Source organism: Mammaliicoccus sp. C-M13 (genome assembly GCF_022386845.1).
GTDB lineage: Bacteria > Bacillota > Bacilli > Staphylococcales > Staphylococcaceae > Mammaliicoccus > Mammaliicoccus lentus.
The window spans coordinates 1-57,671 of the sequence record NZ_JAJNHQ010000008.1; the positions used below are offsets into that span (position 1 = coordinate 1).

At 31.4% G+C, this 57,671-nt stretch carries 63 protein-coding genes, 1 tRNA gene and 1 pseudogene (1 of these 65 running past the window's edge); 46 read left to right on the forward strand and 19 right to left on the reverse strand.

Going from position 1 to position 57,671, the window contains the following annotated elements; translation table 11 throughout:
- Window positions 1–145 precede the first annotated feature (145 nt).
- Window positions 146–1,060: a COX15/CtaA family protein gene (locus LQ615_RS07400; protein ID WP_017001122.1), complete on the reverse strand. Its 915-nt coding sequence runs from the start codon at window positions 1,058–1,060 to the stop codon at window positions 146–148.
- A gap of 363 nt (window positions 1,061–1,423) precedes the next feature.
- On the opposite strand from LQ615_RS07400, the gene cyoE reads away from it, so the two are divergent.
- From cyoE to LQ615_RS07435, 7 genes are all read left to right on the forward strand, one after another.
- Window positions 1,424–2,329 (forward strand): heme o synthase, encoded by a 906-nt coding sequence (cyoE, locus tag LQ615_RS07405; RefSeq protein WP_026023743.1) that lies wholly within the window; start codon window positions 1,424–1,426, stop codon window positions 2,327–2,329.
- A 38-nt stretch (window positions 2,330–2,367) separates the two neighbouring features.
- Window positions 2,368–3,435 (forward strand): cytochrome c oxidase subunit II, encoded by a 1,068-nt coding sequence (gene coxB, locus LQ615_RS07410; RefSeq protein ID WP_017001120.1) that lies wholly within the window; start codon window positions 2,368–2,370, stop codon window positions 3,433–3,435.
- Window positions 3,436–3,458: 23 nt separating this feature from the next.
- Window positions 3,459–5,360: a cytochrome c oxidase subunit I gene (ctaD, locus tag LQ615_RS07415; protein WP_017001119.1), complete on the forward strand. Its 1,902-nt coding sequence runs from the start codon at window positions 3,459–3,461 to the stop codon at window positions 5,358–5,360.
- Window positions 5,360–5,989: a cytochrome c oxidase subunit 3 gene (locus LQ615_RS07420; protein ID WP_017001118.1), complete on the forward strand. Its 630-nt coding sequence runs from the start codon at window positions 5,360–5,362 to the stop codon at window positions 5,987–5,989. Before ctaD ends, LQ615_RS07420 begins: the two co-directional genes overlap by 1 nt.
- Window position 5,990: 1 nt before the next feature.
- Window positions 5,991–6,344 carry a cytochrome C oxidase subunit IV family protein gene (locus LQ615_RS07425; protein WP_017001117.1) on the forward strand — a complete coding sequence of 118 codons (354 nt, stop codon included), beginning with the start codon at window positions 5,991–5,993 and terminating at the stop codon, window positions 6,342–6,344.
- 167 nt (window positions 6,345–6,511) lie between these two features.
- Window positions 6,512–7,465 carry a cytochrome c oxidase assembly factor CtaG gene (gene ctaG, locus LQ615_RS07430; RefSeq protein WP_017001116.1) on the forward strand — a complete coding sequence of 318 codons (954 nt, stop codon included), beginning with the start codon at window positions 6,512–6,514 and terminating at the stop codon, window positions 7,463–7,465.
- An 11-nt stretch (window positions 7,466–7,476) separates the two neighbouring features.
- A complete protein-coding gene (locus LQ615_RS07435; RefSeq protein WP_017001115.1) occupies window positions 7,477–7,938 on the forward strand; it encodes a DUF420 domain-containing protein in 462 nt (153 codons plus the stop codon).
- 241 nt (window positions 7,939–8,179) lie between these two features.
- Here the strand turns inward: LQ615_RS07435 and ytvI are convergent, their stop codons facing one another.
- The gene (gene ytvI / locus LQ615_RS07440; RefSeq protein WP_103268821.1) at window positions 8,180–9,226 is read right to left on the reverse strand and encodes a sporulation integral membrane protein YtvI; all 1,047 of its coding nucleotides are present in this window, start codon (window positions 9,224–9,226) and stop codon (window positions 8,180–8,182) included.
- An 86-nt stretch (window positions 9,227–9,312) separates the two neighbouring features.
- Window positions 9,313–9,684 (reverse strand): YugN family protein, encoded by a 372-nt coding sequence (locus LQ615_RS07445; RefSeq protein WP_103268820.1) that lies wholly within the window; start codon window positions 9,682–9,684, stop codon window positions 9,313–9,315.
- A 169-nt stretch (window positions 9,685–9,853) separates the two neighbouring features.
- Between LQ615_RS07445 and LQ615_RS07450 the strand changes: the two genes are divergently transcribed.
- Window positions 9,854–10,915: a CAP-associated domain-containing protein gene (locus LQ615_RS07450; protein WP_017000502.1), complete on the forward strand. Its 1,062-nt coding sequence runs from the start codon at window positions 9,854–9,856 to the stop codon at window positions 10,913–10,915.
- Between the two features lie 16 nt (window positions 10,916–10,931).
- Window positions 10,932–11,369: a YlbF/YmcA family competence regulator gene (locus tag LQ615_RS07455; RefSeq protein ID WP_017000503.1), complete on the forward strand. Its 438-nt coding sequence runs from the start codon at window positions 10,932–10,934 to the stop codon at window positions 11,367–11,369.
- Window positions 11,370–11,414: 45 nt separating this feature from the next.
- On the opposite strand, the gene LQ615_RS07460 is transcribed toward LQ615_RS07455, so the two are convergent.
- Entirely contained in the window at window positions 11,415–12,329 is a 915-nt protein-coding gene (locus tag LQ615_RS07460; protein ID WP_103268819.1) for a glycerophosphodiester phosphodiesterase family protein, read from the reverse strand.
- Between the two features lie 159 nt (window positions 12,330–12,488).
- Between LQ615_RS07460 and LQ615_RS07465 the strand changes: the two genes are divergently transcribed.
- Window positions 12,489–12,755 carry a DUF2129 domain-containing protein gene (locus LQ615_RS07465; RefSeq protein WP_017000505.1) on the forward strand — a complete coding sequence of 89 codons (267 nt, stop codon included), beginning with the start codon at window positions 12,489–12,491 and terminating at the stop codon, window positions 12,753–12,755.
- Window position 12,756: 1 nt separating this feature from the next.
- On the opposite strand, the gene LQ615_RS07470 is transcribed toward LQ615_RS07465, so the two are convergent.
- Window positions 12,757–13,146, reverse strand: coding sequence for a DUF7147 family protein (locus LQ615_RS07470; protein WP_017000506.1), 390 nt, complete (start codon window positions 13,144–13,146; stop codon window positions 12,757–12,759).
- Between the two features lie 65 nt (window positions 13,147–13,211).
- Between LQ615_RS07470 and rsmD the strand changes: the two genes are divergently transcribed.
- Both rsmD and coaD read left to right on the forward strand, forming a co-directional pair.
- Window positions 13,212–13,775 (forward strand): 16S rRNA (guanine(966)-N(2))-methyltransferase RsmD, encoded by a 564-nt coding sequence (gene rsmD, locus LQ615_RS07475; protein WP_228064634.1) that lies wholly within the window; start codon window positions 13,212–13,214, stop codon window positions 13,773–13,775.
- Window positions 13,768–14,259, forward strand: coding sequence for a pantetheine-phosphate adenylyltransferase (gene coaD, locus LQ615_RS07480; protein WP_064204094.1), 492 nt, complete (start codon window positions 13,768–13,770; stop codon window positions 14,257–14,259). The genes rsmD and coaD overlap by 8 nt, the downstream gene beginning before the upstream one ends.
- Window positions 14,260–14,313: 54 nt before the next feature.
- Here coaD and LQ615_RS07485 read toward each other — a convergent pair whose 3' ends face one another.
- Window positions 14,314–15,456, reverse strand: coding sequence for a nucleotidyltransferase (locus LQ615_RS07485; RefSeq protein ID WP_017000509.1), 1,143 nt, complete (start codon window positions 15,454–15,456; stop codon window positions 14,314–14,316).
- Window positions 15,457–15,581: 125 nt separating this feature from the next.
- On the opposite strand from LQ615_RS07485, the gene LQ615_RS07490 reads away from it, so the two are divergent.
- From LQ615_RS07490 to pheT, 5 genes are all read left to right on the forward strand, one after another.
- Window positions 15,582–16,127, forward strand: a complete 546-nt coding sequence (locus LQ615_RS07490) for a YceD family protein (RefSeq protein ID WP_103268818.1) — start codon at window positions 15,582–15,584, stop codon at window positions 16,125–16,127.
- 38 nt (window positions 16,128–16,165) lie between these two features.
- A complete protein-coding gene (gene rpmF, locus LQ615_RS07495; RefSeq protein ID WP_017000511.1) occupies window positions 16,166–16,339 on the forward strand; it encodes a 50S ribosomal protein L32 in 174 nt (57 codons plus the stop codon).
- 108 nt (window positions 16,340–16,447) lie between these two features.
- Entirely contained in the window at window positions 16,448–17,188 is a 741-nt protein-coding gene (locus LQ615_RS07500) for a TrmH family RNA methyltransferase (RefSeq protein WP_064211129.1), read from the forward strand.
- A 296-nt stretch (window positions 17,189–17,484) separates the two neighbouring features.
- The gene (gene pheS / locus LQ615_RS07505; protein WP_064204092.1) at window positions 17,485–18,543 is read left to right on the forward strand and encodes a phenylalanine--tRNA ligase subunit alpha; all 1,059 of its coding nucleotides are present in this window, start codon (window positions 17,485–17,487) and stop codon (window positions 18,541–18,543) included.
- Window positions 18,543–20,948 carry a phenylalanine--tRNA ligase subunit beta gene (pheT, locus tag LQ615_RS07510; RefSeq protein WP_103268817.1) on the forward strand — a complete coding sequence of 802 codons (2,406 nt, stop codon included), beginning with the start codon at window positions 18,543–18,545 and terminating at the stop codon, window positions 20,946–20,948. Before pheS ends, pheT begins: the two co-directional genes overlap by 1 nt.
- Window positions 20,949–21,159: 211 nt before the next feature.
- On the opposite strand, the gene rnhC is transcribed toward pheT, so the two are convergent.
- Window positions 21,160–22,089, reverse strand: a complete 930-nt coding sequence (gene rnhC, locus LQ615_RS07515) for a ribonuclease HIII (RefSeq protein ID WP_239703880.1) — start codon at window positions 22,087–22,089, stop codon at window positions 21,160–21,162.
- Between the two features lie 178 nt (window positions 22,090–22,267).
- Between rnhC and zapA the strand changes: the two genes are divergently transcribed.
- From zapA to LQ615_RS07595, 16 genes are all read left to right on the forward strand, one after another.
- A complete protein-coding gene (gene zapA / locus LQ615_RS07520; protein WP_017000517.1) occupies window positions 22,268–22,540 on the forward strand; it encodes a cell division protein ZapA in 273 nt (90 codons plus the stop codon).
- Window positions 22,537–23,064 (forward strand): CvpA family protein, encoded by a 528-nt coding sequence (locus LQ615_RS07525; protein WP_064211130.1) that lies wholly within the window; start codon window positions 22,537–22,539, stop codon window positions 23,062–23,064. The genes zapA and LQ615_RS07525 overlap by 4 nt, the downstream gene beginning before the upstream one ends.
- Window positions 23,065–23,124: 60 nt before the next feature.
- Window positions 23,125–24,828, forward strand: coding sequence for a DNA polymerase/3'-5' exonuclease PolX (polX, locus tag LQ615_RS07530; protein WP_239703879.1), 1,704 nt, complete (start codon window positions 23,125–23,127; stop codon window positions 24,826–24,828).
- A gap of 26 nt (window positions 24,829–24,854) precedes the next feature.
- Window positions 24,855–27,203 (forward strand): endonuclease MutS2, encoded by a 2,349-nt coding sequence (locus tag LQ615_RS07535; protein ID WP_239703878.1) that lies wholly within the window; start codon window positions 24,855–24,857, stop codon window positions 27,201–27,203.
- Between the two features lie 119 nt (window positions 27,204–27,322).
- On the forward strand, window positions 27,323–28,066 hold the full coding sequence (locus tag LQ615_RS07540) for an enoyl-CoA hydratase/isomerase family protein (RefSeq protein ID WP_064204086.1): 744 nt from the start codon (window positions 27,323–27,325) through the stop codon (window positions 28,064–28,066).
- Between the two features lie 111 nt (window positions 28,067–28,177).
- Window positions 28,178–28,492, forward strand: a complete 315-nt coding sequence (trxA, locus tag LQ615_RS07545; protein WP_017000523.1) for a thioredoxin — start codon at window positions 28,178–28,180, stop codon at window positions 28,490–28,492.
- Between the two features lie 268 nt (window positions 28,493–28,760).
- The gene (gene uvrC, locus LQ615_RS07550; protein WP_064204085.1) at window positions 28,761–30,548 is read left to right on the forward strand and encodes an excinuclease ABC subunit UvrC; all 1,788 of its coding nucleotides are present in this window, start codon (window positions 28,761–28,763) and stop codon (window positions 30,546–30,548) included.
- A gap of 187 nt (window positions 30,549–30,735) precedes the next feature.
- Entirely contained in the window at window positions 30,736–31,347 is a 612-nt protein-coding gene (locus LQ615_RS07555) for a succinate dehydrogenase cytochrome b558 subunit (RefSeq protein ID WP_017000525.1), read from the forward strand.
- Between the two features lie 32 nt (window positions 31,348–31,379).
- Window positions 31,380–33,143 carry a succinate dehydrogenase flavoprotein subunit gene (gene sdhA / locus LQ615_RS07560; protein WP_017000526.1) on the forward strand — a complete coding sequence of 588 codons (1,764 nt, stop codon included), beginning with the start codon at window positions 31,380–31,382 and terminating at the stop codon, window positions 33,141–33,143.
- A 2-nt stretch (window positions 33,144–33,145) separates the two neighbouring features.
- On the forward strand, window positions 33,146–33,955 hold the full coding sequence (gene sdhB / locus LQ615_RS07565; RefSeq protein WP_017000527.1) for a succinate dehydrogenase iron-sulfur subunit: 810 nt from the start codon (window positions 33,146–33,148) through the stop codon (window positions 33,953–33,955).
- A 215-nt stretch (window positions 33,956–34,170) separates the two neighbouring features.
- Window positions 34,171–34,605 carry a MarR family winged helix-turn-helix transcriptional regulator gene (locus tag LQ615_RS07570; RefSeq protein WP_064204083.1) on the forward strand — a complete coding sequence of 145 codons (435 nt, stop codon included), beginning with the start codon at window positions 34,171–34,173 and terminating at the stop codon, window positions 34,603–34,605.
- On the forward strand, window positions 34,602–35,399 hold the full coding sequence (racE, locus tag LQ615_RS07575) for a glutamate racemase (RefSeq protein ID WP_017000529.1): 798 nt from the start codon (window positions 34,602–34,604) through the stop codon (window positions 35,397–35,399). Before LQ615_RS07570 ends, racE begins: the two co-directional genes overlap by 4 nt.
- Before the next feature lie 12 nt (window positions 35,400–35,411).
- Window positions 35,412–35,996, forward strand: a complete 585-nt coding sequence (locus LQ615_RS07580) for an XTP/dITP diphosphatase (RefSeq protein ID WP_064204082.1) — start codon at window positions 35,412–35,414, stop codon at window positions 35,994–35,996.
- The gene (locus tag LQ615_RS07585; protein ID WP_103268814.1) at window positions 35,993–36,499 is read left to right on the forward strand and encodes a metallophosphoesterase family protein; all 507 of its coding nucleotides are present in this window, start codon (window positions 35,993–35,995) and stop codon (window positions 36,497–36,499) included. The genes LQ615_RS07580 and LQ615_RS07585 overlap by 4 nt, the downstream gene beginning before the upstream one ends.
- A 209-nt stretch (window positions 36,500–36,708) precedes the next feature.
- Window positions 36,709–36,924, forward strand: a complete 216-nt coding sequence (locus tag LQ615_RS07590; RefSeq protein ID WP_017000532.1) for a hypothetical protein — start codon at window positions 36,709–36,711, stop codon at window positions 36,922–36,924.
- 140 nt (window positions 36,925–37,064) lie between these two features.
- Window positions 37,065–37,138, forward strand: a tRNA-Arg gene (locus LQ615_RS07595).
- Window positions 37,139–37,262: 124 nt separating this feature from the next.
- Here LQ615_RS07595 and LQ615_RS07600 read toward each other — a convergent pair.
- The 6 genes from LQ615_RS07600 to LQ615_RS07625 form a co-directional block, all read right to left on the reverse strand.
- Window positions 37,263–38,294, reverse strand: a complete 1,032-nt coding sequence (locus tag LQ615_RS07600) for a tyrosine-type recombinase/integrase (protein ID WP_239703877.1) — start codon at window positions 38,292–38,294, stop codon at window positions 37,263–37,265.
- Complete coding sequence (locus LQ615_RS07605) at window positions 38,291–38,431, reverse strand: hypothetical protein (RefSeq protein WP_239703876.1); 141 nt, start codon at window positions 38,429–38,431, stop codon at window positions 38,291–38,293. The genes LQ615_RS07600 and LQ615_RS07605 overlap by 4 nt, the downstream gene beginning before the upstream one ends.
- Before the next feature lie 49 nt (window positions 38,432–38,480).
- Window positions 38,481–39,065, reverse strand: coding sequence for a DUF4352 domain-containing protein (locus LQ615_RS07610; RefSeq protein WP_239703875.1), 585 nt, complete (start codon window positions 39,063–39,065; stop codon window positions 38,481–38,483).
- Window positions 39,066–39,262: 197 nt separating this feature from the next.
- Window positions 39,263–39,943, reverse strand: a complete 681-nt coding sequence (locus tag LQ615_RS07615) for a DUF4352 domain-containing protein (protein WP_239703874.1) — start codon at window positions 39,941–39,943, stop codon at window positions 39,263–39,265.
- A 16-nt stretch (window positions 39,944–39,959) separates the two neighbouring features.
- Window positions 39,960–40,424, reverse strand: a complete 465-nt coding sequence (locus LQ615_RS07620) for an ImmA/IrrE family metallo-endopeptidase (protein ID WP_239703873.1) — start codon at window positions 40,422–40,424, stop codon at window positions 39,960–39,962.
- A gap of 5 nt (window positions 40,425–40,429) precedes the next feature.
- Window positions 40,430–40,768, reverse strand: a complete 339-nt coding sequence (locus tag LQ615_RS07625; protein WP_239703872.1) for a helix-turn-helix domain-containing protein — start codon at window positions 40,766–40,768, stop codon at window positions 40,430–40,432.
- A gap of 185 nt (window positions 40,769–40,953) precedes the next feature.
- On the opposite strand from LQ615_RS07625, the gene LQ615_RS07630 reads away from it, so the two are divergent.
- Genes LQ615_RS07630 through LQ615_RS07640 form a run of 3 tightly spaced genes read left to right on the forward strand, consistent with a single transcriptional unit; the run spans window position 40,954 to window position 41,606 of the window.
- The gene (locus LQ615_RS07630; RefSeq protein ID WP_239703871.1) at window positions 40,954–41,193 is read left to right on the forward strand and encodes a helix-turn-helix domain-containing protein; all 240 of its coding nucleotides are present in this window, start codon (window positions 40,954–40,956) and stop codon (window positions 41,191–41,193) included.
- Window positions 41,194–41,196: 3 nt separating this feature from the next.
- Entirely contained in the window at window positions 41,197–41,427 is a 231-nt protein-coding gene (locus tag LQ615_RS07635; protein ID WP_135020785.1) for a DUF771 domain-containing protein, read from the forward strand.
- Entirely contained in the window at window positions 41,424–41,606 is a 183-nt protein-coding gene (locus LQ615_RS07640; RefSeq protein ID WP_135020787.1) for a hypothetical protein, read from the forward strand. Before LQ615_RS07635 ends, LQ615_RS07640 begins: the two co-directional genes overlap by 4 nt.
- A 170-nt stretch (window positions 41,607–41,776) precedes the next feature.
- On the opposite strand, the gene LQ615_RS07645 is transcribed toward LQ615_RS07640, so the two are convergent.
- The 4 genes from LQ615_RS07645 to LQ615_RS07660 all read right to left on the reverse strand — a co-directional run bounded on the left by LQ615_RS07645 (window position 41,777) and on the right by LQ615_RS07660 (window position 45,280).
- A complete protein-coding gene (locus tag LQ615_RS07645) occupies window positions 41,777–42,247 on the reverse strand; it encodes a DUF2321 domain-containing protein (RefSeq protein WP_239703870.1) in 471 nt (156 codons plus the stop codon).
- Between the two features lie 565 nt (window positions 42,248–42,812).
- Window positions 42,813–43,229, reverse strand: coding sequence for a YolD-like family protein (locus LQ615_RS07650; RefSeq protein ID WP_239703869.1), 417 nt, complete (start codon window positions 43,227–43,229; stop codon window positions 42,813–42,815).
- A gap of 302 nt (window positions 43,230–43,531) precedes the next feature.
- Window positions 43,532–43,948, reverse strand: coding sequence for a cytidine deaminase (locus LQ615_RS07655; RefSeq protein WP_103268813.1), 417 nt, complete (start codon window positions 43,946–43,948; stop codon window positions 43,532–43,534).
- 627 nt (window positions 43,949–44,575) lie between these two features.
- Window positions 44,576–45,280, reverse strand: coding sequence for an Ltp family lipoprotein (locus LQ615_RS07660; RefSeq protein WP_239703868.1), 705 nt, complete (start codon window positions 45,278–45,280; stop codon window positions 44,576–44,578).
- A gap of 615 nt (window positions 45,281–45,895) precedes the next feature.
- Between LQ615_RS07660 and LQ615_RS13530 the strand changes: the two are divergent.
- Window positions 45,896–45,979, forward strand: a pseudogene (locus LQ615_RS13530) (hypothetical protein); the annotation flags it as partial.
- Window positions 45,980–46,079: 100 nt separating this feature from the next.
- On the opposite strand, the gene ilvE reads toward LQ615_RS13530, so the two are convergent.
- On the reverse strand, window positions 46,080–47,111 hold the full coding sequence (ilvE, locus tag LQ615_RS07665) for a branched-chain-amino-acid transaminase (protein WP_239703867.1): 1,032 nt from the start codon (window positions 47,109–47,111) through the stop codon (window positions 46,080–46,082).
- Between the two features lie 182 nt (window positions 47,112–47,293).
- On the opposite strand from ilvE, the gene LQ615_RS07670 reads away from it, so the two are divergent.
- On the forward strand, window positions 47,294–48,283 hold the full coding sequence (locus tag LQ615_RS07670; RefSeq protein ID WP_103268810.1) for a YdcF family protein: 990 nt from the start codon (window positions 47,294–47,296) through the stop codon (window positions 48,281–48,283).
- A gap of 164 nt (window positions 48,284–48,447) precedes the next feature.
- Here LQ615_RS07670 and LQ615_RS07675 read toward each other — a convergent pair whose 3' ends face one another.
- Entirely contained in the window at window positions 48,448–48,888 is a 441-nt protein-coding gene (locus LQ615_RS07675; protein ID WP_017000538.1) for an N-acetyltransferase, read from the reverse strand.
- Window positions 48,889–49,022: 134 nt separating this feature from the next.
- On the opposite strand from LQ615_RS07675, the gene bshC reads away from it, so the two are divergent.
- From bshC to LQ615_RS07715, 8 genes are all read left to right on the forward strand, one after another.
- Window positions 49,023–50,639: a bacillithiol biosynthesis cysteine-adding enzyme BshC gene (gene bshC / locus LQ615_RS07680; RefSeq protein WP_103268809.1), complete on the forward strand. Its 1,617-nt coding sequence runs from the start codon at window positions 49,023–49,025 to the stop codon at window positions 50,637–50,639.
- Between the two features lie 144 nt (window positions 50,640–50,783).
- Window positions 50,784–51,215, forward strand: a complete 432-nt coding sequence (gene mraZ / locus LQ615_RS07685; RefSeq protein WP_017000540.1) for a division/cell wall cluster transcriptional repressor MraZ — start codon at window positions 50,784–50,786, stop codon at window positions 51,213–51,215.
- A gap of 11 nt (window positions 51,216–51,226) precedes the next feature.
- Entirely contained in the window at window positions 51,227–52,162 is a 936-nt protein-coding gene (gene rsmH, locus LQ615_RS07690; protein WP_017000541.1) for a 16S rRNA (cytosine(1402)-N(4))-methyltransferase RsmH, read from the forward strand.
- 19 nt (window positions 52,163–52,181) lie between these two features.
- Window positions 52,182–52,562: a cell division protein FtsL gene (gene ftsL, locus LQ615_RS07695; RefSeq protein ID WP_064204076.1), complete on the forward strand. Its 381-nt coding sequence runs from the start codon at window positions 52,182–52,184 to the stop codon at window positions 52,560–52,562.
- Window positions 52,549–54,828, forward strand: a complete 2,280-nt coding sequence (locus tag LQ615_RS07700) for a penicillin-binding protein (RefSeq protein WP_017000544.1) — start codon at window positions 52,549–52,551, stop codon at window positions 54,826–54,828. Before ftsL ends, LQ615_RS07700 begins: the two co-directional genes overlap by 14 nt.
- Before the next feature lie 29 nt (window positions 54,829–54,857).
- Window positions 54,858–55,823: a phospho-N-acetylmuramoyl-pentapeptide-transferase gene (gene mraY / locus LQ615_RS07705; RefSeq protein WP_017000545.1), complete on the forward strand. Its 966-nt coding sequence runs from the start codon at window positions 54,858–54,860 to the stop codon at window positions 55,821–55,823.
- Window position 55,824: 1 nt separating this feature from the next.
- Window positions 55,825–57,174 (forward strand): UDP-N-acetylmuramoyl-L-alanine--D-glutamate ligase, encoded by a 1,350-nt coding sequence (gene murD / locus LQ615_RS07710; protein ID WP_064204074.1) that lies wholly within the window; start codon window positions 55,825–55,827, stop codon window positions 57,172–57,174.
- A 26-nt stretch (window positions 57,175–57,200) separates the two neighbouring features.
- A protein-coding gene (locus LQ615_RS07715; protein ID WP_239703866.1) for a cell division protein FtsQ/DivIB crosses the window boundary here: on the forward strand, window positions 57,201–57,671 show its beginning. The gene runs 474 nt beyond the window's last position; 471 of the gene's 945 nt are visible here — the first part of the coding sequence; the start codon lies at window positions 57,201–57,203; its stop codon lies beyond the right edge, outside the window.

Below are 57,671 nucleotides of genomic sequence, written 5' to 3' on the forward strand. Positions count from 1 at the left end.
ATTAAAAATGGCCAAATCCATAGCTTAGCTATGAATTTGACCAAAAAGACATTTTTATTATTTAGTTGTCTACTTGACAGGGTTCACTTCATTTCATAGGTACGTGCTTTTTTGTTTGCTTAAAATATAAAGCAAATTCTATTATTTATTGATTTCGTCGTTTAGAACGAAGTATCAACATTATGAAGTAACATAGTAATCCAAACAACATTGTGATGAACAATGCATGGAACAATGCTATAAATATATTAACTCTTGTAAATATAGACAACGCTCCTGTTGTAACCTGTAAGCAAATTAGTATAAATGCTAAAGTCCAACCGTACTTAATTACACGATATTTAGCATAATTTCTGAAAGCGTAAATGAATATATACAGTATCCATATAAATATGAAAAATGCTAGGGCTCGGTGAGACATTTGAACCCACTCATAAAATGTTTGTGGTAATCCAGTGCTACCGCTATGACACAGTGGCCAACTTAAGCATGAAAGACTAGCATTAGCATGTCTAACAAGCGCACCTGAATAAATAACAAAGTATATAAAGAAAGTTACGGCATACGTGTGTATTTTTAAGTGTTTATCTATCACTAAACTAGTTGCTTCGAATTTTTTATCTACTTCATAAATAATTAGTGTTAGTAATAGGACGGATGCGAAACTGATTAAAGATATTCCGAAATGTAATGAAAGTATAAAATCATTTTGTTGCCATATTACAGCGGCAGCTCCAATAAGTGCTTGTAATAATATAAAAGCTATACTTGTGATACATAAAGGTCTTACTTCTTTAATATGTCCTAATTTTATCCAACTAATAATAGCTAATAAAGCGACAAGAATAAGTGCTAAACCTGATACACCTCTATGGGCTAATTCAATTATCGTTTCAATTGGCCAGTCCGATGGTATAACAGATCCATGACATAATGGCCAAGAACTTCCACAACCATCTTCAGAACCAGTCTTGGTTACTAAAGCGCCACCTAACTGCACAAACAGCATAACAATTGTTGCTAATGTAGCTAGCCATTTTAAAAATTTGTCATTAAACAATAAGAACACCTCTAATAAAATTATAATCCATATTTAAACTAATATAAAATGGGCTTTATTCTAAAATAAACCTTATTTATATTAAAAAATATGATAGAATTTAAGAGAAAGACGTATTAACAATAATTATTATATTAATACGATTCTAATTTAAACACTAATATCTATAGTATAACAATGAATACCCATTGTAAATGTTACACAATAATGACTTTTTAATGAACTCAAATTTTAGGGAAGTATAAAAATGTCAAAATTTTGTTTCAAAAATGTATAGATTATGTGACAATTTTCATATATCATTGAATATATATGTGAGAGATAACGGAAGGAGGGTCAAAATTGCAACAAAATCAATATAGTGTGACGTCCGAAAAAGATATAGATAAAAGTCGTCTAACGTTATATGAAATTAAAGCCATCATTAAAATGGGACTTGTTCAAGGGAATTTAATACCTGCGTTTGCGGGTGCTTGGCTTGCGATTGTATTTGGTGGTTTCAACTTCTTCCACAGCTTGCCAGTTGTGTTATTAATGATTGTAGGTTCTACACTCATTATGGGTGGCGCTTGTGCGATCAATAATTACTACGACCAAGATATCGACTCCATCATGCCATCTAAACAAAAAAGACCAACTGTTAATGGACGAATTAGTAACAATAATTTACTTAAATTAAGCTTTGGCTTAATGATAGTAGGTGAGATCTTATTATTTATGATTAACATTCCTACAGGTATTATTGGATTACTGGGGATTTTCGGATACGTTGTCTTATACTCAATTTGGTCTAAAAGACACACAGTTTGGAATACTGTAATAGGTAGTTTTCCTGGCGCGATACCACCATTGATTGGTTGGGCAAGCATTGATCAAACATTAAGTCCACTTGCTTGGACGCTATTTTTAGTATTATTTGCTTGGCAACCAGCGCACTTCTATGCATTAGCTTATCGTCGAAAAGACGAATATGCTTTAGCGAAAATACCAATGCTACCAGCAGTCAAAAGCTTTACTAGAACACGCTTAAGTATGTTGTTATGGGTAGTGCTATTATTACCTTTACCATTCTTAATGGCGCAATTAGGTACTGTTTTTGTAGTTATTGCTTCATTACTTAATATAGCTTGGTTACTATTAGCTTTATCTGGATTTAAAAAAGAAATTAACAAATCAAAATGGGCTACGAGTATGTTTGTTTTTTCTTTAAATTACCTTGTTATTTTCTTTGTTATGACAGTCATTGTTACTGTCGTACAATTAATATAATTAAATATGAATGAATGCATGAAAGAGGGGTTAAACGAATGAAGACACGTTTAAAAAACACGAAAATGTTCGGTTTACTTATCGCCCTGCTGTTTGTTCTAGCAGGTTGTGGTCAACCACATTTATCAGTTCTTCGCCCGGCAGGGGAAGTCGCTGATAAACAATTCTTTTTATTAATGCTTTCAATAGGCATTATGTTACTTGTTATTATTGTAGTCGTTATTATTTTCTTACTTGCGATGATTAAATTCCGTCGTAAAAAATTAGGTGAAGATTTTGTTCCTAAAGACGTAGAAGGTAATCACAAATTAGAATTAGTATGGACAATCATTCCTGTTATTTTACTTATTATCTTAGCTATACCTACAGTGATGCTTACATTCTCACTAGGTGATACTAAAGCGATTGATAAAGTCGACGAAAAAGGTAAGAGTAAAGAGCTTGTTATTGATGTAACTGCTAATCTTTATTGGTGGGAATTTAGTTATCCAAATGAAAAAATTGTTACCAGTCAAGAGCTTGTTGTTCCAACTGATCAAAAAGTTTACTTCAGATTACATTCAGCTGACGTAAAACACTCATTCTGGGTGCCAGCAGTTGGTGGTAAATTAGATACTAACGTAGAAGGCGTTAATAAATTCTACTTAGAATTTAATAATGATAAAGCAAAAGAAGTTAAAAATCTATTCTACGGTAAATGTGCTGAGTTATGTGGACCTTCACATGCTTTAATGGACTTTAAAGTTAAAGCTCTACCTAAAGATGATTTTGATAAATGGGTTAAAGATATGAAATCTGTTGAGAAACCTGTAGCTGCGACATCTAGTCAAGCTAAAGAAGGTGAAAAGGTATTTAATAAATCATGTGCTGGATGTCATGCTGTTACGCCAACAGGTGAGAAAGCTAAAGGTCCTAACCTTACAAACTTTGGTGACCGTGATCTAATTGCTGGATATTTAGACCATGATGAAAAGAACCTTAAAAAATGGATTAAAGACCCTGAAAGCATTAAGCCTGGTAATAAAATGACTGATCAATATAAAGTTTCTGATGAAGATATCGATGCTTTATCTGCCTACTTAATGGAACGAAAAGTTGATAAGTAAGAATTGAAAGGGAGGTTACTCTAGTGTCTACTCAAAGTAAAAAGGGGTTTGGATCGACTATTTGGGACTATTTAACAACAGTCGACCACAAAAAAATTGCTATTTTATATTTATTAGCTGGAGGATTATTCTTTGCTATCGGTGGTATAGAAGCAATGTTGATTCGTATCCAGTTAGCAGTGCCAGAGAACGACTTTGTTTCAGCTGGACTGTTTAATGAAATCATTACGATGCACGGTACAACTATGATATTCTTGGCCGCAATGCCATTACTATTCGGTTATATGAACGCAGTTGTTCCATTACAAATTGGTGCTCGAGATGTTGCGTTTCCATTCTTAAATGCATTAGGTTTCTGGCTATTCTTATTTGGAGGAATATTCTTAAACTTATCATGGATTTTAGGTGGAGCTCCAGATGCAGGTTGGACATCTTATGCAAGTTTGTCACTTGAATCTGCAGGACATGGTATTAACTTCTATGCACTAGGACTTCAAATTTCTGGTGCAGGTACTTTAATCGCTGGTATTAACTTTGTTGCTACAATTGTTAATATGAGAGCGCCTGGCATGACATATATGCGTATGCCACTAATGACATGGACAACATTTGTTGCTTCAACATTAATCGTATTCGCATTCCCACCGTTAACTATCGGTATATTCTTATTAATATTCGATAGAATGTTTGGAACGTCATTCTTTATTGCTTCACAAGGTGGTAACACAATAATTTGGGAACATTTATTCTGGATATTTGGACACCCAGAAGTATATATTTTAGTATTACCAGCTTTCGGTATATTCTCAGAGATTATACCTGTATTTGCTAGGAAACGTTTATTCGGTTATTCTGCAATGGTATTTGCTACTGTTTTAATCGGTTTCTTAGGATTCATGGTTTGGGCTCACCATATGTTTACAGTAGGCCTAGGACCAGTAGCTAACGCTATATTCGCAGTTGCAACAATGGCAATTGCCGTACCAACCGGTGTTAAAATATTCAACTGGCTATTAACTGTTTGGGGTGGTAGTGTTGAATTTACAACGCCAATGCTATATGCATTATTCTTTATTCCATCATTCGTTATGGGTGGGGTAACAGGTGTCATGCAAGCATCAGCTCCTGCTGACTATCAATTACATGACTCATACTTTATTGTTGCTCACTTCCACTACGTAATTGTTGGTGGTGTCGTGTTTGCCATATTAGCAGCTTTACACTATTGGTTCCCATTAATAGCTGGAAAGATGTTAAATGAAACATTAGGTAAAATTGGATTCTGGTTCTTCTTCACTGGGTTCCACTTAACATTCTTAATTCAGCACTTCTTAGGACTATGGGGAATGCCTCGTCGAGTATTTACATACTTACCAGGACAAGGATATGATATTCCTAACTTAGTTTCTTCAATAGGTGCTTTGCTAATGGCAATCGCTGTAATTGTTGAAACAATAAACGTTATTACGACATTAGCTAAAGGTGAAAAAGTTGGAAGAGATCCTTGGGGCGACGGACGTACACTAGAATGGGCTTTACCACTTCCGACACCACATTATAATTTTGCGCAAGTACCTTTAGTTCGTGGTTTAGATGCTCTTTGGATTGAGAAAAAACAAGGCGATGGAAAAATATTACCTGCTGAATCATTGGATGATATTCACATGCCTAACAACTCATTCATACCATTTTTACAAGCTTTCGGTTTATTCGTAGCTGCATTTGGTGCAATGTACTTTGCTGATGGTAAAGAATGGGCATTAGAAGCAGTAAAAGGATTAAACGAAAAACCATGGGCAGTTTACGTGTTAATCTTCGGTCTGGCAATTACTGCAGGCAGCATGATTTACAGATCACTTAAAGATGACCACGGTCATCATATAACTAAACAAGAGTTAATTGAGTATGAAAGGGGTGAGCGTTAATGGCACATGAAGAAGTAAAATTTACAGCTGAAAATTGGCCAGATCATCCTGAAACAGCATCAATGGAAGGTAAGAATAAAATAGTTGGTTTTTGGGTATTCCTTGGTGGTGAGGTCGCATTATTCGCTTCATTATTCGCAACCTACTTAGCTTTGAAAGATGCTGTGCCAAGTGAAGATCACTTATTAGCTAAAGATTTGTTCCATCTTCCATTAGCGTTCGTAATGACGATGTTATTATTAACGTCTTCATTAACTAGTGTTTATGCTTTGTATCATTTAAGAAACTTTAATGCTAAAGGTGTATTTATCTGGATTGGTATTACTGTCCTTTTAGGTTTAGGTTTCTTAGGTTTAGAAATTTATGAGTTTGTTGAGTATGTTCAACAAGGTCATACATTCCGTTCAAGTGCTTTCGGTAGCGCATTCTATTTCTTAGTAGGAACACACGGTTTCCACGTAATAATTGGTTTAGTGTGGTTAACAGCACTTGTACTTAGAAACAGAGCAAGAGGATTAAGTATTTATAATGCACACAAATTTAATACTGCTGCTTTGTATTGGCACTTTATTGACGTAGTATGGGTGTTCATCTTCACAGTAGTATACTTGATGGGAGCGTTAGGATAATATGAATCAACAAGTTAATCATGACGCAGAAGCGCTAAGATCATACAAGAGACGTAAAAGTACTCAAGAAATGCGTATGCAAGTTACTAACTTTGCAATAATGATTTTTGTTACATTTGTTGCCTTCGCTTTAGTAGCTGCAGAATTACCAAAAGAATTTGTTATCCCTGTAATACTAGGATTAGCTGTACTTCAAGTAGTATTACAATTCTATTATTTCATGCATATGAAAGCTGAAAAACATGGTGTATCTAAACTGTTTATGGTTGTAGGTTTATTCTTTGGATTATCATTCGTTGTAACATTCATTTATATTGTTTGGATAGGCGATCCTATTTTCGTTAAAAATAAATAATATTTAAAGACCCAAAACTTTGTTATATAAGTTTTGGGTCTTTATTTTATAGTAAAAAGTATTATATTGGTCATATCATTGTCATAACTAATTTTTGAGTTGGGTTGTTTAAGCGGTTATTAAATCATATAATAAAGATAATGACTTAATGAGGAAGTGTATTAAAGATGGGTGGTTTAACTTCAATATCAATGTTTGGTTTTTGGGCGAATTGGACACCATTCTTTTTTATAGGCGTATTATGTGTAATTATCTTATACTTTTTGATTTGTGGTAAATGGTATAAAGATATTCCAGGGGGAAGACCTTTAAAAAAGGGTGAAGCAACATTATTTGTTGTACTTATGTTAGCAATCTATCTACTTGAAGGTGGGCCAATAGATTTACTATCACATATTATTTTTAGTTTCCATATGCTTCAAATGGCCATATTATTTTTAATTATTGCACCATTAATGTTTTATGCAATACCTGAGTATATTGTGAAATATGTGGAAGAATTACCTGTAGTAAATAAAATTGTAAGTTTATTTACGAAGCCTTTGTTAGCTATTTTCTTATTTAACGGGTTGTTCTCTGTCTATCATATTCCACTTGTTTTAGATACATTAAAGCAAAATATCGTTTTACATGACATGTATACTATTTTGCTATTTATAAGTGCTTGGTTTATGTGGCATCCAATTTTCAACAAGCATATACCAGATGCACAGCATATGACTAACATCAAAAAGATTCTATATATATTCTTTATAGGCGTTCTATTGACACCGTCATGTGGTTTAATTATATTTAGTAATAGTGCTATGTATGACACATATACTTCAGGAGAAGCATGGTTAGGAGCTATGACTCTATGTGTACCAGCAGATACTTTAAACAGTGTTGTTCAAGGGGCTGGTATTTCAGGGCCTGAATACTTTACAAACTTCTCACCATTAGAAGACCAACAAACTGGTGGGGTTATTATGAAGGTGATGCAAGAAATTGTATTTGGTATTTATTTATACGTTATCTTTGTAAGATGGTTCAGATATGAACGCAAAAATGAAAGTCAAATTACAGAAGATAGCTTAAGAAAATTAGAAGAACAAAAAGCGTTATACAATCAATTTAGATAGGATGTAAAAACATGAATTTACCTATATTACCAACAATTAGTACAACATTTATAGTATTGAGCGCAATTTTAGTAGCTATTGGCTGGTATTTTATTGCACAAAGAAAAATTGAAACACATAAAAAATTCATGCTTTCAGCAGCAGTAGCAGCAGTAATTTTCTTTACTATTTATGCTAGTAGAACAATATTTATTGGAAATACCTCTTTTGGTGGTCCAGACAATATTAAAATTTACTACACTTTATTTTTAATATTCCATATTACTTTAGCTACGATTGGAGCAATCATGGGGATTATTACAATTTATCTTGGCTTAAAAGATAAATTAGATCTTCATCGAAAATTTGGACCAGTAACATCCATTATATGGTTCTCTACAGCAATTACAGGCGTAGCTGTATATCTATTATTATATGTTTTCTATCATGGTGGAGAAACGACATCAATGATTAAAGCAATACTTGGTTCTTAAATTTAGTATAAGTCTAGAAATTGAATATTGATATGTAAACTAAAAGGGATTAAGCAATAAATCCATTAAAACAAAGAGGCTGGGACATAAATACATGTCTCAGCCTCATTCATTATAATGGCAGTAGCTGACTAGGGTGAAAATGCACTTATATCGAATTTTTTAACCTAGTCATCATTGCGGGGGTGGGACTACGAAATCTTTTTAATAAAATGAGATTTCTTTCCCACTCTTTTATAATTTATATTTTAAAGTCTGTTTTTATTAAACCGGATTCTAATATTGTTTTTATAACAATTAAAATGAGTGGGCCGATAAAGAATCCTAGGAATCCCATTAATTTTAATCCTATAAACATAGAAATAAGTGTTGGTAAAGGAGTTAATCCAACACCTGTACCAAATATTTTAGGTTCCAGTACTTTTCTTTGGACGAGTAGTACAATGGATAGAATAATGAGTTGTATGCCAAGAGTAGGGTCACCTACAATATAAGCGTATGCTGCCCATGGTATTGTAAATCCTGTAGCACCTACAATAGGTAATATATCTATAAACCAGATTAATAAACTTATAATGAATGCAGAATCTACACCTATAATTAATAGTCCTATATATGTGAATACCCAAGTAATAAAACTTAGTATAACTGTGGCTGTAATCATACCAAGTATTGAATGACTTATTTTATTATAGATTGTTATAACTTGAGTATAAGTATTTGGGTATAAATGCTTCTTTATGAATTTGTGAATATTAGGTATTTCTAGCATAAATAAAAATAATGCAACGAGAAAGACAACTAGACTAATTATGAATCCTGGTAAGGAGGAAACGACTTCAGTAATATTTTCAACACTAAAATAATGAGAAATAGAATCTCTCATAGACGCGACAAAATTTTGTAATTCTTTGTTAATGGTAGTTGCCATTTCATCAGGTAATACTGCTTTCATTTTGTCGTTATATTGTTCGATTACTTTTATTAATTTATTTATTTTATTAGGTAAATCTTTAATGAATAGTACAATTTGGTCTATTAGTTTTGTTAAAAATAAATAGATTATGAACCCGCTTATTGTTGGTAGGGATGTATATATAATTATAACGCTCCATTTACGACTATTAATCTTGTTAGTTAGTCTTTTAATGAGTGGGTTAAAAGCTAGCGCTATAATGAACGCTGTGATTAAAGGTATAGAAATCGGGATGATAAAATAAATAAATAAAATTGTTAATATTGCGATGATAAATATACTTATATTCCGTTTATTAATCCATTTTTTCATAAATGTACCTCTCAATTTTAGATGTAGATATAAATTAAGAGACGTGAAAAAATCACGTCTCTTAATTTACTGTTCAAAGTTGTTTTCTATTGTGTACTTAATGTGTTTAAAGCTTTAATATCTGACGTAATTCGTTCAATTAGTAAGTTGCAATGAGCAACTAAGTTATCTGGATAAACTTCATCATCACCGTACTCAACGCCAGTTGGATAATAATGTTTACCTAAATAAGGATCCATCAATTGGAGTGTTGCACTTTTTGCACCAACGTCCCCTTTAAGTGCATAACTTGGAACTCTTAAATAATATATGCCTTCACTTAATTCATATTTAAAATCATAAGTAATACGTTCATAGTCCCAGTGTCCGCCTGCAACAAAACCATGTTTATTCATAACATCTTGCAATAGTTCTTGTTCGATGATAACCTTTTCAAGACCTGTATTATCAAATACCATGTAATTTTCCTCCCTCTAAGTACCTTTAAGTTTATTTTATGATAAAAGCTTCAATGTTGCAATGTACATTTAAATTTAACATAAATATTCACATTTCAATTGATTTAACTAAAAACTTTACTGTAAAATGATATAATCATTATTAGGAGTAAAAAGAGGAGGTAAATAGTTGAAGAATATTATCATTAAAGTAATAGCAATCGCTATTTTAATCATTGTACTCTTTTATTTATTCTATTCTCCTAAATTAGAATTTGATGTCTTAAAGAACCCAAACTACTCACATGATAAAGCAAGTGAAAATTACTATGAAAAACAAGCTGAAAAGTCCACAGGTAATGCTAAGCTGAAAGAGGGCGTAGGGACTTATGTCTATGGTAGTATAGATGATGTCATTAAAGATTTAGGTCAACCAGATAGGGTATATAAGGCAGAGCACGATAGAAAGAATTATGTCTTTAAAAATAAGGAACATTATTATTTAGTTTCAACCAAAAATAATAAAGTGTCATCTGTTTTTGCAACTGGTGAAAAAGTAGATGTATCACCAATTAAAATTAAACAAGATGCTACTAAATTATTTAATGGTACTAACATAGATATGGAACCAAACATAAATAGTTCGTATGGTGATTATCAAATTGAATTATCAGAAAGGGACATCAAAACTCAATTATTAGTTAAATATGGTGATGTTTATGCACAGGTATTAATTGATAGCGAAACAAATGAGGTTATGGGTGTTCAATTTATGGATTCAGACATAATTGTTGAGCAAGCGCCATTTTCTATGTCTAAAGTTTCAAATAAAGATAAAAAATTAAAACGTGCAGATCAACAAGATTTCCAAACACATATTAATAAAGATTTAACTTTATTAGAAATTGTAAATGAGTATAGAGAATTAAAAGGAATAACACCTTTAGATATAAATGATCAATTAACTTATATTACTCAAATGGAAGCGGATTTGATTGATAGTGACGTTGATGAAGAAGAGGCTGTAAAAACTTTAGAAGATGGTATAATGAAACATATCAATGATAAAAAAATTGAATATAACGCTATCAACCAAAACTTAGCATATAATTTTTATGATATGCCAACACTTGTTAATAGTTGGTTGAACAACAACAGTTATAGAGAGAAATTACTTGGAAGTCAATACGATGAATTTGGTGCAGGTAATTCTCGAGAATATTATTCACTTGTCTTCAAAGATAATAAATAATAAGGAGGTCATTGGGATGTTCACAGTTGAAACAGCTAATATTTTAGATCAATCCGATGAACTAAGTGCTTGTATTATGGAATCAGAAATTTACCAAGCTTATCGAGAAGCTAAATATAAATTAGAAACAGATTTAGAAGTAAAGATTTTAAGAAAGAAATTTGATCAAATCAAGTCACACTATGATGATTGTTTAAGGTTTGGAAGATATCATCCTGATTATAATAGAGTAATGAAAGAAACAAGACAGCAGAAGAGAGAATACGAAATGCACCCAGTCGTTTCCAACTTTAAAACTAAAGAAACAGAATTACAGAATTTATTGGATGAAGTTGTAAGCATTGTATCTTATTCTATATCAAACAATGTTAAAGTAGATACAGGTAATCCATTCTTTACTAGTGAGAGTCACGGTGGAGGATGTTCAACAGGCGGTTCATGCGGTTGTTCTTAATAAAACAGTCCGAGGCATATATAAATGTCTCGGACTGTTTTATGTTTAATATTGTTTTTTAATTAAAAAGTGCGCTGTATCTGGTCTATCTGTAACGATAGTATGTGCACCTTTTTGAATTAAGTCATCCATAATATCTATTTGATTAATAACCCAATAACCAACGGCAATATTCAGTGAAGTTAAATATTGAATAAAGCCTTCTGAATCAAGTGGAAGACCTTTTGCATTTACAGGAATTTGGAATGTATCAGTTTTAGGTTGGTAAACATGTCCATAACCAGAATGATAAGCAGTATATGCTTTTGTTACTTCGTTTTGTCCTGTACCTAATGAAATAGTATCTTGAGCGTATAAATTAAATCTTTCTATTTGTTCATCATAAAAACTTGTAATATTTACACGATCTTCAACTTTTAATTCTGATATTAATCGGAATAAGTGTGAAGGTGCTAAACTTCCAGCATAAGATTCAGGATGGTCCTTGATATCGATGTTTACTAACACATCTTGGTATTTTGTTAATAATTCTTTAAGCGTAACGATTTTGGCTTTTTCATCGCCTCTATAAGGATGTTCATGGTTGATATCTTTATAGTGATATCCAAAGTCAAACTGACGTAACTCTTCTAAAGTGTGATCAGCTACTAAGCCAGAACCATTACTTGTTCGATCTACCGTTTCGTCATGTGTAACAACTAAGACTTCATCTTTTGTTAAACGAACATCAATTTCAAAACCAGTTACATTGTATTTTAATGCATGGTCAAAAGCTAGACGGGTATGTTCTGGTCTTAAAGCCATCCCACCTCGATGAGCGAAAATATAAGGTGCTGGTTGAGTAAAGAATGGTTTGATTTTGCGAGGTCTAACTTCACTAGTAGCTTTTGTAATAAGCCAAGAACCTGCAGCTATGCCTCCGATAAGACCTGTTGCTTTCATTAAATTAATTTTTGACATTTTATCCAATCCTTTCGAAATGCAATTAAAGACTTATATATATTCTATCAAATTGGTATGTGATATAAAAGCATGTAAGTTATGAGTGCAAGATTATCTTCTTTCAACATCATATATAAAATGCTAATATAAAAATAAAACATGAAGGGAGATATTGTCATGGAGCTAGTAGAGCGCATTAGTATTATTGTCTATTTAAAAAATATGAAACATGAAAGACAATTACGTAAATTCGGGAATATTTATTATTCTCATAAAAAAGAACAATATGTCATGCTTTATACAAATGAAGATAAAATAGATGACACTATCCAACATCTAATGAAATTAAAATATGTTAAAGATGTGAAAGTGTCACCATTTAAGAGTGTTAAGAGAGATTATTCAAATAAAAATGTTGAGAAAAAAGAATATTTGAACTTTTAATTTATTGTAACGGTGGCAAGTAACGTTCTAGTCTTAATACACCTTTTAAGTAAGTGAAGTAAAGTTCATCTTCTGCGAATTCAGACCGTGACTTTACGTCTAGACCTTTTACTTTTATGTCATATTCATTTGCCCATTGATTAATTAAATCGAATTTTTTGTTAGATTCTGGATACGGATATCTTATGCCTTCTAATATTGTATAGATAGCTTGAAAATGGTTCTCTTTAGTCGGTTTCATAATTATGCAAGCTGTTGATAGCTTCTCCTCAGATAAAGGCGTGTGGAGCATCAAAATATCAGAAATACGTTCGTGATTGTATTCAATGATTGTTTGAAATTCAAATAAATCCGTTAATCCATGTCCAATGACAATAAATGATTGCTTCATATGGTAAACCTCGTTTTCATATAATATATAATTAGTATAGTTAATAATTTAAAATAAAGAAAGAGTTGATTCAATTGAGAGTTATTGGTGGAAAATATAAAAGGTTACATATAAATACAATTGAAGGCCAATCTACAAGACCAACTACCGATAAAGTAAAAGAAAGTATCTTCAATAGTTTACAAGACGTTGACGGGCTTGGCTTAGATTTGTTTGCAGGAAGTGGTGGGTTAGGTATTGAAGCATTATCAAGAGGATTAAACAAAGTTATTTTTGTAGATGGCAATTTTAAAGCGACAAAAATGATAAAAGAAAACTTGGATTTACTCAAAATCCCATCTTCAGAGTATGAAGTGTATAAAAATGATGCTATTAGAGCTTTAAAAGCATTGAATAAAAGAGAAATTCAATTTGATTATATATTTTTAGATCCACCTTATAATAAAGACCTTATAAATAAATCATTAGAAAAAATTGAAGAATTTAATTTATTAAGTGCTAATGGTACAATTGTTTGTGAATTTGATAAATCAGAAAATATAAATACACGTCAGTTTGAAATCTTTAAAAAGTATGAATATGGTCTTACACATGTTATGTTGCTGACAAAAGGAGAGAACGATGTCTAAAAAAATAGCAGTAGTCCCAGGTAGTTTCGATCCAATTACTTTAGGACATATAGATATTATAAAAAGAAGCGCTAAAATATTTGATGAAGTACATGTCTCGGTATTAAAAAATTCTTCGAAAAAAGGTTTATTTACAAATGAAGAAAGAGTGGCATTAATAAAAGAAGCGGTAGAAGATGTACCTAATATCGTAGTACATACATTCCACGGCTTACTCGTTGATTTTTGTAGGGAAATCAATGCGACAACAATTGTTCGAGGATTGAGAGCTGTGAGTGATTTCGAATATGAAATGCAATTAACATCTATGAATAAAAAATTAGATGATGATATAGAAACATTATATATGATGACTAATAATAAGTATTCATTTATTAGTTCTAGTGTTGTAAAAGAAGTAGCGCAATACGATAGAGATGTTTCGGAGTTTGTTCCCGCCAATGTAAATAAAGCTTTAAAAGAAAAACGAGAGAACAACAAATAAACTTCGTGCGATATATACTAAAGCACGAAGTTTATTTCCATTAAATAAGTTTCACTATTTTTTTATATAAACATGTTGATTAAAGTCTGTTTCTGATTCTCCAGATACATACTGGTATAAAGATGTGGCTTTAATCTCATGTTCAAAATACGGAGCAGACTTTTTGTTAACATTAGTAATAATTGGTAATGGGCATGACTCTTGTATTTCTTTAATGTATTTTCTACCTTGTTCGGACATTGCTAATACACGAATTGCTTGTGGTTTATAAGAGTTTACATCTATATTTTTGATGTTGAGTAATGTAGCAGTTAGTAATCTTTGAATACGCGTCCAAGTATATCTTTTTGATTTAATGCGCGATACGAATTCATCGAAAGTCTGACTATCTTCTATTTCTTTCTTTAGTTTATATTCTAACCCTTCAGTCATCATATAAATTTCTTGTAATTCTTTTGTACTTGATCTCAAAATAGTCCATTTTAATAATGGGAAAAAATCATCCCAGTTTACACCTTTATGTGAACTTAATAAGTTAGAGCTAAATTCAGGTAAACTTAGTTTATATTGCTCATCATTTGAAAAGTATGCATTTCTTATTGAGGTTGCACTGGAAATGTGTGAGCGTTGATTTAAGCTTGAATCTAGAAATAAGTTGTCTTTTCGTTGTATAGTCACTGGTTCGATATTAAGGTCGTTGTTTATTATGTGTCTGACGTATTCTATAGCCAATAAATTATTAGAGCCTGATAATAACTTTGAATCTTGAATTAATTCAGAGATGATTCTAGGGTGAGATTTTCCTTCTTTAATCATTTCCTTATATCGTATATCATTTTTTATATCTTCAATTTGACTAATAGTCTCTTTAATATCATTAACGTTTCCTGACTCGCTACCAAAAGATAAATAATTACATTTAAATTGTTCTGCTATATCAACACCACCTTGAGCAAAAAGTTCTCCGGAAGATATTGCATAAATAAGTGGTAATTCCACTACTAAATCTACATATTGAACAGCCATTTTAGCACGTTGAAATTTATTCAAAATTGCTGGTTCTCCTCGCATCGTAAACGATCCACTCATAACAGCGACTGATACATCGCTGTTTGTTATGTTTTTAGATAGTTCAGCATGATAAACATGGCCATTATGAAACGGATTATACTCTGTAATTAAAGCAACACTTTTCATTTGCAATTCCCCTCATTTCACTTCATCATTAGTATTGTATCAGATAATGAATGTTAAGAAAAAATCTTGACAAACGTTGTCGTTAAGGTTACAATAATTTTTGTGTTTGTAAGAGGTGAACCTAGATGAAGTGGTCAATAACACAACTTAATAAATACCAAGACGAACCATTTACTTTTGATAAAGAAATCGATATGAAATATCTTACTGAACGAGTAGATGAACTTATCGATATATCTCCAATAAAAGTAACAGGAGACGTACAAGTGCGAATGCATGAGATAATTGTCAATCTTGACATTAGCGGTGTATTGACGTTACCATGTGCCCGTACTTTAAAGCCAGTAGATCTACCATTTGATACTACTTCAACGGAAATATTCGAATTAGATGAGTTTAGCGATGGTGATGAAGAAGAAGACGGTCTTAGACATAAAGTCGAAGGCGGTATGATTAATTTATTACCGATTATCGAAGAACTCGTTATTTTAGAAAAGCCACAACGCGTATTTTCTGAAGGTAGTGAAGATATTTCAATGGCAGGCAATGGTTGGGAAGTTATTGGCGAAGATCAAATTGAATCAACTGAAACTTCAGATCAAGAAGATAGTGAACGTAAAGTTGATCCAAGACTTCAAAAATTACAACAATTCTTCGATGATGAAAAATAATCGAACTAGTGTTTATAAAATTTAAGGAGGAATTAAACATGGCAGTTCCAAAAAGAAGAACTTCAAAAGCAGCTAAAAGAAAACGTCGTACTCATTTCAAAATCTCAGTACCAGGCATGGTAGAATGTTCTAACTGTGGAGAAATGAAATTATCTCACCGTGTATGTAAAGCATGTGGATCATACAAAGGTAAAGAAGTCGTTTCTAAATAATAAGTTATATTACAACGTCCTTTTTAAGGGCGTTTTTTTATTTATATGAAAATATGTGGTTATCATATATAATAGATACATAAGATTACGTAAACACGAGGAGATTATATGGAAGAAATCACTTCAGCACAAAATAATAAAATAAAACAAATTAATAAATTAAAGAAAAAGAAAGACAGAATAAAACAAGGGCAATTTCTTATTGAAGGTTATCATTTAGTTGAAGAAGCATTTCGCAGTCAACTAAAAATAAATTCTTTATTATCAGTAGATTTTTCAAGATTAGATGAACAAATTATAGATTATGCGGAAAATGCTTATATTATAAATTTTAAAGTAGCTGAAGCATTGTCGGACACAACTACACCACAAGGTATATTCGCTGTTGTTGATATTCCGAATTACGAAGCAGATGTTTTTAAACAAGTGCTTATTTTAGATAGAGTACAAGATCCTGGAAACATGGGGGCACTTATTCGTAATGCAGATGCGTCTGGTATGGATGCAGTTATTTATTCTAAAGGCAGTGCAGACCCTTATCAAGATAAGGTGTTAAGAGCATCACAAGGTAGCGTGTTCCATTTGCCAATCATTGAAGAAAATTTATTAACATTTATACAATCATTTGATGGCAAAGTATTTGGAACGAGTTTACAAAACGCAGTGCCATATAACACTGTTGAAAAACAAGACAATTTTGCTTTAATTATGGGTAATGAAGGCAGTGGTGTTGATGAATCATTATTGCAGGAAACATTCCAGAACTTAAATATACCTATATATGGCCAAGCTGAAAGCTTAAATGTAGCTGTATCTAGTGGTATTTTACTCTATCACTTGAGAGGTTGACCATTCATGTATAATTTTATATAATGATTTCATAATCAATATGAGCTAATAAAAGGACGTAAATTAATGTTCGCGCATGAAAGGGAATGGATTCGTGACTGAAAAATCCTATGTTGTGACTTAATTTTTTTCATCCTTTTGGCAACTTAAAGAAATTTAAGTCGGAATGTAGATCCGTTATCAACATATAAGTGTATGCATGAGTATGTATAAATTTGGGTGGTACCACGGAAGACTTTCGTCCCTCTATTATTGAGGGGTGGAAGTCTTTTTTTCGACTAAATAGGAGGATATATATGTCATTACGCGAGAAACTTTCAGATTTAAGACAAGAAGCGCTTGTTCGCATAAACGAAGCTAAAGCTGAAAGATCATTACAAGATGTTAAAGTAAATTACTTAGGTAAAAAAGGCGTTATTACAAGTTTGATGAAAGAAATGAAAGATTTACCTAAAGAAGAAAGACCAGAATTTGGTCAATTAGTTAACGAAGTACGTAACGCTGTTGAAGTTGAAATTGAATCTAAAAGAGAATTATTAGAAGAAGAAGCGTTAAATGAACAACTAGAGAATGAAACAATAGATGTAACTTTGCCTGGTAGAAAAGTGGCATTAGGAGCAAAACATCCTCTGACTAAAATTAACGAAGATTTAGAAGATTTATTTATTGGATTAGGATATGAAATCGTTGAAGGTTATGAAGTTGAATCGGACTATTATAACTTTGAAGCTTTAAATTTACCTAAATCACATCCAGCGAGAGATATGCAAGATACTTTCTATATTTCAGAAGAAGTTTTATTGCGTACACACACATCTCCAGTTCAAGCTAGAACTTTAGAAAAAAGAAATGGTAAAGGTCCAGTAAAAATTATTTGTCCAGGTAAAGTTTATAGACGAGATTCTGATGATGCAACACATAGTCATCAATTTACTCAAATCGAAGGATTAGTAGTTGCAGAGAACATTAAAATGAGTGATTTAAAAGGTACTCTAGAACTATTAGTACGTAAATTATTTGGTAAAGATAGAGAAATACGTTTAAGACCAAGCTTCTTCCCATTTACAGAACCTTCAGTTGAAGTAGACGTATCCTGTTTTAAATGTAAAGGTAAAGGATGTAATGTGTGTAAACAAACTGGTTGGATAGAAGTATTAGGTTCAGGTATGGTACATCCTAACGTATTAGAAATGGCTGGGTTTGACTCAAATAAATATTCTGGATTTGCATTCGGATTAGGGCCAGATAGATTAGCTATGTTGAAATATGGAATTGAGGATATAAGACACTTCTATACTAATGATGTGAGATTTATAGAACAATTTAAGCCTGTAGAAGATGGTGGTGAAGCGTAATGTTAGTAAGTAAAGAATGGTTAAATGAATTTATAAAAATAGATGCTGGTATTGAAGAACTAGCAGAAAAAATAACAAGAAGTGGTATAGAAGTAGATAGCATTACGGACTATAGTAAAGATATTAAGAAATTAGTCGTAGGTCACGTCGTTTCTAAAGAAAAACATCCAGAAGCAGATAAATTAAATATTTGTAAAGTAGATGTTGGCGAAGAAGAACATGTACAAATTGTTTGTGGTGCACCAAATGTCGATGAAGGCCAACATGTTATTGTTGTTAAAGTCGGTGGAAGATTGCCTGGCGGGGTTAAAATTAAAAGAGCTAAATTAAGAGGCGAAGTTTCTGAAGGCATGATTTGTTCTCTACAAGAAATTGGTATGGATCAAAACGTCTTACCTAAAAAGTATGCAGACGGTATTTATGTATTTTCAAATGAGCCAACACCAGGAAATGATGCGTTAGAAGCTTTATTATTAGATGATCAAGTAATGGACTTTGATTTAACACCTAATAGAGCTGACTGCTTAAGTATGCTAGGTGCTGCACATGAAGTTAGTGCTTTGTATGATCAAGATATTAAGTATCCAAATACAAACGTTAATGAAACCACTGCAAAAGCTTCTGATGAACTATCAATTACTGTTGAAGATACAGAAGCGGTGCCGTTTTATTCAGCTAGAATAGTTAAAAATGTCACGATAGAACCATCACCAACTTGGCTACAATCAAGATTAATGAAATCAGGTATTCGTCCAATCAATAATGTAGTTGATGTTTCAAACTATGTATTGCTTGAATACGGTCAACCACTTCATATGTTTGATCAAGATCAAATTGGTTCTAAAGAAATTGTTGCTCGTTATGCTAAAGAGGAAGAAAAAATGACAACACTTGATGATGTTGAAAGAACTTTAAAAACTTCGGACATTGTAATTACTAACGGTAAAGAACCAATCGCAATAGCTGGTGTGATGGGTGGAGATTTTTCTGAAGTAACAGAAAACACTGTGAACGTTGTAATTGAAAGTGCATTATTCAATGCAACTAATATTCGTCAAACATCTAGAAGATTAGGTCTACGTAGTGAAGCATCAAATCGATTCGAAAAAGGTGTTGCAAGTGAAAGAGTACTTGAGGCATTAAATAGAGCAGCTTATTTATTACAAGAAATCGCAGGAGCAAAAGTGTTAAACGAAGTTGTATCGGACGGAACTTTACCTGCAACTTCTAAAGTAATCAGTATTTCAACACACGATGTGAATGAGTTAATTGGATTTAATTTATCGACAGACGAGATTGATACAATTTTCAATCGTTTAGGTTTCACTACTAATATTACACGTGAAGACTTTGAAGTAACTGTTCCTTCAAGACGTAATGATATTACAATTAAAGCTGATTTAATCGAAGAAGTAGCGAGAATATACGGTTACGACCAATTGCCATCAACTTTACCAAACTTTGAAAATGCTACAGCAGGTTATTTAACAGATAATCAACTAAAAACACGTAAAGTAAAAGAAATTCTAGAAGGTGCAGGTTTAGACCAAGCGATAACATACTCTTTAGTGAGTAAAGATATAGCTACTCAATTTACAATCAATCAACATGATGTCGTTGAGTTGATGATGCCTATGAGTGAAGATCAAGCTGCTTTACGTCAAAGCATATTACCAAGATTGATTGATGCAACACGTTATAACGTTGCTAGAAAGAATAAAAATGTAGCATTATATGAATTAGGTAAAGTCTTTTATGGTAATGGTCAAGATGAGTTGCCAACTGAAGTGGAGTTCTTAAGTGGAATACTAACAGGACAATATTCAGGTAACCGTTGGCAACAAAAAGATGAACCAGTAGACTTTTATTTAGTAAAAGGCATCGTGGAACGTATTGCAGAACAATTAAATGTACGTTTTACATTTGAAACTACTAAAGTAGATTTATTACACCCAGGTAGAACAGCATATGTAAAATTAGATGATGAAGTAATCGGCTTAATTGCAGAGCTGCATCCAACTGTAGAGAAAGAAAATGATTTAGACCGTACGTATGTTTTTGAACTAAACTTCACTAGAATATTAGAGCATCCAGTAGGTAAAATTGAATATGCACCTATACCAAGATTCCCAGGTGTATCAAGAGATGTTGCTTTAGTTGTAGGTACTGAAGTTTCAGCTTCTTCATTAATTAATACTATTGATGAAAATGGTGAAGAAATCTTAAATCATACAGAAGTATTTGACGTTTATGAAGGTGAACATATGGAAGAAGGCAAGAAATCAGTAGCTATCCGTATAGATTACTTAGATGTAAATGACACACTAACTGAAGAAAAAGTTACAGCTGTACACAATCAAATACTAAAAGCACTAGAACAACAAGGTGCCACGTTGAGATCATAATTAACAAAACAAAAACGCCAATCCATGAGTTTACAATTCACGGATTGGCGTTTTTCATTTCGATATTTATAATATTGAATGTTTACATGAGAATTATTATTTCTTTTTACGTTTACTCATTTTTGTAATTTGTTTTCCGATAAACCATATTAAATAACACATAATAAGAATGGCTAAGATAACTTGCCAACCTATAGTTATGAGCAGCATATTAATTTCTCCTTTTACGGTTAATTAAATCTAAAACTTTTTCTCTATTTTTAAAATGTTTTTTCGAAATTTTATCGAGTTGGTGCATATCATATCTCTGAGCGATTTTAGCAGCTTCTAAATCGACTTTACTACTAGCGCCTTTAGGTATAATCATATTTAAATCTTTCGCGATTTTATCCATATGTTTTACGAAAGCATATCTAGCGATAATGCTTGCTGCAGCTATAGCAATTGATTTTGATTCACCTTTTGTTTCAAAAAATGTAATATCTTTTCTAGGCATAGGGCTTGCTGTATAGCGTTCATATGTACTAGCTTGAACAAACTGGTCAATGACAATCTGTTCTAATTCATTTTCATCTATACGTGATATAACATTAGTAATTGCTTGGTTATGTAATACAGCTTTCATTTTTACTTGACTCCAACCGTCAAGTTGCTTTTTATTATAGTTATCATTATCAAGAACTATGAGCGAATGTGGACAAATTTCAATGATTTGCTCTGCTAACTGTACAATTTTAGCATCAGTCAGTGATTTAGAATCCATAACACCTATAGTTTTTAAAATTTCTGCATTTTTCTTGGAAACATAAGCTGCACAAACTGTTAATGGCCCAAAATAATCACCACTGCCTGCCTCATCGCTGCCTATAGTATTATGCTTGTCGAAATTATAAACTTTATTAGATGTACTAGTTTTTTGGGGTTGAGATGATTCGATTTTAATTCCAAGTAGTTGTGAAGCTACTTGTTCTGCATCTTTACCTTGAAACATAATTTTTTTAGAATGATAAATTTGTACTTGAGTACTTTTAATTTTTTTTCGTGCAATGGTACCATTAGGAAGACCAGTTGTTTCCATGTTATATTGATTAATTAAATGATTGATGGTTTGCGTGTCTATTACTTTAACGATATTTCCCACAATGTATATCCTGCCTTTAATATATTTTCTTAGTTAAGGTTATCATAATTTTTTGGTTAAAACGAATATTCTATTGGGAAGTTAGTGGATTATCATACACAAATGAACATATGTCATGTATAATATATTATGATTAAGTATAGAATAATCCATTTATAATTTGAACAGGGGTAGTATAATGAGTGAAAACAAAAACAGAGTAACAGTAGTTATAAATGATCAACATTATACAATAATTGGAGAAGACGATCCATCTCATATTCGTTATGTAGCTGGTAGAGTAGATGAGAAGATTAAAGCATTGGGTCAATTAAATGCTGGGTTGGATACAACACGTAAATCAGTTCTCACTGCTGTAAATGTGATGCACGAGTATGTTAAATTGGAAGAAGAGAATGAAAAGCTCCAAGAAGAAATAAAACAATTAAAAAATAAAGGAAATTTAGAATGATTACATTACTAGTTATTATATGTTTAATATTAGGTGTCATCATTGGTTATAGAAGAAGTTTGGTATTAGAGTCTTTACATGCTATAAGTACAATTTCTGCACTTGTAGTAGCAGTAATTTGCTATGCGCCATTTAGTAAGCAATTACATCTTTTACTTCCTTATCCAAGTGCATCTACTGAAGGTACTAATGCAATATTTAAAAATATTAATAATGAGGATGCATTTTATAATATTATGGCAATTCTCATTTTATTTGTTTTGACTAAAATAATTTTACAAGTAATTTCTACTGTATTTGATTTTTATCATCAAATGGAATTCGGTGGTAAGTATGCGCAATACTTTGCTATGGTACTTGGTTTTATAGAAACATATATTATCGTGATTATAATACTTGCTACTGTTGCAGTGATACCTATACCTATGTTTATAGAAGCTTTACACCAATCTTCTGTAGGGAATCTTGTATTAACAAAAACACCATTCTTATCTGATTTGTTAGTAAATTGGCTTTCAAATTAATTGAATCATATTGAACTAAGTCATGGGCCAACCTATGACTTTTTTTACGGAGGAATAGATATGTTAACGAAAAAAGATATAGTGAAAATGCTTGAGACAATTGCAGTATATATGGAAATTAAAGGGGAGAATCCTTTTAAAGTATCAGCATATAGAAAAGCTAGTCAATCCTTAGAAACTGATGAAAGAACGATACAAGAAATTGACGATGTCACAACACTGAAAGGAATAGGTAAAGGTGTTGGAGATGTAATTAATGAATATTTAGAAACAGGTAAACAAAGTTATTTAGATGAACTTAAAGAAGAAATACCAGAAGGCTTGATTCCGCTTTTAAAAATTCCAGGTCTTGGCAGTAAAAAAGTCGCAAAATTATACAAAGAATTAAATATAAAAAATAAAGAAGATTTAATAAAAGCTTGTGAAAATAATGAAGTCTCAGCTTTACCAGGTTTTGCTAAAAAAACGGAACAGAAGTTACTAGAAGAAGCTAAAGTTCTAGGACAAAGACCTGAACGTTATCCAATCAATACAATGATTAAAGCACACGAAGTGATTAATCGCTTTTTAGATGATATTGACGGCATAATTGAATATCATGTTGCGGGTAGTTTTAGAAGAATGAAAGAAACGAGCAAAGATTTAGACTATATTATTTCTACTGAAAATGAGATGGATGTTCAACAAGCGCTTTTACAATTCCCAGACATACAAGAACAAATTGCTGTAGGTAAAACTAAAGTCTCATTAGATATATTAATTGAAGATGATGTAATAGGTGTAGACTTCAGAATGATTAAGCCTGAAGCTTTCTACCATACTTTGCAACATTTTACAGGTTCAAAAGATCATAATATAAGAATTAGGCAATTGGCTAAAGAAAGAAATGAAAAAATAAGTGAATATGGTATTGAAGAAAGTAACGGTAATATAATTACTTATGATAATGAAAAAGCTATTTATGATCACTTCAATGTACCGTATGTTCCTCCAACTATGCGTGAAGATGGTACAGAATTTGATAAAGATATTAGTAATATTGTTCAATTAAGTGATATCAATGGTGATATCCATATGCATACAACTTATAGTGATGGTGCCTTTAAATTAGAAGAGATGATAGAAGCTGCGATAGAGAAAGGTTATCAATTCATATGTATAACTGATCATTCTAGAAGCCTTGCAGTAGCTAACGGATTATCTATAGATCGACTTTTAGAACAAAATGAAAAAATCAAACAATTAAACGAAAAATATAAAGAAATTGATATCTATAGTGGTACAGAAATGGATATTAAACCAGATGGTACTTTAGATTATCCTAACGAAGTATTAAAAGAATTAGATTATGTAATTGCTGCCATTCATCAAAGCTTTAATCAAACTGAAGAAGAAATTATGAATAGGTTAAGAAATGCATGTGAGAACCCATATGTAAGACATATAGCTCATCCTACAGGCCGTATTATAGGTAGAAGAGATGGTTATAAAGTTAATATTGAACAACTTATTGAGATGGCTAAAAAAACAAATACTGTTTTAGAATTAAATGCAAATCCACAAAGATTGGATTTAAATGCAGAAGTATTAAAAAAACATCCTGATTTAATGATTACTATTAATACAGACGCTCATCATATCGATCACTTTGATTTTATGAAATATGGCGTCGGTACTGCACAAAAAGGATGGGTCAAAAAAGACCAAGTTATAAATACTAAAGATCGTGATTCATTTAAAGAATGGATTCGTTCTAATAAATAATGTACAAATAGAAGAGGGAAGATAAAATGAATGAAAAAACATTAAAAGTTCTTGAATATCCCTTAATTATTCAAAAATTGTCAGCTCATGCTACAAGTGACATTGCGACACGCTTAATTGAAGAGGTTAAACCAAGTGATGATTATGCATCTGTTCAACATAGTTTAAATGAAACGGATGAAATGACACAAATATATAATAAACATAGGGTGCCAGGATATTCAGGATTACAAGATATTAAATCTCTTGTAAGAAGGTCTGAAATAGGAAGTTTATTAAATGTCGAAGAACTTAATCAAATTAAAAGAAATATACAAGTTCAAAATAGATTTAAAACATTTTATGCAAGCATTGTAGAAGAAGATGAAGATATTCTGTATCCAATAATAGACGAACAAGTTTCTCGATTACCAGTGCTCAGTGAATTGTTAAATCAAATAAATGAACAATGTGATGAACATGACTTATTTGATACGGCTAGTCCTAAATTAGCGGAATTGAGATATCAAATTAAAAAAACGAACGATCGTATTAAATCAAGATTGGAACAAATGGTAAGATCTCAATCGAATCAGAAGAAATTATCAGATTCGATTGTTACAGTGAGAAATGATCGACATGTATTACCTGTTAAAACTGAATACCGTCAAGATTTCAGTGGTATCGTACATGATCAGTCTGCATCCGGCCAAACTTTATATATAGAACCTAGTGCAATTGTTGAAATGCATAATCAGATTGCACAAGTAAAAGTGAAAGAAAAAGAAGAAAGAGATAGATTGCTATATATTCTTACAGAACTAGTTAGCGGTGTATCTTATGAATTACTAACAAGCACAGAAATAATGGGTCATTTAGATTTTATAACTGCTAAAGCCAAATTTGGTACGACTATAAAAGCAACAAAACCTATTCTTTCTGAAGATAGAGCTATATATTTACCTAAAGCAAGACATCCATTAATCAATGAAAATGAAGTGGTTAGCAATACGATTGAATTTAAGGAAGATATAAATGCTGTTATTATAACTGGTCCTAATACAGGCGGTAAGACAGTAACTTTAAAAACAGTTGGTTTGATTACATTAATGGCGCAATCTGGTTTATTAATTCCAACTTTAGACGGTTCAATCATTACAATATTTAAAAATGTATTTTGTGATATTGGTGACGAACAATCTATAGAGCAATCTCTATCTACGTTTTCATCACATATGAAGAATATTGTTAATATTATCGAGCACGCAGATAAAGATTCATTAATCTTATTTGATGAGCTTGGGGCAGGTACTGATCCAAGTGAGGGTGCTGCATTAGCGATGAGTATATTAGATTATACAATTGAAAGAGATGCATTAATAATGGCTACAACACATTATCCAGAACTTAAAGCTTATAGTTACAATAGAGACAAAGTGATGAATGCAAGTGTGGAATTTGATGTAGAGACTCTAAAACCAACTTATAAATTATTAATGGGTATACCAGGAAGATCTAATGCGTTTGAAATTTCGAAAAAACTAGGATTAAAAAATGAGTTAATTAATCATGCTAAATCGCTAATTGGTCAAGATGAGAAAGAAATTAATGTCATGATTGAGTCGTTAGAAAAGAATGCTAAATCAGTGGAAAACGATAGAATTGAAGTGGAAAAATTAAAACAAGAATCACAAGAACTACATCAATCACTATCTCAAGAGTTACAACGTTTTGAAAAATTCAAGACTCAATTAATGGATGAAGCACGCAATAAAGCAAATCAAGAAGTGAAACAAAAAACTAGAGAAGCAGAAAACATTTTACAAGAATTGCGAGATATGAGAGATAAATCTGGCGCTGAAGTAAAAGAACATGAATTAATTGAACGCAAAAAACGTTTAGATAACCAATATACTGCAGAATCCATTAAACAGAATGTACAGAAAGAACGTCATGATAAAATAGAAGTAGGTGACGATGTTAAAGTATTATCGTATGGACAAAAAGGTGAAGTCATTGATATTGCTAGTGATGAGGAAGCGATTGTTCAGATGGGTATTCTCAAGATGAAAATAGAAATTAAAGATTTAGAGAAACTAGATAAGAAAAAACAACAACCACAAAAAGTCGTGCCAAGAACCAATAGATCTACTATAAAAATGGATTTAGACTTACGTGGTTATCGTTACGAAGAAGCTATGATAGAATTAGACCAATATCTTGATCAAGCAGTTTTATCAAATTATGGTACAGTAAATATTATTCATGGTAAAGGTACTGGTGCGTTACAAAAAGGTGTGACAGAACATTTGAAACGACATCGTTCAGTCGACAGCTTTAGGACAGGTATGCCTTCAGAAGGTGGATTTGGTGTTACTGTAGTGACATTGAAATAAGGAGGAAACATATTGGATAATTTTGATATGTATAAGCTTGCTAAAGTATTAATCGTTATTTCTGCTTTAACATTTATAGCAGGTATCGCTTATTTAATTTTCTTATAAGGAGAAGTGTCATGATAAAAACTAATATAGAACAAAATGTTTTGTTTATTGAACTTAATAATGGCCCTGTAAATGTTTTGAACGAAGCGGTTTTAAATCAAATTATAGGAGCTATAGAAGAAATAGGATTTGGCAATGATGTTAAAGTAATAGTAATTAAAGGGAATGAGAAATGTTTTTCAGCTGGAGCAGATATCAAATCATTCCTTGGACTATCCAAGCATGAAAGGTTAAATTTAGCTTCGACAAGTGCAAAACTATTTAGATTGATTAAAACATGCCACAAACCAGTTATTAGTTCTATTCACGGCGTATGCTTAGGCGGAGGTTTAGAATTGGCTTTAGCATGTGATATGAGAATTATAACGAATGACACTAAAGTAGGGTTACCAGAAGTTAATTTAGGTATTTTTCCTGGATTTGGTGGTGTGAGAAGGCTATCCGCAATGATAGGTCAACATAAAGCACTTCAAATCGCATTAACTGGAGATATGATAAAGCCTGAAGATGTATCACATTTATTTAATGATATTGTTGAACAAAATGAATTAGATAATGTAACGAAAGAGTTAGCCTTTAACATAGCGAGTAAATCATCAGATTCTATTAAAGTAATTAAGCAAATGTCTAATCTGGATATATCATTAGAAAGTGATCAAATTGAGGAAAGACATTTCGTAGATATCATTGAAACAGAAAATGCTCAAGAAGGAATTGACGCTTTTATTTCAAAAAGAACACCTAATTTTAAGTGATTGATTAACAGTACATCATGAAGTACAATACAGTGTGAGCAAACAACATGCATCGGTCTATGAACCGTGCTATACTCACTATATCATTAATTATCAAGGAGGATATTTCCTATGGCATTAGTAAAAGCAACTGATTCAAACTTTGACGAACAAATTAAAGAAGGCGTTAATTTAGTAGATTTCTGGGCACCTTGGTGTGGACCTTGTAAAATGATTGCACCAGTATTAGAAGATTTAGCTAAAGACGTTGAAGGTAAAGCAAATATAGTTAAATTAGATGTTGATGAAAACCAAGAAACAGCAGCTAAATATGAAGTAATGAGTATTCCTACATTAATCGTATTTAAAGACGGCGAACCTGTTGATAAAGTTGTAGGTTTCCAACCTAAAGAACAACTAGAGCAAGTTTTAGCTAAACATTATTAATCTTAAATCCAATCATCAGGCTGGGACATTAATCAATGTCTCAGCCTGATTTGTCATATTGGCAATAGATGACTGACTGGCTTACTAATGCGTTCCATTAACGTTTTATCAATACTAGTTAGAATTGCTAGAGTGGGAGTATAAAATCTTATTTAAAAATTAGATTTTTATCCTACTCTTTTCACATTGTAAATAGAACGTATGTTTTGGTAGGTAGACGATTTATTGATATAATAATATTAAAAAGTTATAAAGGTAGGTGAATTTTGTGGAAGACTACCAAAAGAAAATTAAACAAAAACTAGAAGTTATACCTACAGAACCTGGTTGTTATATTATGAAAGATAGACACAATTCAGTAATATATGTTGGTAAAGCTAAACGTTTAAGAAATAGGGTTAGAAGCTATTTTACGGGAGCACATGATGAAAAAACAACACGTTTAGTCGGGGAAATAAGAGATTTCGAGTTTATCGTAACTTCTAGTGAAATAGAGTCTTTGTTACTAGAATTAAACTTAATTAAGAAGCATCAACCACGATATAATATTTTATTAAAAGATGACAAGAGTTATCCATTTATTAAAATAACAAATGAAGAACATCCACGTTTACTCGTAACACGCACAGTAAAGAAAAATTCAGGTAAATATTTTGGCCCTTATCCAAACGCATATGCAGCACAAGAAACTAAAAAGTTATTAGACAGAATATATCCACTTAGAAAATGCGTTACAATGCCTAATAAAGTTTGTCTTTATTATCATATCGGTCAATGTCTAGGTCCATGTGTTTATCCAGTTGAACAAGCTCAATATCAACAAATGATTAAAGAAATTACTGACTTTTTAAACGGTGATGATAAAACGATAGTGAATGATCTACACGATAAAATGAATGCAGCAAGTGAAGCATTAAAATTTGAAGAAGCAAAAGAATATAGAGATTTAATTAAGCATATTGAAATGTTGAATTACAAACAAAATATGATGTCAGCTGACATGACAATGCGAGATATCTTCGGTTATTCAGTAGATAAAGGTTGGATATGTATCCAAGTATTTTTCATTAGACAAGGTAAACTAATTGAAAGACAGGCTTCTATGATTCCAATTATTCAAACTGCTGAAGAAGAATTCTATACATTTATTGGTCAATTTTATACGTTAAACCAACATTTAACACCGAAAGAAATTCACATTCCAAAAAATCTTGACAAAAAAACAGTAGAGTCTGTTGTTGATTCAAAAGTTATACAACCACAAAGAGGTAAGAAGAAAGAAATGGTAGATTTAGCAATTAAAAATGCTAATATTTCATTAAATAATAAATTCGAATTAATTGCTAAAGATGAATCTAGAACAATTAAAGCTATTGAGGATTTAGGAGATTCAATGGGGATCCAAACACCTATTAGAATAGAAGCTTTTGATAATTCTAATATACAAGGTGTTCATCCTGTTTCTGTTATGATTGCTTTCGTAGATGGAAAACCAAGCAAGAAAGATTATCGAAAGTATAAAATTAAAACAGTTGATGGACCCGATGATTATAAATCAATGCAAGAAGCAGTTCGAAGACGTTATACGAGAGTATTAAAAGAAGGTTTACCAATTCCTGATTTAATTATAGTCGATGGTGGTAAAGGACACATGTCTTCAGTAAGAGAAGTTTTAGAAAATGAACTAGGCTTAGATATTCCAATAGCAGGGCTTAGCAAAAATGATAAACATCAAACTTCTGAGTTATTATATGGTACGCAAGCAGAAATTATACCACTAAAGAAAAATTCTCAAGCTTTTTATTTATTACAAAGAATTCAAGATGAAGTTCATAGATTTGCTATTACATTCCATCGATCAACAAGACAAAAAACTTCTTTAAAATCTGTATTAGATGAAATAGAAGGTATAGGACCAAAACGAAAACAAAATTTATTAAAACATTTTGGTTCAATTAAAAAAATGAGAGAATCTAATGAAGAAGAATTTATGAAAATTGGATTGCCTCAGAAAGTCGCCCACAACCTAAAAGTAAAACTTGATAGTAAAGAGTAATATTACAATAGAAAATCCAATTATATGGGTATGAGAATAATTCTCATACCCAAAATCTTATGTAATAATGTTACAATATACATGTAATGCTCATTGTGTTTTTTTTAATACACATGTAATCGTTTTCAGTTATAAAAGAAAATATAGACACAATCGAGTTATAGATTAAAGTTAGGGGGGACTTCTTTTGGCGTCAAGCGAAAATCAGTTTATTTTACGTCGTATCCATTCAATGTTAGGTGTAATTCCTATAGGAATATTTTTGATTCAGCATTTGGTAATTAACCATTTTGCAACTATTAGTCCAGAGGCATTTAATAAAGCTTCAGACTTTATGTGGCATTTACCATTCAAAATCGTTTTAGAAGTGGTAATAATTTATATTCCTATATTATTCCACGCTATATATGGATTATACATAGCGTTTACAGCTAAAGAAAATGTAGGCAGACAATCATTATTTAGAAACTGGATGTTTTTATTCCAACGTATAACAGGTGTTATCTCGTTTATATTCATTGCTGTACACGTTTATCAAACGCGTATACAGGCAGCATTAGGACATCATATTGATTTTGATATGGTTTCAGATATATTATCTAATCCTATTTCAGTAACGTTATATGTTATCGGCGTATTAAGTGTTATATTCCATTTCTCAAATGGTTTATGGTCATTCTGTATCACTTGGGGGATCACACAATCGCCTAAGTCACAACGCTATATGACTTATGTAACATTATTCGTATTTATCGTTATTAGTATTATTGGCTTAAGAGCTATATTCGCGTTCGTATAAGATTTATACTTTTTAGGGGAGTGACAATTTTTATGGCAAACAACAAAATTATTGTTGTCGGTGGTGGTTTAGCTGGTTTAATGGCAACAATTAAAGCTGCGGAAAAAGGTGCACATGTTGACTTGTTCTCATTAGTACCAGTTAAACGTTCACACTCTGTTTGTGCTCAAGGTGGTATTAATGGTGCAGTTAATACTAAGGGTGAAGGTGACTCTACATCTATTCACTTCGATGATACTGTATATGGTGGGGACTTCCTTGCTAACCAAACACCGGTTAAAAGAATGACTGAAGCAGCACCAAGTATTATCCACTTATTAGATAGAATGGGCGTAATGTTTAACCGTACACCTGAAGGTCTTTTAGACTTCCGTAGATTTGGTGGAACATTATATCATAGAACAGCTTTTGCTGGTGCAACTACAGGACAACAATTACTATATGCATTAGATGAACAAGTTAGAAGATTCGAAGTACAAGGTTTAGTAACTAAATACGAAGGCTGGGAGTTTTTAGGCATTGTTAAAGATGACGAAGATGCAGCTCGCGGTATTATAGCTCAAAACTTAAAAACTGCTAAAATAGAATCATTTGGTTCAGACGCTGTTATTATGGCAACAGGTGGACCTGGTATTATCTTTGGTAAGTCAACAAACTCAATGATTAATACTGGTTCAGCTGCATCTGTTGTTTATCAACAAGGTGCTAAATACGCGAATGGTGAATTTATCCAAATTCACCCTACAGCAATTCCGGGCGATGATAAATTAAGATTAATGAGTGAGTCAGCTCGTGGTGAAGGTGGCCGTATTTGGACTTATAAAGACGGTAAACCTTGGTATTTCTTAGAAGAAAAATATCCTGACTATGGTAACTTAGTACCACGTGATATCGCAACTCGTGAAATATTTGATGTATGTGTAAACCAAAAATTAGGTATTAATGGCGAAAACATGGTATACCTAGATTTATCACATAAAGATGCTCATGAGTTAGATGTTAAACTTGGTGGTATAATTGAAATATATGAAAAATTCACTGGTGACGACCCTCGTAAAGTCCCAATGAAAATATTCCCAGCTGTTCACTATTCGATGGGCGGCATATGGGTAGACTTTGATCAAATGACCAATATTAAAGGACTTTTCGCTGCAGGAGAATGTGACTTTTCTCAGCATGGTGGTAACAGATTAGGCGCTAACTCGTTATTATCTGCAATTTATGGCGGTATGGTAGCTGGTCCTAACGCAATGGAATACGTTAAAAATATCGAAACTTCATATACAGAGTTAGATGAAGAATTATATCAAAAACGTATTGACGAAGAACAAGAAAAATTCGATCACTTATTAAATCTAAAAGGTACTGAAAACGCATATAAATTACACAAAGAGCTAGGCGAAATTATGACGGCGAATGTAACAGTTGTACGTCATAATGACAAACTGTTAGAAACAGATAAGAAAATAGTAGAATTAATGGAAAGATATCAAGATATTGATATGGAAGATACGTCAACTTGGAGTAACCAAGCTGTATTCTTTACGCGTCAATTATGGAACATGTTAGTGCTTGCTAGGGTTATTACAATTGGTGCATACAATCGTAATGAATCTCGTGGTGCACATTACAAACCAGAATTCCCTGACCGTAATGATGAAGAATGGTTAAAAACTACAATAGCACAATTCAGAGGAGCTGAAGAGGCACCTGAATTTTCATATGAAGATGTTGATATTAGTCACATTGAACCTCGTAAACGAGATTACTCACAGAAATCTAAAGGAGGTAAATGATAATGGCAGACTCTCAAACAGTTGAACAAAATGCACAAGGACAAAATCAAGAAGACAAAACAATTACATTAATCATAACTCGTCAAGAAAATGACAAATCACAGTCATATGACGAAAAGTTTGTGATTCCATATAGACCAAACATGAACGTGATTGCAGCATTGATGGAAATCCAAAGAAATCCTGTTAACTCAAAAGGTGAGAAAACGACACCTGTGACATGGGATATGAACTGTCTTGAAGAAGTATGTGGTGCATGTTCCATGGTTATTAACGGTAAAGCGCGTCAATCATGTTCTGCAATAATTGATCAATTGGAACAACCTATAAAGCTTGAGCCAATGAAAGCATTCCCAGTAGTTCGTGATTTACAAGTAGATCGTTCTCGTATGTTTGATAACTTGAAAAAAGTACAAGCTTGGGTTCCAATCGATGGTACTTACGATTTAGGTCCTGGACCTCGTATGCCTGAGAAAAAACGACAAACAGCATATGAATTATCAAAATGTATGACATGTGGTGTTTGTTTAGAAGTATGTCCTAACATAAACGTAAATAATAATTTTATGGGGGCACAAGCTATTTCTCAAGTACGTCTTTTCAACTTACATCCAACAGGTAGTATGACAAAAGACGAAAGAATTAAAGCGTTGATGTCTGACGGTGGTATTCAAGAATGTGGTAGTTCACAAAACTGTGTGAATGCTTGTCCGAAAGGTATCCCATTAACTACATCAATTGCTTCAATGAACAGAGAAGCAACATTCCAAATGTTTAAATCATTCTTTGGTTCAGATCACCAAGTATATTAATATTATATATTAGTGCTGTGACATCATTGTCCAGTTTATATAAGCTAGTAAAAATTCTTGTATTTTTGAATTTTTACTGGCTCTTTTTATGCTTTAATATAAGGATGTTTATCTATACTAATAAGGCTTAATCAACTCATTTCATTAACTTCAAGTTATTTGATATGTTATTATAAAGTGTATAAGTAAGAAGTTGAAAAGAGGTACCATCGATTATGGAAGATATTACGAAACAGATTGAATATTCTCTAAGACATATTGTAGAAAGAACAAAATATACAGCGAGAACACAATTAAAACTTTATGATATTTCACCACCACAATTTATAACATTGCAATGGTTATATGAAAATGAAAATCTTACTATAGGTGAATTATCTAAAAAATTATTTTTAGCATATTCTACGACAACAGACATCATTGATAAATTAGAAAAGAAAGAGTTAGCAATGAGGATTCAATCTGTTGATGATAAAAGAGTTTTCCATGTTAAATTACTAGAAAAAGGCGAGCATTTAATTGACGAAGTGATTCACGCAAGACAAAGATATACTGAAGAATTATTGTCTGTTATGAATGACGAGGATAAAATCAAATTTAATGAAGCTTTAGATATCATGTTAAAAAGAATGAGAAGTGAAGACCAATGAACAAACCAATAGGCGTGATAGATTCAGGAGTCGGAGGCTTGACAGTAGCTAAGGAAATTATGAGACAATTACCAAATGAAACAATATATTATTTAGGTGATATTGGTAGATGTCCTTATGGTCCGAGGTCGAGAGAAGAAGTCAAAGAGTTTACTATACAGCTTGCTAATTTTTTAGTTAAAAAAGATATTAAAATGTTAGTTATAGCGTGTAATACAGCTACAGCTGTAGCATTAAAACCTTTACAGGAATTACTGTCTATACCAGTTGTAGGTGTAATAGATCCTGGTTCAAGAACTGCTATAATGACAACCAAAAATAATCGTGTTCTTGTATTAGGTACTGAAGGTACTATTAAATCTGAAGCATACAGAAGAAGTATTAAGACTATAAACCCTCAAGTAGAGGTAAAAGGCATTGCTTGTCCAGGATTTGTACCATTAGTTGAACAGATGAGATATAAAGACCCGACGATTACAAGTATCGTTATCCATCAGACACTGAAACAATGGAGATATGATGATTCAGATACAGTAATTCTAGGTTGTACACATTATCCATTGATTTATAATCAAATCAATCAATATTTTGATGGTGAAAAGTCTGTTATATCATCTGGTTTAGAAACAGCAAGGGAAGTAAGTGCGTTGTTAACTTTTAGCAATGAACATTCTTATTATACGCCAAACCCACAGCACAAATTCTTTGCCAATGGTGATGTTGAGCACATTACACGAACGATAACAGAATGGTTACATATAGAAAATGTAGAAGTAGAAAGAATAACATTGTAAGGGGAGACTACTATGAAAGACATTATAATTGCATCAAATAATAAAGGTAAAATTGAAGATTTTAAAGCGATATTTCCTAAAGCAAATGTGATAGGTATATCAGAAATTGCACCAGATTTTGATGTAGAAGAAACAGGTACAACTTTTGAAGAGAATGCTATCTTAAAATCAGAAACAGCTTCTAAAGCATTAAATAAAATTGTGATAGCAGATGATAGTGGATTGTCCGTTGAAGCTTTATACGGTGAGCCAGGTATATACTCAGCACGTTACGCTGGTGAACCTAAAGATGACCAAGCTAATATTGAAAAATTATTATCTAACTTAAAAGATAAAGAAAATAAAAATGCTGAATTTATATGTGCTATTGCTGTAAGTGAACCAGGAAAAGATACAGTAACTTATGTTGGAAAAGTACAAGGAGAAATAATAGATGAACAAAGAGGAGAGAATGGATTTGGTTATGATCCAATATTCTTTGTGCCATCGTTAGATAAAACTATGGCAGAGTTAACTGCAGCTGAGAAAAGTGCAATTAGCCATAGAGGAAATGCTATTAAACTTATGAATGAAGATATAGGGGAGCGATTTCAATGAAATGGATAATTGTTAGTGATAATCACGGAGAACAAGGTATACTTCATGAATTATATGACTATCATAAAAATGCAGATTTATTTTTACACTTAGGAGATTCTGAATTTAATTATGATGACAGTGAATTAAGTTTATTCAAGCGTGTAAAAGGGAATTGTGACTTTGACCCTCAATTTCCAATAGAAAATAGTGGAGAAATAGAGAATATTAAATATTTCTATACACACGGGCACAGATATGATATTAAATCAAATAGAGAAGTTTTAAGTGCACATGCAGCAAATGAAGGTGCTCAATTTGCATTTTATGGTCATAGTCATGTTGCATTATGTGAATCTATAAATGGAGTATATTGTATTAATCCTGGTAGTATATCGCAAACTAGAGGAGATTGGGAAGAAACATATGCGATTTTAGAATTCGATGAAAAAAGAGAAAATGTAAATTTATCATTCTTAAATAGAGATCATAAAGAACTAGAAAAACAATCACTAGCTCTGTAATATACTTTAAAAAGATATAATATGATTTGTAAAAATTTAGTATAAATGAATAGTTATAAATAAAAAATGAGATATTCAAGAGAATATCTCATTTTAATTACAATTAAAGAATAAACTTTCATTTGTAAAATAAATGTTTTATAATATGACTATTAATTCACAGTAAATTTAAAAGATTTACAATTAATCAAAATCGGGAGCGGGTATAAATGGAAAGAACGCGTGTAACATCACTTATAAACAATGAAAAATTTTGTATAAATAAAGGTGAAGAAGATGAAGTACATCGTAATGAAAATATATACGTATTAAGCGCTTATGGACTTGTACATGCAAGTATAGTAGAAATCTTTGAAGATCAATCAATTTGCAGAGCAGATAAAGAAAATACAGTAAAAATAAATGATATCGTACTAACAGATTAATAAAAAAATCAAAATTTCACAAAAAGAGTGTAATAATACCTCGAAAGCGATTTAATAAACCTTTTTCTTTTTAAAAAGTATTGATTAAACTGCAGCAATTAGATATAATTATTCTTGTGTTAATAAATGAGTTAATAAATGTCCTGGTAGCTCAGTAGGATAGAGCAACGGCCTTCTAAGCCGTCGGTCGGGGGTTCGAATCCCTCTCAGGACGTAATTTGCCTATTTCCCGTTGTATCTCGTGTCTATAAACGTTGATATGACGGGATTTCTATATATATGGATATCCCCCGTTATATTCGGTAACTACACCAGAACTACACCAGAACTACACCAAGCTATAAAACTTTTAAGGCTTCTACTGCCTTTTTGTTCTCTTCTTCAAAACTTTCTTCTAGTAGGTGGGAATACACTTCTAATGTTACTTTTATATTTTTATGGCCTAACCTTTTAGAAATATAATGTATAGATACGTCTTTGGATAACAAATAAGAGCAGTGAGTGTGCCTTATAGCATGTGTTGTAATTTGTTTAATACCTAATCGCTCACAATAGCCTTTTAAAGCCTTGTTTACTGCATTAGTACTTATACCATTACTGAATACATAACCGTCCATTGTAGCTGGTCTATGTTCCAATACTTTATATATATGGTCCATATCTTTTTTTGATACTTCTACTGTTCTAGGTGATGTAGTTGTTTTCTGTTCATTGATATAAATCGTTCTTTTGAATCTATCTATATAATCATATTTCAGATTGATAGCGCCGGAAATTCTACAACCAGTAACAACCATAATAAATAGTACTAATGATGAATCAGTATATTTTGTTTTCAATTCTTTCTTTAGATCTGAATATTGTTTTAAAGTAATAAATTTATCATCTTCATGTTGTGATTGATTTTTACCAACATATTTTATTTTATATGTGAAGTTCTTTTTAAGTATTCCTTCATATATAGCATCATCTATTGAACTTCTTATTTTCCCATTCAATTTTCTAACTGATTCATCTGTATGTGTTTTAGCGAATTCATTTATAAATTTTTGATATTTTACTTTAGTAATATCTTTTAAAGGTGTTCTACCAATAGTAGCATTCTCTAAATGGTTCATTATTGTTGTGTATGATACATACGTTTTTTTACTCACATTTGGTTCCTTGTAAGTTTCAGCCCATTCTTTGAAATACTTGTGCAAAGTTACGTTATTGTCAAATTGAAAACCATCTAGTAAATCATTCTTAGCCTTTGTTTCAGCTTCTACTGCTTCACGTTTAGTTGTAAAGCCACTCTTTCTATATGTTTTGCCTTCGTGACCAAAAGCATATTGCCATGTACCACGTTCTTTTCTTTTTGTTACTGTCATTTCACGCCACCCTTTCTTAGTACAACTTGTACTGCTTCCTTAATATGGTCTGGTACAGGATAAGTAGCTGGATCTATCTGTTCACCATATTTGTTAAATACTCGAACCTTTTGTTTTAGCTTTGGTATCTTTTTCATAATTACACCTCCTTATAATAAAACCTCACGTGTTAGGTGAGGTTAAAAGTTATTGAATGTCATCTTTATTAATTTTCCATTTAGCTTTAATATTTTTTAGACCAGGATTTGCATCCATTTCTACCATATACTCGTCAGATTCAGGTACATCGTAATATACATAACCACTTGCAGTATTACCTTTGTTAATTTGATGACTGAAATCAGCATTAGTATCATCTGTACCAAACCATTCTGAATATGTTTCACCGTCAACATTTATAGTAAAATCACTTGAGTCCATTAAAATTTGGTCATCATTATTGTTTTTAAATTTATAACTAACTTTTAATGCTTTCCCGTTTTCTGGTGGCGTACCTATTTCTCCAGTTTCCCCAGCTTCTTCTACACTAGTTAAAGTGACTTCAACTCCTCCAGCTTTTACAGTATCTCCAACCTCATGTGTTTTACTTGCAGTATCAGCTATTTCGTCTTTTTCTTCCTTAGTCCCGTTTAACTCTTCGTCAACACTGCTGAAGAATACGGACACAATAACAACAATAGCTATTATTACGATAATAATACCACCCAAACAACCTAACAGTCCCCAAAGTAGACCTTTCTTTTTCTTTGGTTTTTGATTCATATCTTCCATAACACATTCTCCTTTTCATAATAATTATATATGTTAAAGCCTTTTTAGGCAGATAACCTTATTTCTGTTGTGATTTTAAAAATTTCACATATTCTAATACTTTTTCATTTCGTCTTCGTTTAAATCATCAACCTTCAACGTCTAACTTAGTTAGGCGTTTTTATTTGATAAAACCTCACAAGATGTGAGGTTAGAATTTATTGAATATCAGACTTTTCAATTGACCAATCAGCTTTGTAAGTAGTTAAAAATGGCATAAAGTCCATTTCTACTTTATATTCATCGGCATTCGGCACATCATAATAAAGGTAACCACTACCAGTGTTTTTTTTATTTAATTGATGATCAAAGCCACTATTCAAGTCATCCATTAAATAAAATTCATTCTGAGTTTCTCCATCAACAGTTAATGTAAAGTCTGAATCAGTAACAAAAACTTGATCTTCACTATTATTTTTAAACTTATAATACACTTTTAAAATACTGTCATTGTCTGGAGTAGAATATTCATCATCTGGTTGAACAAATTCAGCTTTCTCAACAGTTACATCAACTTTTCCTACAGTTAATGTTTCACCCAATTTTAGAGTTTTCTTTTCATTTACTACTTTTTCATCTTCATTTTCATCTTCTGAAACATCATCTACACTATCTGTTGTTTCTGTATCATTTTCGCTAACACTATAGTCATCACTTTCTGGTATAGCTACAAATATACCTATGAAACAAACTAAACCTATTATAAATAAAACTATTGAACTAATTAAAGGAATGACGATTTTTCCTTTTTTAGCAATTCTAACAATGGTGATAATAAACATTGTTATGAATGCAATTGAAATCAAAAACCATAGTAACCCAAAAATAACACTTCCCATAAAAAAACTTCCTTTCTTAATTAAAATTTATATATTCAAACACCTGTAAAGGTTCGAATTTAATAACGCAACCTTTATGATAGGTGGATAAACCAAACTTCATTTTATAATGTTTTAGTGTTTCAATTACGTACGATTCTGTAACTTCAAAATAATTTGCAAGTTCATATAGATTGTGTACGCCATTTTTATAAGCTGAAATAATACCGTCTAATGTGATTAATAACTCATAACCACATCGACGGGCTTTTAACTCGAATTTTCTTTTATATATAGATTTATCATCTAAAATATCACCATAAGTAATTTTATGATGAGCTATTTCCTCAGCTAAAACTTCAGTCTTTTTTCTCGGATTTAATCTATCATCAATTAATACCACGCCATCAGAATAAAAACCTTTGTGACTATTTGGCATTTTATCAGTTTCGAATATTAATAAATCATCATGATTGCTCATTAAATTTTCGTAGCGATTCAAAAATATCAATCCCCTTTATTTTCTTTTTTAAGACGCTCAATCAGTCCTAAGATGTATTCAACGTCTTCCTCATCTAGTTCTCCCTCAAGATGTGATGCCATAGTGTTCGGTCTTTTTATTTCTATTTTATCTCTTCCGCTTAATTGATCTAATGTTACTTCAAAGTAATCAGCTAGAGCACTTGCATGTGACATCGAAGGACTAGTTGTACCTTTTTCCCATCTATCGATTGAAGCTTTTGAGAATTTGATATCATACTTATTATTTAATCTATTCGCTAGTTCCGTAAGAGTCAGGCCGTATGATTTTCTTAATCTGCTTAAATTTTCTGGGAAGTTTGTCATTTTTATTTGCTCCTTGTTTGTTATTTACAAACTTATTATATAAGTTTGTTCCCAAAAATCCAACATAATTTACAAACTTTTTTCTCAAAAATGAAATTTAATTGTTGACTTGGCTTTTTTTATGCTTTATCATTCAATGTTTAATCTCATAAATGGGAAATAAAAACAAGGTGGTGAGTTAAGAAATGAAAGATACCCGATATATTAATTTAAAGGTTTACTTAACCAAAAAAGGTATCAAGCATGCTGAAGTAGCTAATATGATAGGAATGAAGCCCTCTAGATTTAGTCAGAAAATCAATAGAAATAAAAGTGATTTTACGATTGAAGAAGCAAGTGCTATTTGTTCTGTTCTTAGAATTAGTATGGATGAATATTTTTTTAACAATAATTTCTCAAAAATGAGAAATAAGGTAGGTGAATAACCAATGTACACAAAAACTTGGTGGAGCATGGAAGATTTAATGAATGAAACAGGTCGTACTAGAAATTGGGTCAAAGATAATATTTTAAAAGTACCTAAATTCAGAAAAGAAATTGAAAAGTTCGCACATTATCCAATAAACAATAATGATCAGTATCGTTTCGTAGGTTCTGAAATGCGAAAGTTCTTAGAAGATAATTTCAAAGAAATATTTGAGATGGAGGCGACCAAATGAGATACACAGCAACTCTGATGAGTGAGTTTGTCATAGCACTAATCGCAATATGGATATTCGACAATATCTTCTTAGCTGGACTGCTAACAGTAATGGCAACATTCCTTATCTATCACGTATGGGATTCATTCTTCAACATGATTGAGGACGAAAAATTAAAAGAAGTGGAGGGGAAGTAGGATGAGAAAGTTAAAACTAATAAAAATAACACTCCTAATCATCATCTTGGCGGAGGAGATTAAGAGTGTTGTTAAAATATTAATATTTTACTTTAAATCAAAAAAATGTCCAAGTTGTTCTTCAAAATCATTAAAATCAGCTAATTATTGTTCAAAATGTAGATATAAGTTTAATTAAATAATGATTTTTTTACAGTTTCACTAACTACATCAATTAGTAAATTTCTAGCACTTTCTTGAACATAATCAGTTGCTTGAGACATATATTTTTTGTATTTTGCTTGGGCAACAGGTGTAGTTGGAGAATCAATTATAAGATCTGGAATTGCATTTTTGATTATTGATCTGTGCTCTTCTGATAACTGTTCATCTAACGAAACTAATTCAATAGCATTATTTAAAATCTTTTCTGTCCAAGGATATGCATTACCACATTCGTGACAGTAATTAGGGACATCATAATCATAGGCGTCCAAAAATCCAGGTACATAATAATAACCTTGTATCGCTGACTGACAGTTTGAACAATTTGAAATTGTATACTCACCACATTCTTTACAAAATTTTCTATAGTTAGCGTTACTTGATGAAGAAACATGACCATTTAGACAGATTGTAGCATTTGTATAATAACCACCCATAAATTCTCACCACACTTTCATAACAAATTAATTTAATTGTACCAAATAAAAGGAGTGAGAACATGAAACATACTATATTATGAAACCCTAGCTTTCCAAAATAGGCTAGGGTCTTTTTTTGTGCTATAATTCAGATAATTAAGGATAGGATAATTATACTGAATCAATAAAGCAATATTTTTAGAAAGGAGAAATTTTATATAATGTTTTTGAGTACATTAATTTTAATAGGAATAGCATTTATTATATTAATTTTTATTATTATTTTACGTAATCCTGTAAAAACATTGTTAATTTTTATATTATTTGTTGTTGCCGTAACAATTATATTTTATGTTATTCGATTTTTATTATTTTTCACATCTTCTATTTTGGATTCATTGTTTGGATAAAAATAATGAAATTTTTTGTTTTTTGAAACGAGTTTCTTATCGTCTTGATGCTATATAAAACACCCATACATGTCACTGGGTAGTTTTTTTATGCTATAATATACATAGTAAAGGTACACATCTGCGGAGTGTACTTGAGGTTAACTGTTGCGACGGTTGCCTCTTTTTTATTTTCACTCTATCTCCAGAATACAATCCATATCTAAGTACATAATGCCTTTATCTTCATAATTAATAACCTGCAATGAGTTCATCATCTTATCAAATTTGTGTATCTCACACTTCAATTCTTTAATATATCCATTATTCCAGTATTTTATAGTAGAAACTGGATTATAAAACATCTTTTCTAACAATACATGGTTTAAATCGGCTAGGGCTGATTCGCTTAATTCTGGTTTCTCAATTTTATCTTGATCACGTATGTGTTGATTAATTTCTTCATATTGTTGTGGCATAGTCGCAAATGGTGCCCATTTTATCATTCCACGTCCGTGTGGTATACGTGGATTAAGATATTCTCTTGGTATCTTTCTATAATCTGTTTCGTATTTATATGGTTCTGGCATATCATGGTTAATGACTTTCATATAATCACCTCATAAACATTATACGAACAAGTGTTCTGTTTTGTAAAGGAAAGATAAATTAATCTACTACACCAGCACTACACCAAACACGCATAAACATTGGTGTTGTGGCATTTGAGGAATCCCTCTCAGGACGCTAATAAGTAAATTCCGTTACATCTCGTTACTAAAAACGAAGATGTAACGGAATTTTTTGTTTATAGTGAATTACTGTTTACTAACGTAATTGCTCCGGAACTACACTAAAATAATTAGAATACTCAACGTCAATAAATCAATTGGAATAAAGTAATTATGATTTATTACTCGACAAAATCTATATCATCATAGGCTTTTGTCCAATGGTTAGGTTGTAATTCTTCTAATTTTTTATATTTAACTTCTTGATTTTCGTTAGTTACACCGACTTTTATTTGATTACCCCAATATAATAATCTTTCTTGACATGTCCCGCATGGCGTAAGTATTTTAAATTCACTCTTTTCGTCATCTCTAACAACGCAAATTGAGTGAGTTATGATGTCTTGGTATTTATGTGCTTCTATGATTGAACCTGTTTCAATACATAATGCACTAGAGGCGTTTATGATTTCTGGGGCAACTGAAGTGTATATTTTACCATTTTTTGAATACATTGCTGCTGCACCTCCCCATCCTTTTGGATATCTTTTTTTTATTAGTGCTTTAGCGTCTTCGAAAAGCTTTTGTTCGATATTCATTTTTTATCCCCTTAATTTTTGTGTTTTTGAAACGAGTGTAAACGAATTTCTTCTTGTTTTGATACTATGTAAACTACCCAGTGATAAGGGCGGTGATTTTTTACGTTATCATATACATAGAAAAAGTGCATATCTACAGAGTGTAATAGAAGTAAACTGTTACTGACGTTTGGTCTTTTTTATTTTCAAGCTATCTCCATAATACAATCCATATCTAAATATATAATACATTTTCATTTTTCTGAGTGTTTCTAACATTGAATGTTATTTTGCGAAAAACATTCTTTTTCATAAGTCCATCAAATACAGCATCATCAAAACTAGATTTAATATATTCATTAAGTTTTCTTATAGTTTCTTTAGTATGCGAATTTGCGAATAGATTAATAAGGTTCTGATAATTTGATCGAGTAAGATTTTTAACATAATATTACTCATATAAAACCTTGTATCAATTCTAGTAAATGTTTTTCCCATGATATTTAGCATCTTTGGGTGATTCAAAACAAAGTTTTCTGTATCTTTTTCCCTCAAAAGCTGAAATTATATTGATTTTTCCCCATGTTTAGTAACTTTCATATTTACACTCCTTACTAAAAAACCTCACGTGTTAGGTGAGGTACTTACTTATTTATCCAAGTTATCGATAGCGTATTGAGCTTCTTCTGGTGTGAATTTATCACCAGCACTTGATGTTAATTGATCGTATAATTCTTCATTAGACATATCCATTATGTTGATGTAGCTTTTGGCAGACTCTAAAGCATTTTTTTTATAATCAGCTTTTAAATTTTCCACTGCATATCTAGCAATATCTTCTGGGTATTTATCACCAGCTTTTGAAGTTAATTGTTCAAAGATACCTTCTTTTGACATATTTAGATATTCAGAATATGATTTAGCACTATTCAAAGCTGCTTTTTGCTCTCTATTAGGTTTATTATCTTCTTTTTCTCCTGTTAAACTTTCTTTAGTTGAAGATTCTACAGTAGTTTTTTCTTCCGTTTTAACTTCTTCAGTTGAAGGTTCTACAGTAGATTTTTCTTCAGTAGACTGTTCCGTAGGTTTAGATTCAGAATTCTTATTAGTAGTATTTTTAGCTTTGTCTATTGTTTCTGTATCATTTTTGCTAACTGTATAATCATCACTTACTGGTAATGCAACAAAAATACCAACAAAACAAGCGAAGCCTACTAGAAATAAAACTATTGAACTAATTAAAGGAACTTTAATATTTCCTTTTTTAACAATTCTAACAATGGTGATGATAAACATTGTTAGAAAAGCAATTGAAATAAAAAACCATAAAACTGTAAAAATAAAACTTCCCATGTAAAACTCCCTTTCTTATTAGAAATTATATATTAAAACACCTTTAATGGATTACTTTCTATAATATAAATCTAATTGCAGGTGATTAAACCAATTAGCAGTTCATACACATTTTTTAATCTAGATAGTGCCGTCATAAATAACAATTGTAATAAGGCAATTTCTAATTTCTGATGTTCTTCTTAAAAAAAGTATAACTATCTCTATTAATATAGGCTACATTGAATATCCGTTTACGCATATATCTTCTCCAATACTAGCACCAGTAGTACTATGTCTAGTAAAAGATATTTTCTCATTATGGTTATTATATTTGAATTTATTTTCCTTGATAGAAAATAATTACTTGGAAAATTATCAGATATTGCATAATAATTTGAGCTTTAATTGTATATAATTACCTTAACAATATTGTAAAACTATAACTAAATGAGTAAAAGGTAATATTTTTACATTAAGGTTACATATTACAATTTATAAACTAGAGTAAGCTAGCTATATTTTTATTAAAGGAGTGGTTTGGTTGGTGATGAGATGAAAGTTCATAAATTAATATACTATATGCAAAAACATCATTAACCTTTATAGGAAAAAACAATTATAGACGCTATTTAAAATCCAAATAATTCTATGATTATTCAATCTAAAGTGACAGATGCTTTACAAGCTAAGAACATAAAGAGACAAAGGCCAAATAAATTATAGTCATATGCACATTCAAAACAGAATAAAAATCCCAATCCGCTTTGTAGTTAATGTAACGGATTGGGATTTTTATTTTGCATAAGATTTATATATTTTAAGCTTCAACTTCGTTTAATTGCTTTACATCTAATGTCCAATTAAATATATCTTCTGCTTTGCCTGTTTGTATGTCCTTATATGCTTTATATAATTGTTGAGTAATGCGTGATTTTTGATTGCTATTAAGTATTATCTCATTATTTAAGTGTGAAATTCTATTTACAGGCGTAATTGCATTTAATGTATCTGTGCAAAAGGCTTCGCTTAATATACCTTTGTCATTTGCTAATACGATATCTTCTATAGCTATTTCTTTTTCTGATACTTGATATCCGAGGTTATTAGCGAGTTTGATTATAGTTTGGCGCATAATTCCTGGTTTAATACTCCCATTTAATTTTGGAGTTACAATTTCATTATTGATTACGAAAAAGATGTTTTTGTTACTAACTTCTTCTATATATTTCTTTTCTATACCGTCTAACCATAGTACGTTATCATATCCTTTTTCTTGAGCTTGCTTTTGTGCTAAAAATTGTGAAGCAAAGCTGCCTCCAAATTGTGTGTAACCTGCGTCTCCTCTTATTGATTTTACAAGTTCTTGTTCCACATATAATGAAATAGCGTTTGGTAACGATTGATCTGATTGTTTTGGAATAGTTGAAACTATAATATTGAAATTATATTCTTCAGATTTACTTACACCTAATTTACTTTCTGTAGCGTACATAAAGGGACGTATGTATATTGAGTTTTCTTCATTAATGTTTATAGAGCTATCAACATTGAGTAATTGGATTAGGGTATTAATCACAGGTTCTACTGGAATGGTGGGCATTTCTAATCTTGTTAAAGAATGATTGAATTTATTTAAGTGATTATATGGTTTGAAAATGGAGAAGTTATTTTTATCATTAAAGGCTATCATATCTTCGAAAACTGTTTGACCGTAATGTAAACATTGCGCGCTAGGTGAAATTGTTATGGGGGCATAAGGTCTTATTACAGGTTTTGACCAACCTATATCTGAGTGATACGACATGTTGATCATATATTCGGAAAATTTATTATTCGATTCATCATTCATTGTTATTGCCTCCTAAAAAGTTTATGTAATGTTGAATAGTATATCAGCTACATTGACCTAATACAATACGTTATTTGAATATTCTGATAATTAATAAAATGATTTTATTCTTTATTTTATGAATATTTTTCATTATGATGATATACTTTTATTGTTATGAGTAATGGGAAGGGGTGAGCATAATGACAGTGGGTATTGTTTTTTTAATAATATTTTTATTGAGTTTTAAAATAGAATTTCGCCAATATAAAAATGTTTATTTTCTAGCTATTATTTTTATGTCGGTTTTAATCAGTATATTTGTAAACATAATCATCCCAAGTTTTGAATTAAATATGAATGTGAATTACTTATTAATTCTTAATATGTTTTATGGTGTATTAATTATTGTAGTTATGCTATTGTCACTTCTCAATACCAAAAAGAAAATTGCGAATGAAGGTAAATTTGTTAATAATATGCTTGTTTTAGGTTATGGTGTTTTTATTCTTATTAATTTCTTAATCATTAGTTTTAAGCCAGATTCAATTTTAAAATTTTATGAAGGTGTGTGGATTGTATACGTATCACTAATATTCTATTACTTAAACATTATCTTCATATTTCAAAATCTTTATGCTTGGATCGTAAGTGGGTTATCAAGAAAAAGAAAAAGTCATTTCATTATCGTTTTAGGAGCAGGCATTATAGAAGACAAAGTAACGCCATTACTTCAAGCAAGATTAGATAAAGCAATTAAAATAAAAAAGAAAAATTTAGATGCGGTGTTTATAGTAAGTGGAGGCCAAGGACCAGACGAAATTGTAAGTGAAGCAGAAGCTATGCGTAAATATTTGTTGAGTCAAGGGGTATCAAATAAAGATATTATTATGGAAGAAAAATCTACAAATACTAAAGAGAACCTTATATATTCTTATGATATTATGAAAAAATATGAAGTAAATCCGTTTGCGATTATTGTTTCGAATTATTTTCATATATTGAGAGCTGGATTTTTATCAAAGCAATTAAAGATTGATGCTACTGTTTCAGGTGGTGTTTCAAAGACATACTTTTATCCTAACACGTATGTTAGAGAATTCATGGCTTTGTTGGTCATGTTTAAGAAGACACATATAATCGCATTTTTATTGATAACAGCTTATGTTATATCGTACGTATTAACACAATAAGAGGGTGTCGCCTCTAAGACGAAAGAAATTTTAACTAAACACGTTATATCTAAATTTTAATTGACGACTATAACAAAATAGCATCTCATTTCTAATTGAATAAATCAGTGAAATGAGATGCTATTTATTTTAAGTTAGGAATTATATTCCAGACTGTTTTTTATTTAAGGAGTCCAAATTACAACGTCTTCTCCAGATTGATTTTGTTGCTCGATATCTTTAAATCCATGATTTACAAAGAAATCTTTAGATTGGTTACGTGCAATACATTTAATCGGTAGGCCATAGCTTTTAGCATAGTCTAATAATTGCAATCCGTAACCTCTGTCTTGATAATCTTTTAACACTTCTAGTTTCCATAAAATTAAATAATCACTAAAGTTAGGGAAATAAGTCTTCTCAACTTCATCTTGCTTGAATAAGCACATTCGAGCTACTAATTTATCCCCAACATAAATGCCGAAAAATGGTGAATCTGAACTTGCATCTATAATTTTGCCTTTTAGTTCTTCTACCATATATAAACCTTCGTTACCGAAGTTTCGGAATTGTTCAAATGCTTCTTCTGTTTTGTAATTAATTTGTAAATGTTCTACTTTTGCCATGATAATCCCCCTTGCTCTTTTCTTAATTATACTTCATTTATAACAAATTTTAAATTATAAGCCGTTAGATTGTTTTATTTAGCTATAATCTTTATACTTATTATAGTAATCAATTCTGAAGGAGAAAGACACGTATGGACTGTATAAAGACGTTAATTGATAAGCAAAATAGTTTCATAGATAGATACACTAATCAAAGTGAAGAAATACTGAATTTTTATGATTATAAGCCAGGCTTACAAGATGAATTCGTTAGACGAAGCGAGACATCTGCTAATGGTAGAGAAGAAATATTAGCACATGTTATAAGAAATTATATGTCTGATTTAACTTTATCAAAAGCTCAAGAAACTAATATTCAAAATTTAAGTAAAGGTCATAAAGTTGTAATTGGTGGTCAACAGGCGGGGTTGTTTACAGGACCACTTTATACATTTCATAAAATCATTTCTATCATTATTTTAGCTAAAGAGCAAAGTCAAAAATTAAATCAACCTATCATACCAGTATTTTGGATTGCTGGGGAAGATCATGATTTTGATGAAGTGAATCATACATACGCGTATGACCGTATAACAAGACAGTTAAATAAAATCAAATATAATACTGTAGAACCACCAGAAAAAAGTGTTTCTGAATATGTATTTGACGAAGAGCTTATATTGAAAGCTTTAGATGATATGTTTAAATCTATTGGAGAAACAAAACATTCAAAAGATTTAAAATCGTTAATCACTCAAATAGTAAAGAATGCTCATTCATGGAGTGATATGTTTAAATATTTAACACATGAAATTTTTAAAGAATACGGTTTATTAGTGATTGATGCTCATCACCCAAGATTAAGAGAAATGGAAAAACCATTCTTCAAACAAATTATAAATAATTATAAACAAGTTGATGAAGCCTTCAGAACAACGCAAAATAATTTTGCAGAAGTTATCAAAAATCGCATGATTTTGACTGATACGAATGTACATTTATTCTATGAGTATAATGACAAACGTCAATTAATAATGGCGGATAAAAATGCTTTTTATTTAAGTAAGGATTCTGAGGTTGTATTTAGTGAAGATGAATTGCTACAACTAATAGATAATTACCCAGAGAGATTTTCTAATAATGTGGTAACAAGACCTCTTATGGAAGAATATTTATTTAATACTTTAAGCTTTATTGGTGGTCCAAGCGAAATAATCTATTGGGGAGAGTTAAAAGGTGTATTCAACGTATTAAATATTGAAATGCCAATTGTAACACCTAGAATGCGTATAAGTTATTTAACTCAAGAAGCGAAAAAAGTTATAGAATCATATGAACTAGATATAAATGATATTTTAATAGAGGGCGTACAAAGTGATAAAGATAAGTTTATACGTGCTCAAGCATCTGATGAAGTATTAAGAGAAATTGAAAAAATGAAAGATATACAAACATCATTCCACCATAAATTAATTGATGAAATTGGTGATGAATATCAAAATAGACAATTAATAGAAAAAAACAACAAAATTCATCAACATCAGTATCAGTACTTATTAGATCGATATTTACTGAATGTTGAAAGAGAAAACGAAATTAGTATGAGACATTTTGAAATAATAGAAAATACGTTACACCCTCACCAAGGTTTGCAAGAAAGAGTGTGGAATCCGGTACAAATTATGAATCAATTTGGGACAGATGTGTTCAGTCCCTCCACCTATCCACCACTTTGTTACACTTTCGAACATATAACAATAGAAGTATAGAAATATCAACGGTTACACCGAATTTACAGACTTGTAAATTCGGTGTTTTTTTTATGTATTGTACAAATTTTGAGAAAACTTGTATAAATAGTGGAGGATTGTGGGGGAATGTGGTAAATTATAAATAAGGTGAGGTGAAATAAAATGTTCATGGGTGAATATCAACATCAATTAGATACTAAAGGACGTATGATTGTACCTTCGAAATTTAGATATGATTTGAATGAACGTTTTATTATCACTAGAGGCCTAGATAAATGTCTGTTTGGTTATACACTTGAAGAGTGGGCACGCATCGAAGAAAAATTAAAAAACTTACCTATTACAAAAAAAGATGCACGTAAATTTATGAGAATGTTTTTCTCAGGTGCTGTTGAAGTTGAATTAGACAAACAAGGACGTATTAACATCCCGCAGAATTTAAGAACATATGCAAATTTAAGTAAAGAATGTACAGTAATTGGTGTTTCTAACAGAATTGAAATCTGGGATAGAAACACTTGGAATGATTTTTATGATGAATCTGAAGACAATTTTGAGGACATTGCAGAAGATCTCATCGATATTGATTTTTAGGAGTGGAGTAAATGTTTCATCACGTATCAGTACTATTAAGAGAAACAGTAGACAAATTAGACATAAAACCCGATGGTACATACGTAGATTGTACATTAGGTGGAGCTGGGCATAGTTTATACCTAGCCGAACAATTGAATGATGATGGTCATCTAATTGCAATCGATCAAGATGAGACGGCTATTCAACATGCTAAAAATATTTTGAAGGATCATATCCATAAAGTAACCTTTGTACAAGACAACTTTAGAAATTTAGAACATATATTAGAATCATTAGATATAAGCAAAGTAGATGGTGTGCTTTATGACTTGGGCGTTTCAAGTCCGCAACTTGATACTCCTGAAAGAGGTTTTAGTTATCATTATGATGCAAAGCTTGATATGAGAATGGACCAAACTCAATCACTATCTGCATATGAAGTGATAAACGAATGGCCGTATGAGCAACTTGTTAAAACATTTTTTAGATATGGTGAAGAGAAGTTCTCTAAACAAATAGCTAGAAAGATTGAAGCAAGACGAGAAAATGCTCCTATAGAAACGACTTTCGAACTAGTGGATTTGATAAAAGAAGGAATCCCGGCTGCTAAGCGTAGAAAAGGCGGACACCCAGCTAAAAGAGTGTTTCAAGCTGTGAGAATTGCAGTGAACGATGAGCTAGGAGCCTTTGAAGAATCTATTGAAGCAGCTATACAACATGTCAAAGTTGGTGGGAGGATTTCCGTTATCACTTTCCATTCTTTAGAAGATCGTTTGTGTAAACAAGTATTTCAAGAGTATGAAAAAGGGCCGGATGTCCCAAGAGGATTACCAGTTGTACCTGAGGAATACCAACCTAAACTCAAAAGAGTTAACAGAAAGCCTATTATTTCTGATGACGAGGAACTTGAAGAAAATAACCGAGCAAGAAGTGCGAAGCTAAGAGTAGCAGAAATCTTAAAGTAGTTAGAGGAGTGGCAATTGAATGGCAGTAGAGAGAATATATCCAAATTATAGACCTGACGAGTGGCAAGAGCCACAAGTCGAACCGCAAAGAAAAAAAGTTACCAAAAGTAAAGTAGTTGGCATATCAAGGATAGAAAAGTTTGTATACATAACACTAATAACTATGATTGCGTTGATAAGTATTTATATGCTATCTTTAAAAATGGATGCGTACAATAATAAAACTCAAATTGCAGAATTAGATAATAAAATTGAAGAGCAAAAAACTACTAATGGTGATTTGAAAACAGAATCTATGAAGCAGTCATCATATGAACGTATCTACGAAAAAGCTGAAGACTATGGTCTTAAGTTGAATAACAACAATGTAAAGGTAGTGCGTAGTGATGCCAAAAATTAAAATAAAGAAAAATAAAATAGGAGCAGTCCTCTTAGTAAGTTTTTTCGGACTGCTCTTTTTTATATTGGTCTTAAGATATTCCTACCTCATGATCAGCGGACAAGCTGCTGGAGAGGATTTAGCATATAGAGCAAGTGAAAAATATTTAAGACAAACAGTTGCTCAACCTGAAAGAGGTAAAATTTATGACAGAAATGGAAAAGTGTTAGCAGAAGACACGGATAGTTATAAATTGGTCGCTATTCTAGATAAAAAAATGAGTAAAGATAGTGATAAACCGAGGCACGTAAAAGATAAAGAGAAAACAGCAAAAGAACTTTCGAAAATCTTAAAAATGGATGAAAAAGATGTATTAAAAAGGTTGAAAACTAAAAATGCTTTCCAAGTTGAATTTGGTCAAAAAGGAAAAGATTTAACTTATAAGCAAAAAACAGATATTGAGAAATTAAAACTTCCAGGTATTACTTTTGAAACCGAAAAGAAACGATTTTATCCAAATGGAAATTTTGCATCCCATCTTATAGGATTAGCTGATAAAGATCAGGAAACTAATAAGTTAACAGGTGTATATGGTGCTGAAAAAGTCTTTGATAGTTATCTAAAAGGTAAGACAGGTAAAAATTCTTATAAACAAGATATTTGGGGCATGTTAGTACCAAACTCAGAAGATAATATTGAAGCTAAAAATGGTGACGATGTACATCTAACATTAGATTCGAATATCCAAGTATTTGTTGAGAATGCATTAGATAAAATGGTTGATCGTTATGAACCAGAAGATTTATTTGCAGTTGTTATGGATGCTAAATCAGGTGAAATATTAGGCTATAGTCAACGACCGACATTTAATCCAGATACAAAAGAAGACTTTGGTAAAAAATGGGCGAATGATTTATATCAAAATACATATGAACCTGGTTCGACATTTAAAACGTACGGACTAGCTGCTGCAATTGAAGAAGGCAAATTCGAACCTAATAAAAAATTCAAAACAGGTCATAGAGAAATTGACGGATTTAAAATTTATGACTGGAACGATGATGGCTGGGGTAATATACCTATGACAACTGGATTCACATATTCAGCAAACACTTTAATGATGAAATTACAAGATTTAGTTGGTGCAGATAAAGCGAAAACTTATTATGAAAAATTCGGTTTTGGTAAGAAAACAGGAAGTTTATTCGATAGCGAAGCTCCTGGTAACATTGCATTTGATAATGAACTTCAAAGAAAAACATCTTCGTTTGGACAATCTACAACTGTAACGCCAATTCAAATGTTACAGGCAGAAACTGCGATTTTAAATCAAGGTAATATGTTACAACCATATTATGTTCAATCAATAAAAAATCAACAAACTAAAGAAACGATTAAAGAAGGTAAGAAAAAAGTAGTAGGTAATCCAATTTCAAAAGATACAGCTCAGAAAACGATGACTGAATTGGATAAAGTGGTAAATAGTAAAGACAGTAATGCAACCAATTACAAAATTGATGGATATCGTGTTGCTGGTAAGACAGGTACTGCACAAGTTCCTGACACTAAAGGTGGCGGATACGTAGATGGGGCTAATCCTTACTTTGTAAGTTTTATGGGGTATGCACCAGCTAAAGATCCAGAAGTAGTAGTTTATGCAGGTATGTCACTAGCTAAGAAACGAGACTTAGAAGCTTATGAATATGGTGTTTCTCGTGGCTTTAATCCAATAATGGAGAATACATTGAAATATTTAGATGTAGAAGAAAGTGAAGGAAAAGAGAAAAATGACTCTTCGAAAGTTCCAGATGTTGTTAATATGGAAACTAAAAAGGCTACAGACATTGTAAAAGGTAAGAAATTAGAACCTGTCGTTATCGGTAATGGAGAAAAAATAATAAAACAATTACCACTAAAAGATAAAAGCGTACAAGATAAAGAAAGAGTATTACTTGTGACAGATGGCGAACTAACAATGCCTAATACTGAAAAATGGACAAAACGTGATATATTAAAACTTCAAGAAGCGACTGGTATTAAAGCTGAAACAGAAGGTTCTGGTTATGTTAAAGAACAATCAGTAGATGAAAATCAAAAAATTAAATCAGGCACTGAAGTTAAATTTACGTTGTCTAATAATCATCCAAATGGAGATGATTCAATAGGACAAGTACCAGAAGAAGATACAAGTGAAAAAGATAAAGAAGATAAAGAAGATAAAGAGAAAGATAATAAAGATAAAAAAGAAGAGAAATCGAATGATTCTAAAGAATCAGATGATTCCTGATAAATAAACAAAAGAAAAGGTGAACTATTATGAATTTTACGCTACCTGTCATTGCGTTTTTATTGACTTTGATTCTTGTACCAATACTTATCCCCACACTTAAAAAACTTAAGTTTGGGCAGAGTATAAGAGAAGAGGGTCCTCAAAGTCATATGAAAAAAACAGGCACACCAACAATGGGCGGATTGACATTTTTACTTTCTACCATTGTAGTGACGGTTATTGCATTATTTTTCGCTGACCAAATCGGACCACTAATTTTATTATTATTTGTCACAATAGGTTTTGGACTGATTGGTTTTATAGACGATTATATAATTGTCGTTAAAAAAAATAACCAAGGCTTAACGAGTAAACAGAAGTTTTTAGCTCAAATTGCAATAGCTGTAATATTTTATATTGTCAGTGTTGCGTTACCAAATTATCAATTTGAGTCAGCGATTAATATACCGTTTACTGATTGGTCATTACCGTTATCAGTATTCTATATCGTGTTTATTATATTTTGGCAAGTAGGATTTAGTAATGCTGTTAACTTAACTGATGGATTAGATGGCTTATCGACTGGGTTATCTGTTATAGCATTTGCATTTTATGCAATATTGTCATTTGTTTTAGATAAACCAGAAATAGGGTTATTCTGTTTAGTGATGTTAGCTAGTTTAATTGGATTCTTAATTTATAATAAGTATCCAGCAAAAGTATTTATGGGTGACACAGGTAGCTTGGCATTAGGCGGTATCTTTGCAACTATTTCTATTATGTTAAATCAAGAAATTACTTTATTATTGATCGGTTTTGTATTCGTTATTGAAACTTTATCTGTAATGCTACAAGTAACTTCGTATAAACTTACTGGGAAAAGAATATTTAAAATGAGTCCATTGCACCATCATTTTGAATTAGTAGGTTGGAGTGAATGGAAAGTTGTATTAGTATTTTGGGCTACTGGTATCATTACAGGGGCTATAGGTCTATGGATTGGAGTGATGTAAAGTGAAGCCATATACTGGATTGAAAGATAAGAACGTCTTGATTTTAGGGTTAGCAAAAAGTGGATATGAAAGTGCTAAGCTTTGTAAGAAACTAGGTGCAAACGTTATAGTAAATGATGGACAAGATTTAACGAACAATCCACATGCATTGGAGCTTGTAAATGATGGGATTAAAGTTATTAGTGGTGAACATCCACTGAGTTTATTGGATAATAATCCATTAATCGTTAAAAACCCAGGTATCCCATATAAAATCCCTTTATTACAAGAGGCATTAAATAAAAATTTAAAAATCATAACGGAAATTGAGTTAAGTTATTATATTTCTGAAGCGCCTATAATTGGTATCACAGGAACAAACGGGAAAACTACAGTTACTTCACTAATTGGTGATATGTTTGGAAACAGCAAAGTGAAAGGCCAAGTATCGGGCAATATAGGTGTTGTAGCATCGAAAGTAGCACAAGATGTGACGAAAGATGATTACCTAATTACTGAGTTATCGTCATTCCAACTTCTAGGAACGGTTGAATACAGGCCTCATATTGCAATTGTTACAAATATTTATTCAGCTCACTTAGATTATCATGGTTCATTAGAAGAGTATCAAAATGCTAAAAAGAATATATTTAAAAATCAAACTGAAGATGATTATCTAATATTTAATTATGAACAAAGACATCTTATTGACAAAGATGAAATTAAATCAAAGATTTTATATTTTTCAACAGAACAAGAGGTAAACGGGATATACATCAAAGACGATTATGTAGTATATAATGGTGTGCGTATTATTAACACGAATGACATCGTATTACCTGGTAAGCATAATTTAGAAAATGTATTAGTAGCAGTTCTCGCTTCTATTATATCCGGAGTAGATATCAAGTCTATAGTTCATACCCTTACTACATTCTCTGGGATAAAACATAGACTACAGTACATAGGAACAAACAGAGGTAATAAATATTACAATGATTCGAAAGCTACAAATACATTAGCAACAAGATTTGCGTTAAGCTCATTTAATTCACCAATTATTTGGTTATGTGGGGGATTAGATAGAGGTAATGATTTCGACGATTTAATTCCTTATATGGATAAAGTTAGATTAATGGTCACTTTTGGTGAAACAAAAGGTAAATTAAAAACTTTAGGTGCAAGTCAAGGTAAAGAAGTACTAGAAGCTAAAGATGTTAAAGGTGCTGTTGATTTAATACAAGATCATATTCAATCTAATGATGTTGTATTATTATCTCCCGCATGCGCAAGTTGGGATCAATACGATACATTTGAAGCACGTGGAGATGAATTTATTGAGAGTTTCCAAAAACATTTACCTTCATTCTAGAAAAATGGTTATAAGGAGTGACAACAGTGAGTAAGAGTTCTGATAAAAATGAAGATATTTTACAATTTGAAACGGCTACAGAAGATAAACACCTTAAAAGTCTAAAAACAAAAAGAAAGCGTAGACGACAAATTCAATTAGGCGTATTCATTGGTGTTATACTCCTTGTCTTGTTAGTAGTTTTATATATGTTTACGGATATCAGTAAAGTAGATAAAGTAGAAATTAATGGTGAAAAGCTTGTTGCTAAAAAAGATATCGAAAAAGCATTAAATATAAAATCTGATTCTAGAATTTATAATTTGCCAATGAGCGAAATGAAATCTAAGATTGAAAAAATCGAAGGTATTAAAAATGTTGAAATAAAGCGTCGTTTTCCTAATGATTTAATCGTAAATGTTAAAGAATATGAAACAATAGGCTTAATCAAAAATAAAAAAGGGTATGAACCACTATTGGAAAACGGTTCTACTATCAAAAAATTATCAACAGATTTA

Excerpts from the sequence above, each read along its gene's own strand:
- coxB (WP_017001120.1), top strand. The coding sequence starts at position 2,368 with ATGAAGACACGTTTAAAAAACACGAAAATGTTCGGTTTACTTATCGCC.
- LQ615_RS07490 (WP_103268818.1), top strand. The coding sequence starts at position 15,582 with ATGAAGTGGTCAATAACACAACTTAATAAATACCAAGACGAACCATTT.
- LQ615_RS07670 (WP_103268810.1), top strand. The coding sequence starts at position 47,294 with ATGACAGTGGGTATTGTTTTTTTAATAATATTTTTATTGAGTTTTAAA.
- ytvI (WP_103268821.1), bottom strand. The coding sequence starts at position 9,226 with ATGAAAAAATGGATTAATAAACGGAATATAAGTATATTTATCATCGCA.
- mraY (WP_017000545.1), top strand. The coding sequence starts at position 54,858 with ATGAATTTTACGCTACCTGTCATTGCGTTTTTATTGACTTTGATTCTT.
- LQ615_RS07675 (WP_017000538.1), bottom strand. The coding sequence starts at position 48,888 with ATGGCAAAAGTAGAACATTTACAAATTAATTACAAAACAGAAGAAGCA.
- pheS (WP_064204092.1), top strand. The coding sequence starts at position 17,485 with ATGTCATTACGCGAGAAACTTTCAGATTTAAGACAAGAAGCGCTTGTT.
- LQ615_RS07485 (WP_017000509.1), bottom strand. The coding sequence starts at position 15,456 with ATGAAAAGTGTTGCTTTAATTACAGAGTATAATCCGTTTCATAATGGC.
- sdhA (WP_017000526.1), top strand. The coding sequence starts at position 31,380 with ATGGCAAACAACAAAATTATTGTTGTCGGTGGTGGTTTAGCTGGTTTA.
- polX (WP_239703879.1), top strand. The coding sequence starts at position 23,125 with ATGTTAACGAAAAAAGATATAGTGAAAATGCTTGAGACAATTGCAGTA.
- coaD (WP_064204094.1), top strand. The coding sequence starts at position 13,768 with ATGTCTAAAAAAATAGCAGTAGTCCCAGGTAGTTTCGATCCAATTACT.
- mraZ (WP_017000540.1), top strand. The coding sequence starts at position 50,784 with ATGTTCATGGGTGAATATCAACATCAATTAGATACTAAAGGACGTATG.
- LQ615_RS07640 (WP_135020787.1), top strand. The coding sequence starts at position 41,424 with ATGAGATACACAGCAACTCTGATGAGTGAGTTTGTCATAGCACTAATC.
- LQ615_RS07535 (WP_239703878.1), top strand. The coding sequence starts at position 24,855 with ATGAATGAAAAAACATTAAAAGTTCTTGAATATCCCTTAATTATTCAA.
- LQ615_RS07630 (WP_239703871.1), top strand. The coding sequence starts at position 40,954 with ATGAAAGATACCCGATATATTAATTTAAAGGTTTACTTAACCAAAAAA.
- sdhB (WP_017000527.1), top strand. The coding sequence starts at position 33,146 with ATGGCAGACTCTCAAACAGTTGAACAAAATGCACAAGGACAAAATCAA.
- LQ615_RS07625 (WP_239703872.1), bottom strand. The coding sequence starts at position 40,768 with ATGACAAACTTCCCAGAAAATTTAAGCAGATTAAGAAAATCATACGGC.
- LQ615_RS07470 (WP_017000506.1), bottom strand. The coding sequence starts at position 13,146 with ATGAAGCAATCATTTATTGTCATTGGACATGGATTAACGGATTTATTT.
- LQ615_RS07645 (WP_239703870.1), bottom strand. The coding sequence starts at position 42,247 with ATGGGTGGTTATTATACAAATGCTACAATCTGTCTAAATGGTCATGTT.
- LQ615_RS07635 (WP_135020785.1), top strand. The coding sequence starts at position 41,197 with ATGTACACAAAAACTTGGTGGAGCATGGAAGATTTAATGAATGAAACA.
- racE (WP_017000529.1), top strand. The coding sequence starts at position 34,602 with ATGAACAAACCAATAGGCGTGATAGATTCAGGAGTCGGAGGCTTGACA.
- rpmF (WP_017000511.1), top strand. The coding sequence starts at position 16,166 with ATGGCAGTTCCAAAAAGAAGAACTTCAAAAGCAGCTAAAAGAAAACGT.
- rsmH (WP_017000541.1), top strand. The coding sequence starts at position 51,227 with ATGTTTCATCACGTATCAGTACTATTAAGAGAAACAGTAGACAAATTA.
- ctaG (WP_017001116.1), top strand. The coding sequence starts at position 6,512 with ATGGGTGGTTTAACTTCAATATCAATGTTTGGTTTTTGGGCGAATTGG.
- LQ615_RS07425 (WP_017001117.1), top strand. The coding sequence starts at position 5,991 with ATGAATCAACAAGTTAATCATGACGCAGAAGCGCTAAGATCATACAAG.
- LQ615_RS07660 (WP_239703868.1), bottom strand. The coding sequence starts at position 45,280 with ATGGGAAGTTTTATTTTTACAGTTTTATGGTTTTTTATTTCAATTGCT.
- LQ615_RS07585 (WP_103268814.1), top strand. The coding sequence starts at position 35,993 with ATGAAATGGATAATTGTTAGTGATAATCACGGAGAACAAGGTATACTT.
- LQ615_RS07650 (WP_239703869.1), bottom strand. The coding sequence starts at position 43,229 with ATGAAAGTCATTAACCATGATATGCCAGAACCATATAAATACGAAACA.
- LQ615_RS07700 (WP_017000544.1), top strand. The coding sequence starts at position 52,549 with ATGCCAAAAATTAAAATAAAGAAAAATAAAATAGGAGCAGTCCTCTTA.
- LQ615_RS07610 (WP_239703875.1), bottom strand. The coding sequence starts at position 39,065 with ATGGAAGATATGAATCAAAAACCAAAGAAAAAGAAAGGTCTACTTTGG.
- zapA (WP_017000517.1), top strand. The coding sequence starts at position 22,268 with ATGAGTGAAAACAAAAACAGAGTAACAGTAGTTATAAATGATCAACAT.
- LQ615_RS07455 (WP_017000503.1), top strand. The coding sequence starts at position 10,932 with ATGTTCACAGTTGAAACAGCTAATATTTTAGATCAATCCGATGAACTA.
- LQ615_RS07600 (WP_239703877.1), bottom strand. The coding sequence starts at position 38,294 with ATGACAGTAACAAAAAGAAAAGAACGTGGTACATGGCAATATGCTTTT.
- ilvE (WP_239703867.1), bottom strand. The coding sequence starts at position 47,111 with ATGAATGATGAATCGAATAATAAATTTTCCGAATATATGATCAACATG.
- LQ615_RS07570 (WP_064204083.1), top strand. The coding sequence starts at position 34,171 with ATGGAAGATATTACGAAACAGATTGAATATTCTCTAAGACATATTGTA.
- LQ615_RS07525 (WP_064211130.1), top strand. The coding sequence starts at position 22,537 with ATGATTACATTACTAGTTATTATATGTTTAATATTAGGTGTCATCATT.
- LQ615_RS07655 (WP_103268813.1), bottom strand. The coding sequence starts at position 43,948 with ATGAATATCGAACAAAAGCTTTTCGAAGACGCTAAAGCACTAATAAAA.
- ftsL (WP_064204076.1), top strand. The coding sequence starts at position 52,182 with ATGGCAGTAGAGAGAATATATCCAAATTATAGACCTGACGAGTGGCAA.
- LQ615_RS07465 (WP_017000505.1), top strand. The coding sequence starts at position 12,489 with ATGGAGCTAGTAGAGCGCATTAGTATTATTGTCTATTTAAAAAATATG.
- LQ615_RS07540 (WP_064204086.1), top strand. The coding sequence starts at position 27,323 with ATGATAAAAACTAATATAGAACAAAATGTTTTGTTTATTGAACTTAAT.
- LQ615_RS07590 (WP_017000532.1), top strand. The coding sequence starts at position 36,709 with ATGGAAAGAACGCGTGTAACATCACTTATAAACAATGAAAAATTTTGT.
- LQ615_RS07615 (WP_239703874.1), bottom strand. The coding sequence starts at position 39,943 with ATGGGAAGTGTTATTTTTGGGTTACTATGGTTTTTGATTTCAATTGCA.
- LQ615_RS07500 (WP_064211129.1), top strand. The coding sequence starts at position 16,448 with ATGGAAGAAATCACTTCAGCACAAAATAATAAAATAAAACAAATTAAT.
- LQ615_RS07580 (WP_064204082.1), top strand. The coding sequence starts at position 35,412 with ATGAAAGACATTATAATTGCATCAAATAATAAAGGTAAAATTGAAGAT.
- LQ615_RS07435 (WP_017001115.1), top strand. The coding sequence starts at position 7,477 with ATGAATTTACCTATATTACCAACAATTAGTACAACATTTATAGTATTG.
- LQ615_RS07420 (WP_017001118.1), top strand. The coding sequence starts at position 5,360 with ATGGCACATGAAGAAGTAAAATTTACAGCTGAAAATTGGCCAGATCAT.
- LQ615_RS07460 (WP_103268819.1), bottom strand. The coding sequence starts at position 12,329 with ATGTCAAAAATTAATTTAATGAAAGCAACAGGTCTTATCGGAGGCATA.
- trxA (WP_017000523.1), top strand. The coding sequence starts at position 28,178 with ATGGCATTAGTAAAAGCAACTGATTCAAACTTTGACGAACAAATTAAA.
- pheT (WP_103268817.1), top strand. The coding sequence starts at position 18,543 with ATGTTAGTAAGTAAAGAATGGTTAAATGAATTTATAAAAATAGATGCT.
- bshC (WP_103268809.1), top strand. The coding sequence starts at position 49,023 with ATGGACTGTATAAAGACGTTAATTGATAAGCAAAATAGTTTCATAGAT.
- LQ615_RS07605 (WP_239703876.1), bottom strand. The coding sequence starts at position 38,431 with ATGAAAAAGATACCAAAGCTAAAACAAAAGGTTCGAGTATTTAACAAA.
- LQ615_RS07445 (WP_103268820.1), bottom strand. The coding sequence starts at position 9,684 with ATGGTATTTGATAATACAGGTCTTGAAAAGGTTATCATCGAACAAGAA.